Genomic DNA, 42,786 nt, shown 5'->3' with positions numbered 1-42,786 from the left:
AGGCGCGCATTCTACAGCAGCCTCATTTGCTGTCAAGCGGTTATTTTCAGAAGTTTTCGAAGAATTCTTCAACAACTTCAACCACTTGCGCTTGCGATCTCTCGTAAGCGGGAGGCGAATTCTACAGCGTTACACGCTGCTGTCAACACCTCTTTTTCAACTTCCTTTTGGCTTCGATGAACTGAAGCAACCTGCTGTCGAAACCTACTTAACTCATTGTTTACCAAGGAGTTTTCCGTTTCGACTGCGCCGGAAGTGGGGCGAATTATAGGCGCCCAGAATCTGCCGTCAAGGGCTAATTACAGTTTTGTTGCAGAAGGCGTTTTTTTAGCAATAAGGCGAGGGATTCGACGCATCACCGGCGGCACCCGCACTAGAAGAAGCAGCGCACCGATGGAAGCGTAGACAGCCCACTCCTTCAAATCAGCCCGAACTATCCAGAGCATATGCAGCAAACCGAGCCCGAGAATCACATAGACCAAACGGTGCAGCTTCTTCCAACGACCCCCTAACCGTCGCTGGCTATAACGATTGGAGGTCACCGCCAAAATCAGTAACGCCACGAACCCCAACGCGCCAACAATGATGTACGGACGTTTACGTAATTCCACCCCCAGCTGCGACCAGTCAAGCCCAAGGACAAATACGCAATAAGCCGCCAGATGCAGCACCACATAGGCAAAGCACCACAACCCCAATTGTCGGCGTACCGCAATCCACCCCGCCCAACCGCTCAGTTTCTGAAGCGGAGTCATCCCAAGCGTGATCAGCAAGAGAATCAAGGTACCCAGGCCCAGGCGATCCACCAGCACTTTCCCAGGGTCTGGCCCCAGGGCAAAACTCCAGGCTTCATACAGCCAGAACAACGGCCATACCGCCGCTGCTATAAACACGCCGAAGCGCCAGAGTGGATAACGCATCAATAGTTCTTCCGCAGGTCGAGGCCCGTATATAAAGAAGCCACCTCATCCGCGTAGCCATTGAACATCTGGGTCTCACGCACATTCGGGCTGAAAAGGCCGCTCGGCAAACGGCGCTCCCGCGCCTGGGTCCAGCGAGGATGGTCAACCGTCGGGTTCACATTCGCATAGAAGCCATACTCATCTGCAGCAATACTCTGCCAGGTCGTTTTCGGCTGCTCGCTGACAAGACTGATGCGCACAATCGACTTCACGCTCTTGAAACCATACTTCCACGGCACGACCAACCGCAACGGAGCACCGTTCTGGTTAGGCAATTCTCGCCCGTACATACCAACAGCAAGGATCGCCAATGGATTCATCGCCTCGTCCAGGCGCAGCCCTTCTATATAAGGCCAGTCGATCAAGCCGAAACTGGAGCGCTGCCCCGGCATGCTCTTCGGATCCTGCAGCGTTTCAAAGCGAATGAATTTCGCCTTGGAAGTAGGCTCAACCTGCTTGAGCAAGGCGGAAATGGGAAAGCCGATCCAGGGGATAACCATCGACCACGCCTCGACGCACCGCAGACGATAGATGCGCTCTTCCAACTCGTAAGGCTTCATGAAGTCTTCCAGCGCGTAGCGTCCAGGCTTGGCGACCTCACCATCGATCACAACGCTCCAGGGTTCAGTCTTGAGTGAACCTGCATTGGCCGCCGGGTCGCCCTTGTCCGTGCCAAATTCATAGAAGTTGTTGTAGTGGGTTGCGTCCTTGAACGGCGTGATGGCCTCGTCCTTGACGGTCACTGCCTGCCACTTTGTACCGGGGAGCTTTTGCGCAAACCAGTCAGGCGCCCTGCCCGGCTCGACATCGGCATAGCGTGCCGCCTCCTCGGCACTGGCCCATCGGGGCAGGCTGCTCGCGGCAATACCGGCAAGCGCGCCACCGAGCAAGCTGCGGCGAGAGAGGTAGAAAGATTCAGGCGTGACATCCGATTCATGGCAATCGGACGCTTTGGGGATCTTGATTAACATGGCAACTCCGCAGCATTGGAGGACAGGTGCACCAATAGACTGCGGAGTATGGGGGAAATTACATTAAGGCAACGTTTTGTCCCGGCGAAGATGCAGCAGGTACTGGATCGGCCCGGAAGCGGCATAGACCAGGAAGGCCAACAGCAGAATGCGCGGCGGATCGCTGAACACCACCGCGAACACCAGCACCACGACAAGAATCGCCACGAAAGGCACACGCCCCTTGAGGTCCAGCTCCTTGAAGCTGTTGTACTTGATGTTGCTGACCATCAGCATGCCGGCCGCTGCAACCATCAGCGCTACCAGGAACGACATCTTCGACCCCTGGATGCCGTAATCACTGAATGCCCAGACGATACCCGCCACCACTCCCGCGGCAGCAGGACTGGCCAGGCCAATGAAGTAACGCTTGTCGGCAGTGCCTACCTGGGTATTGAAGCGCGCCAGACGCAACGCCGCTCCTGCAACATAGATGAAGGCCACCATCCAGCCGACCTTACCCATATCACCCAGCGCCCAGGCAAACGCCAGCAGCGCAGGGGCAACACCGAAGGCGACCATGTCAGACAACGAGTCGTACTCGGCACCGAAGGCGCTTTGGGTATTGGTCATGCGCGCCACACGGCCATCCAGGCCATCAAGCACCATGGCGACGAAGATGGCGATGGCAGCAAAACCGAAGTACTTGCTCGCACTCGCCGCATCACCAGCGGCCAATGCACTCTGGGCACTCATCGAGTTGATGATGGAATAGAAACCGGCAAACAGATTTGCCGTGGTAAACAGGTTGGGCAGCAGATAGATGCCACGATGCCGGACCTTGCGGCCTTCCGCGTCATGCCCTTCTTCGACATGTTCATCGATCGGCAGCATGCTTTCGGCGTCGCAAGCCTGGTTTGGCTCTTCGGGACGTTCGCTCATGGACTTTACCTTGCAACGGGGTGAAAAAAATTCGACAGATACTTGCGGCGAGTGTTCGCCCGCAACGATGCAGCTTTATACCAGAACCCGCTTATCCAAACGAAAAAACGCGGCCTAAGCCGCGTTTTCCCTTGATACGTACGACTTAGTTCTTGGCTTTGTCGACGATCTTGTTGGCACCGATCCACGGCATCATGGAGCGCAGTTGCTCACCGATGATCTCGATACCGTGAGCGGCGTTGTTACGACGCTTGGCGGTCATCGAAGGGTAGCCGGTAGCGCCTTCGCTGATGAACATTTTGGCGTATTCGCCGTCCTGAATACGTTTCAGGGCGTTGCGCATGGCCTGACGGGATTCGGCGTTGATCACTTCCGGGCCGGTCACGTACTCGCCGTATTCGGCGTTGTTGGAGATCGAGTAGTTCATGTTGGCGATACCGCCTTCGTACATGAGGTCAACGATCAGCTTCAGTTCGTGCAGGCATTCGAAGTAGGCCATTTCCGGCGCGTAGCCCGCTTCAACCAGAGTCTCGAAACCGGCTTTCACCAGTTCGACGGTACCGCCGCACAGTACGGCTTGTTCGCCGAACAGGTCGGTTTCAGTCTCGTCCTTGAAGGTGGTTTCAATGATGCCGGTACGACCGCCGCCAACACCGGCCGCGTAGGACAGCGCAACGTTCTTGGCGTTGCCCGAAGCGTCCTGGTAGATCGCGATCAGGTCAGGGATACCGCCGCCCTTGACGAACTCGGAACGTACGGTGTGGCCCGGAGCCTTCGGCGCGATCATGATCACGTCGAGGTCGGCACGCGGCACAACCTGGTTGTAGTGGATCGCGAAGCCGTGGGAGAAGGCCAGGGTAGCGCCCTGCTTGATGTTCGGCTCGATTTCGTTCTTGTACAGCGCGGACTGGAACTCGTCCGGGGTCAGGATCATGACCAGGTCGGCAGCCGCAACAGCGGAAGCCACGTCGGTCACTTTCAGGCCGTGGGCTTCGGCCTTGGCAACGGTAGCCGAGCCTTTGCGCAGGCCAACGGTCACGTCAACGCCGGAATCTTTCAGGTTGCACGCTTGAGCGTGACCCTGGGAACCGTAGCCGATAATGGCGACTTTCTTGCCCTGGATGATCGACAGGTCACAATCTTTATCGTAATAAACTTTCATGAGGTTCCTCTATATATCCAGGCCGTAAGGCCATTCGCTAATTGGGTTAGATGCTGAGTACTTTGTCGCCACGGGCAATCCCGGTGACACCACTGCGTACGGTTTCCAGAATCGAGGCCGTCCCGATCGACTGGATGAAGCTGTCCAGCTTGTCGCTCGTACCGGTCAGTTGCACGGTATAGACGCTGGCGCTCACATCGACGATCTGCCCGCGATAAATATCGGTAGTGCGCTTGATCTCGGCACGCTGGGCGCCGGTCGCCTTGACTTTAACCAGCATCAGCTCGCGCTCGATATGGGCGCTTTCCGACAGGTCGACCAGCTTGACCACTTCGATCAGCTTGTTGAGGTTCTTGGTGATCTGCTCGATCACCTCATCGTGGCCCACGGTGGTCAACGTCAGGCGCGACAGGGTCGGGTCTTCGGTCGGCGCCACGGTCAGGCTTTCGATGTTGTAGTTGCGTTGCGAAAACAGGCCGACAACACGAGACAGAGCGCCGGGTTCGTTCTCCAGAAGCAGGGAGATAATGTGCCGCATGATTAAGTACGCTCCGTCTTGTTCAGCCACATGTCGCGCATAGAGCCGTCTTTGATCTGCATCGGGTAGACGTGCTCGCTGGTATCGACCTTGATATCGATGAACACCAGGCGGTCCTTCATGGCGAACGCTTCTTCCATCTTCGGCTTCAGATCTTTCAAATCGGTGATGCGCATGCCGACGTGGCCATAGGCTTCAACCAGCTTGACGAAATCGGGCAACGATTCCATGTAGGAATGGGAGTGACGACTGCCGTAGCTCATGTCCTGCCACTGACGAACCATGCCCAGCACGCCGTTGTTCAGGCAGACGATCTTCACGGGAAGACCGTACTGCAGGCACGTCGACAATTCCTGGATGTTCATCTGGATACTGCCTTCACCGGTGACACAGGCAACGTCAGCCTCCGGGAAGCTCAGTTTCACACCCATGGCCGCCGGAAAACCGAAGCCCATCGTGCCCAGGCCACCGGAGTTGATCCAGCGGTTAGGCTTGTCGAACGTGTAGTACTGCGCGGCGAACATCTGGTGCTGGCCCACGTCGGAGGTCACAAAGGCGTCGCCCTTGGTCACTTCGCACAGGGTCTCGATCACGGTTTGTGGCTTGATGATGCTGCCGTCGCCCTTGTCGTAAGGGAACAGGCCGCGGTCGCCGCGCCATTCGTCGATCTGTTTCCACCAACTGGCAACGGATTCCTTGTTCGGCGTTTCGCCGATGTCCTTGAGCGCTGCGACCATTTCGGTCAAGACGCTTTCAACAGGACCTACGATCGGCACGTCGGCCTTGATGGTCTTGGAAATGGACGCCGGGTCGATGTCGATATGGATGATCTTGGCATTCGGGCAGAACTTGCTCGCGCCGTTGATCACGCGGTCATCGAAACGCGCGCCCACCGCGAGGATCACATCGGCGTGGTGCATGGTCAGGTTGGCGGTGTAGCTGCCGTGCATGCCGAGCATGCCGACGAACTGACGATCCGAACCCGGGAATGCGCCAAGGCCCATCAAGGTATTGGTCACCGGCAGGTTGAGCAGCTTGGCCAACTCGGTCAGCGGTGCGGAACCGCCCCCCAGAATCACGCCACCACCGGAGTACAGTACGGGGCGCTTGGCCGCCAGGAGCATTTCGGCCGCCTTGCGGATTTGCCCCGAGTGCCCGCGCACGGCCGGGCTGTAGGAGCGCAGCTTGGCTTTCTTCGGGAAAATGTATTCGAATTTCTCGGCCGGGTTGGTCATGTCCTTGGGAATATCCACCACCACAGGACCCGGGCGACCGGATTGCGCGAGGTAGAACGCCTTTTTCATGACTTCCGGAATTTCCGAGGCGTGCTTGATCATGAAGCTGTGTTTCACGATCGGCCGGGAGATACCGATCATGTCGGTTTCCTGGAACGCGTCGGTACCGACCATGGTGCTGGCGACCTGGCCGGAAATGATCACCATCGGAATGGAGTCCATATAAGCAGTCGCGATACCGGTTATGGCATTGGTTGCGCCTGGGCCGGACGTGACCAGTACCACACCGGCTTTACCGGTGGCACGGGCGTAACCGTCAGCCATATGGGTCGCGGCCTGTTCGTGGCGAACCAGGATGTGGGTAACAGCCGGTTCCTTGAACAGTGCGTCGTAGACATGCAGCAGAGCACCACCCGGGTACCCGTAGATATAGTCGACGCCTTCGTCACGCAAAAAGCGGACGAGCATCTCACCGCCAGATAAAAGCTCCACGTTGTTCACCTCTAAAACGCCAGAATACCGTCCGTTGAAAACCGACGGGTCTTAATAGGTTTACTTCTCAACAGAGCATGAGCGACGGTGGTCGCCGACTACGTCAGCACTGACTGAGCAAGTATTGGGATCGTCCCAAGTGTTGCGGGCTTTTCCCACCCAGCGCGAGGTAACGCGTTGCGGGTGTTACAGGTCGGCGCGGATGTGCGCCTCATGATCTGCTGAGCGGGCCTGCTTCTGGCAGTCCCGATACAGCGGACTTTGGATTCTTCTGTTTCAGGCCCTTCAAGTCAAGCAATAATTGCGCTTTTTTCCAACTAAGCGCATGAGAACGTAGGAGAAAGGGCTTTGAGGAGGGATAAAACTCGCCTGAATGTCGTCAAGCGGTAGAAATATGCGCAAGACTGCCGGAAAAACCGGCAGTCAGGCAATTAACGAGCGTCAGCGATCAATTGGTCGAACTTTTTCAGCGCATTGCGCAAGCCAAGGCTCTCCCGAGGGCGGTCAGCATAGACCATCTCGGCCATCTCCAGAATTCCGGAAGCATTGGGTAAAGGCAGGTCCTGTTCGAGAATCTGCTTCATGCGTACCAGGAAAATCCATTGCAGCCACTGGTGAAAATCCAATGTGTCGACTGCAAAAGGCTCGACGCTGCCGAGCGCTTCGGCACTGGGGGATACTTCATCCCACCAGCCCTGCACGCGCAGCTCTCGCTCGATCAACAACAGCTGTTCAGCAATCGCCGGAAAACGTGCATCCATCAGAGGTTGACCTTGGCTTTTGCCCGAGCCTGGGCAGCGCCGGCGGCGTCACCCTGGGCGGCACGCGCGTCGCCGATCAGCGCCCACAGGCTGGCCTGCAGGTCGGGCCGACCGTTGGCCATGCTCAAACCACGGCGAGCAAACTGCTCGGCTTGCGGCGCATCACCCTGGGCCATGCGCACCTGGGCCAGGCGATACAGCACTTGCGGTTCGCGAGGCGCAACGCGCTGGGCACGCTCCAGGCTCGACGAAGCGCCATTGAGGTCGCCGCCGGCTTGCTGTTGCTGGGCGGTGGTGAGCAACGCCAATACCGGGCCGTCCAGTTGTTCGTCAGCCGACAGGCCACCTGCATTGGACGACGAAGGAATACCGCTCGGCGTCGACGGCATGTTGTAGGTGCCCTGGTTGACCGGCGCCGTCTGGATCGGCGTGGCATCGACCGGCCCCGAAGTGCTTGGCCCCGGAGTCCAGGGTTCGGCACTGATCGGAGCTGCGGTGGCAGCACCACTGCCAGGCACCATCACCACCACGCCCGAGTCCTGCGGCATTGCCTGCGGCTTGGCCTGTGCCGGACGGTTGGTCACGGTTTGACGAAACCCGCCCTTGGCTGAAATCCGCTCGCTATTGGAGACGCCCGTACTCGCGTCCACCACCGGAATGGAGCCGCGTTGCACGCTTGAGCAACCGCCGAGCAAAGCCAGAACTGTAATCGCTGGAATCCACAACTTGTTCACTTGAAACCCTCTTTGCTTAATTCATCCAGCCCTTGACCCAATCCATCACCGACTCCGCGTCAGCCGGGGCACTGCCCCCGCAGGCGGCACCGGGTGGTGGCTCGCTGCCGCGAATATACGGCATCTGCACCGCCCCCGGGCAGTTGGCGTCGGAACCCTGGCCTGTGTGCGGATCAATCCAGGCCTGCACGATATTGTCCGGCTGCGGCATGTTGAGTGGCAACGGGTCAGCCTTGCGCATGAAACTGGTCCAGACCTGCAGCGCACCGGTCGCACCGGTGAACGGCGTCTTGCCGTTATCGTCACGGCCCAGCCACACCACGGCCAGTACGTCCTGGCCGAAACCTGCGAACCAACTGTCGCGCGAATCGTTACTGGTGCCGGTCTTGCCCGCCAGTGTCAGGTTCGACGGCAGCACGCTGTAGACCGAGCGCCCGGTACCTTCACGCATCACGCGCTGCATGGCGTTCTGGATCAAATAGATGGAGCCCGCGTCGAAACGCTGCTGGATCTGGAACGGGTAGCGCTTGAGCGGTTCGCCCTCGGCGGTCAGCACGCTGCGAATACCGCGCATCGGGGTATTGAAGCCACCGTTGGCCAGGGTCTGGTACATGGTGGCCACTTCCATCGGGCTCATGGCTGCCGCCCCAAGGAGCATCGACGGGAACGCCGGAAATTCCCGTTCGATGCCCAATCGCGCCAGCGTCTTGAGGACATTCGGTACACCGACTTCGAGCCCCAGGCGCGACGTCGAGATGTTGTAGGAATGTGCCAGCCCTTGATACAGGAACACGGTGCCGTGGGAGCGGCGGTCGAAGTTCTTTGGCGTCCACACCTGACCATCGGCGCCTTTGATCGACAGCGGATCGTCCGACAGCCAACTGGTGAGCGTGTACTTGCTCGGCTTTTCCAGGGCGGTCAGGTAAACCGCAGGCTTGACCAGCGAACCGATCGGGCGCACGGCATCCAGAGCACGGTTGAAACCGGCGAAACTGGCCTGGCGGCTACCGATCATGGCCTGGACTTCACCGGTTTCCGGATTGGTCACGACCATCGCAGCTTCTACTTCATCGGAGCCTTTACGGCCGGTCAGGCGTTTAAAAGTGTCATTGACCGACGCCTCGGCCTTCATCTGCAGAATGGGGTCAAAGCTGGTGAAGATACGCAGGCCTTCTTCGGTCAAGTCTTCGTCGCGGTAGTCTTCGCGCAACTGACGTTTGACCAGATCGATAAAGCCGGGGAACGAGCTGTCCGCCAGTTTGCCGCGCGTGGTGACGCCCAGCGGCATTTTCTTCGCGGCAGCGACCTGTTCGGCCGTGGCAACGCCCTGCTGTTCCAGAACATCGAGCACCAGGTTGCGCCGTTCGAGCGCACGTTCCGGATTGCGACGCGGGTTGTAATAGGACGGCCCCTTGACCATCCCCACCAGCAGCGCAACTTGGTGCAGCTTCAATTCAGACAACGGCTGCCCAAAGAAAAACTGGCTGGCCAGGCCGAAACCGTGCACCGCGCGCTGACCATCCTGGCCGACGAAGACCTCGTTGAGGTACGCCTCGAGGATTTCCTGCTTGCTGTAATGCAACTCCAGGAGCATGGCCATCATGGCTTCGGTGAGCTTGCGCGTCAGGCTGCGCTCGTTGGTCAGGTAGAAGTTTTTCACCAACTGCTGGGTGAGCGTACTGCCGCCCTGGGTCATCTTGCCGCCGGAGGTATTGACCCAGACTGCGCGGGCAATCGACTTCGGCGAAACGCCCCAGTGGCTGTAGAAATCGCGGTCTTCGACGGCGACCAGGGTTTCCAGCAAATACGGAGGCGCCTGATCGAGCTTGATCAGGATGCGATCTTCCAGGTTCTTCGGGTAAATGCCGCCAATCATCAGCGGTTCAAGACGTACGACCGGCAGCTTGGCGCCATTGAGCGACGACAGCTCGGCCACGTAATCGCCGGAAAAACGCACGCGTACCGGCTGGGCTTTTTCCAGGCCTTCGTAGAACTGGAAGCCACGGGTGTTCAGGTCGACGGTATTGCCGCTGACGGTCGCCGCGCCCGGTCCGTTGCTCACCGGTTCGCGACGATAGCCCAGCGCATCGAGTTCGGTGAGGAAGTCTTCCTTGCTCAGTTTCTGGCCGGCGAACAATTCCAGCGGGCGTGCATACACCTTGGCCGGAATGGTCCAGCGCTTGCCGGAGAACTTCTCCTGGACCACGGCGTCGAGGTACACCGCGACGCCGGCGAGCGCCACAAGGCCAACCAGGCCGAGCTTGAGCGCCCAGCCCAGCCACGGGCGCAGGCTGCGCGAAGGAGGTTTTTTACGGGAACGGGGAGATCGGGTTCGAGTCATGGCGGCGGATTATACGCACTTTATTGATGATCAACATGAGCCGGACAGCGGTTTGCACGACCGCGCGTAGCGGCCATAATGCTTGCCATGATTTCTCCCAGACTTTGAAGGATCGCCCGTGAGCCAGTCCCTGATCGCAGCCCTGCAAAACCCGGCGTTGTACCCGCATCCGGTGGAAGCATTTCAAGTCATTGAAACCCATATTTCCTGGGTAATCCTGACCGGTCCCTATGCTTATAAACTGAAGAAACCGATGAACTTCGGGTTCCTGGACTTCACCGACCTGGAAAAGCGCGGCCACTTCTGCAACGAAGAACTGCGCCTGAACCAGCGACTGACTGAAGATTTATATCTTGAAGTGTTACCCATTACCGGCACGGCCGATGCACCGCAACTGGCTGGCGACGGCCCGGTAATCGAGTACGCGCTGAAAATGCGTCAGTTCCCGCAAAGCCAGATGTTGAGCACCCTGCAAGCCAACGGTGAACTCACCAGCGCGCACATCGACGAAATGGCCAGGCAGATTGCGCACTTCCACCTCAACGCCCCCAAAGTCCCACGGGAACACCCGGCCGGCACCCCGGATGAGGTGATGGCGCCGGTACGCCAGAACTTCGACCAGATCCGTCCATTCCTCAGTGACAAGGCCGACCTGACTCAGCTGGAAGCCCTGCAAGCCTGGGCCGAAAGCAGCTTCGAACGCCTCAAGCCGCTGCTGCAACAGCGCAAGCTCGATGGGTTCACCCGCGAATGTCACGGTGACATTCACCTGGGCAACGCCACCCTGATCGACGGTCATGTGGTGATCTTCGACTGCATCGAATTCAACGAGCCGTTTCGCTTCACCGACGTGTACGCCGACACCGCGTTCCTGGCGATGGACCTGGAAGACCGTGGCCTCAAATGCCTTGCGCGACGGTTTATCAGCCAGTATCTGGAACTGACCGGCGATTATCAGGGCCTGGAGTTGCTCAATTTCTACAAGGCTTATCGCGCCCTGGTACGAGCCAAGGTTGCGCTGTTCAGCATGCCGAGCGAAGCCGATCCGGTACAACGCGCCACCACCCTGCGCCAGTACCGCAACTACGCCAATCTGGCTGAAAGCTACAGCACGATTCCCTCGCGCTTCCTGGCAATTACCCATGGCGTTTCGGCCGTGGGCAAAAGCCATGTCGCCCTGCGCCTGGTCGAGGCCTTGGGCGCGGTTCGCCTGCGGTCGGACGTGGAGCGCAAGCGCCTGTTTGGCGAGCAGCCTGTGGAAAATACACCGCAGGCCGGCATCTATAACCATGACGCCAGTGCTGCAACGTACACGCGGCTGAACGAGATTGCCGAAACTGTGCTTCGCGCCGGTTTCCCGGTAGTGCTCGATGCCACCTTTCTCAAACGCGAACAACGCGACGCGGCGGCCCGGGTTGCCGAAGCCACAGGCGCCCCCTTCCTGATCCTGGATTGCAATGCGCCCCAGGCCGTCATCGCCAGTTGGCTGGCACAACGTCAGGCAGATAAAAACGATCCGTCCGACGCAACCTTGGTGGTTATCGAACAGCAGCAAGCCAATCGTGACCCACTGACCGCCGAGGAGCTGCTATTGAGCAAGCGCGTCGAGACCAATGAAAGCGGGACCCTCGATGCGTTGGTGGCGCATATTCGTCAACGCTTGCCTGGCCTGTAAGAAATATTTCTTGGTCGTGTCGTCTACTTTGGCGCACGACCTTGTAATAGTGGCACTATAATGGCGCCATAATACCAACAGGAGTCGCCGTCATGAGTCAGCCCAAGCTTCTTGATACCCCGCTCTACGCGCTCCTGCACAAGGATGACATACGCGGCTTTAATCAGGAGCGCCCCGACAACGGGGTTATCGACATGCGTGGCGGCGACTTTCGGGGGCTGGACCTGCGCGAACTGAACGCCGCCGGTATCGACTTTACCGACGCTTACTTCCGCTCCGCCGACCTGCGCGGGCTGGATCTACGTGAATGTTCATTGGAAGGCGCCAGCCTCGCCCATGCGCAGATTTCCGGCACTTACTTCTCACCCGAGCTGACGGCTGACGAGATCCTGATGTCGGTCAATTTCGGCACCCGCCTGCGTTACCGTACCAAATAACCTCGCCACTCCAGCCCCGGCTGCGCGTCAAGCGTGCCGGGCGCTTTCCCGTGCCCGAGATACGGCGGCGTTCTTATAAGCTTTTGAGCCGTTCCCGACCAAAGAATCACGCTTTTCCTACTGAGCGCTACACTCATTTTCAGGCTTGCCTGGTCACGAACACCCACCGCACCTTAAGCCGTCGCAAGGAGGCTTGATGAACGATGAGCTGCAGCACCTGAAAAACCTTGGCAAGACGTCGGCGCAGTGGCTGCATGCGGTGGGCATCCACAGTGCATCCGACTTACGCCGCCTGGGGGCGGTCGATGCCTACCGCGCCGTGCGAACTCGCGGGTTCCGAGCATCGAAAGTCCTGCTGTATGCCATTGAAGGCGCATTGATGGATGTGCACTGGAACGACATTCCCCCTGAGCGCAAAGAGGCGTTGAACCGCCAGTTCGATGCGCTCTCGACGCGCCAGAAGATTTAGGTCCGCAAACGGGTATTTGGAGAAAAATTCGGGAATGGATAAAACAATTGTTGACTCTCAAATGAGAATCGTTATGATTATCACAACTGATCGCGAGATCAGCCGATAACTGAAAGGCCATTGGTTCGGACTCTCAGATTATCTCATCAGGCTAATCACGGTTATTTGACCCGGCTCTTGCCGGGTCTTTTTTTGCCTGTAAAAAGCTGGACTCAGCGCGCAATGATCAACGGATGACCCCGCTCCGGATGCGACTGCACCAACACATCCAGACCAAACACCACCTTGAGCGGCTCGGGCCGCAGCACCTGTGCCGGTGTGTCCAGAGCATGGGGACGTCCGCCTTCCAGCAACAGGATACGGTCGCAGTAACGCGCGGCCAGGTTCAGGTCATGCAGGATCACCAGCACCGCAGCGCCACGATCGGCAAAGCTGCGGATCGCCTGCAAGGTCGTATGCTGATGCAACGGATCGAGCATTGATGTTGGTTCATCCAACAACAACGTCTGCCCCGCCTCGCCCGGCCATAATTGCGCCAATACACGGGCCAGATGCACCCGTTGACGCTCCCCGCCCGACAACGCGAGGTAACTGCGACCGCCCAGGTGTCCCACGTCTGCCGCCTGCAGTGCCGCGCGGATAATCTCCTCATCCCGTACGCGACCGGTCTGATGGGGTAACCGCCCCATGCCTACAACCGCCTCGACGCGGAAAGCGAAATCCAGGGTTGAGCTCTGGGGTAATACTGCCAGGCGTTGGGCGCGTTGCGCGCCACTCAGATGCTTCAATTCCTGCTGGCCCAGCCAGACCTTGCCCTGGTCAGGCGACAACTCCCCGCACAGCGCACTGAGCAACGTACTTTTGCCCGCGCCATTGGGCCCCAGTACGCCGAGCACTTCGCCCGGCAGCAGGTTCAGGGTCACATCCGCCAACACGGTCTTGCCTGCGCGACGGATGTGCAACGCTTCCACCCGCAGCATCAGGCGCGCCCTCGCAGCAATAGGTAAAGGAAAAATGGCGCGCCGATAAACGCGGTGACGATACCGATCGGCAATTCCGCCGGCGCCAACGCCAGGCGCGCCACCAGATCCGCAAACAGCAGCAAACTCGCGCCCGCCAGCACCGAAGCCGGCAATAACACCCGATGATCCGGCCCTGCCAGCAACCGCACCAGGTGCGGCACCACCAATCCGACAAAGCCGATCATGCCCGCCGCAGCCACCGCTGCGCCAACGCCCAGCGCCGTACAGAACACCAGCTCACGCTTGAGCTTTTCAACATCAATACCCAGATGACTGGCCTCGGATTCACCCAGCAGCAGTGCATTCAAGGCCTTTGCCCGGCGCGGCAGCCACAGCGCCACGCCCGCACTGACCAGCAGCAACGGCCATAATCGCGAATAGCTGGCACCGTTGAGGCTGCCCAGGTTCCAGAATGTCAGAGTACGCAGGGTGGCGTCGTCCGCCAGGTAGGTAAGCAGCCCCACCGTGGAGCCGGCGAGCGCCGTCAGCGCAATACCGGCGAGCAGCATCGTCGCGACGTTGGTCTGGCCGTTGCGCCGTCCCAATCGATAAACCAGCGCGGTAACACCCAGGCCGCCCAGAAACGCGCAGATTGATAATAGATACGGGCCGAATGCGTCCGGCAACCCGCCAAAAAACGAGCCTGCGACAATCGCCACCGCCGCTCCCAATGCCGCGCCACTGGACACGCCCACCAAACCAGGATCGGCCAGCGGGTTGCGAAACAGCCCCTGCATCGCCACGCCCGACAATGCGAGTACACCCCCGACGGCCAGGCCCAGTAACGTACGCGGCAAACGAATCTGCCCCAGGATCAACTCGGCCTGTTCGAGCCCCTGAGCATTGATCGGCACCCCTATCAATCGCAAGGCGGCCCTGAGTGTGTCGAACAACGGCAGGCTGACCGGGCCCAGGGCCAATGAAAGCCAGATCGCCACCAGACATAACAGCGCCAGCCCGATAAACAGCGTTTTCGGTTTAAGCAATGTCGTCATGGGGCGGGTTGCGCGCCGGACGGGTAAAACCCGGCCGACAACTGCGCCAGGCTTTGCGGCAAGCGTGGCCCGAGCCCACCCACCAGCAGCGTCGGATCCAACTCAATCACCCGGCCGCTCCTGGCCGCCGGCGTGGACGCGAGGACGGGATTTTCCTTGAACAACGCCACACGGGCCGCTTCACCGCTGAGTGCCCGATCGGCAAATACCAGCACATCAGGACTCAACCCGGCCAGCGACTCCACCGAGAACAACTTGTAACCACTGTGAGTCGCCAGGTTATGGCCGCCGGCCTGCTGCACTATCCAGTCAGCGGCGGTGTCCTTGCCGGCGATCAACGGCTTGCCGCCAGCGTTTCCGAGCAACAGCAACACGCCCGGTGCTTTTTGCGTCAACTGGGCCTTGGCCACCCGGGCTTTCTGTAGGTCCAGGGCCTGCTCATAGCCGCTGAACAATTGGCTGGCCCTGGCCTCGCTGTCCAGCAGCTTACCCAAATGCGCCAGGTTGGTTCTCAGGCTGGCTAAATCCGGCTGTGCCGAGAACATCTCTACCTGCACTCCGGCGCCGCGGATCTGCGCCAGCACCGGTGGTGGCCCCATCTCCTCGGTCCCTACCAGCAGCTGCGGACGCAGGCTGAGAATGCCCTCGGCCGACAATTGGCGCTGATAACCGATACTGGGCAATGCCCTGAGCGATGCCGGATGCTGGCTTGTCGTGTCCACGCCGACCAGCTTCGACTCACCCCCCAATGCCGTCACCCATTCCGATAACGCTCCACCGGCGCTGACCCAGCGTTGCGGAAGCTCCAGGGCTTGGGCCGCGTGGTTGACCAGCAATCCGGCAACAAGCGCAATAACGCTGGCACTCAGGCGCATAACAGGGTTTCCTTTCAAGGCAAAGCCGCTCAAGCACTCACCAATGTGACAGATACACTCTGCCCGGCATCGTATTGAGCACCCGATCAACTGAAGGGCGAAGCGGGCATTTGATAATTGTTTGCATTTGAACGTCAAGGCACTTAAGGACTGAAATGAAGTTTCTCTGCCCCTCCCAGGCCCTTGCACCCGACAGCAGCCTCGGTTTTGATATCGACGGCTGCAAACTGTTGGTCGTGAGGCGCGATGGGGTCGCCTACTTCTATCTCAACCGCTGCCCCCATCGCGGCATCCCGCTGGAATGGCGGCCGCACCGCTTCCTCGACTCAAGCGCCAGCCTGATTCAATGCGCCACCCACGGGGCGCTGTTCCTGATCGAAAGCGGCGAGTGCATCGCCGGCCCCTGCGCAGGCCAGAGCCTCACCGCTCTGCCCGGCCGCGAAGACGAACAGGGCCTGTGGGTGGAACTCTAGTCACCCAACAGCACCTTCAACGGGCGCTCAACGTGGATCTCTTCAGGCGTGACCCGCACACCATACGCCAGCACCTCGACCCCAGCCACCTTGGCCTCGCGCAACGCTGCGGCGTAACCCGCATCAATTTCCACCGCCGGGCGCACCGCATCGATCCCCGAGAGATTGACGCAATACAACTGCACCGCCCGCACACCTTCACGCGCCAGGTAAGCCAGCTCCCGCAAATGCTTGGCGCCGCGCTGGGTCACCGCGTCGGGGAACGCAGCCACTGAGCTGCCATCAAAGCCCAAGGTGACACTTTTAACCTCGACAAACGCGGCCCCCTGGGGGTATTCCAGGCGAAAATCGATCCGGCTCTTTTCCTGACCGTAGGGCACTTCTCGCTTCAACGCAGTGAAACCATTGAGCTCAGTGATGACGCCTGCAAGCAATGCCTCCTCGACCAACTGATTGGCGCGTGCCGTGTTGACGCATGCCAGCCGGCCCTGAGGCGTTTCGGCGATCTCCCAGGTGCCTGGCAGCTTACGCTTGGGGTCGGCGGAACGGCTGAACCAGACCTGGCCGCCTTCGACCATGCAATTAAGCATCGAACCGGTGTTCGGACAGTGAATGGTGAGCAATTCGCCGGTAACGGTTTCGATATCGGTGAGAAAGCGCTTGTAGCGGCGGATCAGCCGCCCTTCTTCGAGAGGAGGATGAAAACGCATCAGCCTTGCCAGCTCCGCAAGCCACGGGCAATCCGCTCCACCGCTTCCTGTAGCCGCTCAAGGTTTTGTGTGTAGGCAAAGCGCACGTGATGACCCGCCTGGTAACGCCCGAAATCCAGCCCCGGGGTGAAGGCCACATATTCTGTTTCCAGAAAATGCCGACAGAACGCGAAGGCATCACCGCCGAACGCGCTGATATCCGCATACAGATAGAACGCCCCTTCCGGCTCCACGGCGATCCCGAAACCCAACTCGCGCAGGGCCGGCAGCAGGAAGTCACGGCGTCGGCCGAATTCAGCGCGGCGCTCCTCCAGAATGCTCAGGGTTTGTGCAGTGAAACAGGCCAGGGCCGCATGCTGGGCCATGCTCGGCGCACTGATGTAGAGGTTCTGCGCCAACTTCTCCAGTTCACCCACCGCTTCCGGGGGTGCCACCAGCCAGCCCAGGCGCCAGCCGGTCATGCCGAAATACTTCGAAAAACTATTCAGGACGAAAGCATCGTCATCGACTTCCAGCACGCTCGCGGCGTCTGCGCCGTAGGTAAGGCCATGATAGATCTCGTCCACCACCAAGTGACCGTCACGCGCCTTGATGGCACTCGACAGCCCGGCCAGCTCGTCGCGAGTGAGCATCGTCCCGGTGGGATTGGCCGGCGAGGCAACCAAGGCGCCCACGCTGTCCTGGTTCCAGTGTTCAGCCACCAGACCGGCGGTCAATTGATAGCGTACGTCCGGTCCCACCGGCACCAACTGCGCCGCGCCCTCCACCAGGCGCAAAAAATGCCGGTTGCAGGGGTAGCCTGGATCCGCCAACAGCCAGTGCTTGCCCGGATCCACCAGCAGGCTGCTGGCCAGTAACAGCGCGCCGGAGCCACCGGGCGTGATCAGAATGCGTTGGGCATCGATGTTCAACCCATAGCGTTGCTGATAGAAACCACTGATCGCGTCCCGCAACTCGGGCAGCCCACGGGCGGCGGTGTAGCGCGTCTTCCCGTTGGCCAGGGCCGCCTGGCCAGCCTGGATAATCGGCTCGGCGGTGGTGAAATCCGGCTCGCCGATTTCCAGGTGAATCACGTCATGGCCGGCTGACTGCAGCTCATTGGCTCGCGCCAGTAACGCCATGACATGAAAAGGTTTGATGGCGCGACTGCGCGCACTGTAGGGCTGAGCCATTAGCCTTCCTTAGACGGTGAGGACAAAATCCGGATTCTACCGAACCCTGGCGCTAAAACATGCTCTATTGCCTGCCCGGTCGACTTCACAGCCCGGGCAAGCGCCGGCAAAACGACTAAAATCAACATTCGAGACGCGACATATCCAGCCGCGACGGGCCCCTGCACTTTGCAACCCCGGCGCGACAGGGTCGACAACCGGGAGTGGCGCACCCCGAATCTATCTGGTAAGTTCGCCCGCTTGCAGCCGCAGGGCCGGCAGGTGTCGGTGACGTTGCAATCCTGCGCAATGGATTAGAAGAGTGAGAGGCGGTCTATTCATGTCCACCCTAGAAAAGCAAAGCATCAGCGGCTTCGAACCTTACGTAGAGAAGAAAGGTGAGGAGTACATGGGCGAGCCCATGCGCTTGCACTTCACCAAGATCCTGAACAAGTGGAAACAGGACTTGATGCAGGAGGTTGATCGTACCGTTGACCACATGAAGGACGAAGCAGCCAACTTCCCTGACCCGGCCGACCGTGCCAGCCAGGAAGAAGAGTTCGCCCTCGAACTGCGCGCCCGTGATCGCGAGCGCAAGTTGATCAAGAAGATCGACAAGACCCTGCAACTGATCAAAGACGAAGAATACGGCTGGTGCGAATCCTGCGGCGTCGAGATCGGCATTCGTCGCCTGGAAGCCCGCCCGACAGCGGACCTCTGCGTAGACTGCAAGACCTTGGCTGAAATCAAGGAAAAACAGGTCGGCAAGTAATACCTGCCGAGCTGAAGGAATGGGGCGTGCGAACGCCCCATTTTTGTTTCTGGCGTTTACCGATTTTCCAGTAGTATCCGGCCCATGACTGCCTCTACCTATATCGGGCGCTTCGCCCCCACGCCCAGCGGCCATTTGCACTTCGGCTCCCTGGTTGCCGCCCTCGCCTCCTACCTCGACGCCCGCGCCAATCAAGGCCGCTGGCTGATGCGCATGGAAGACCTCGATCCGCCCCGGGAAGAGCCCGGCGCCCAGACGGCAATCCTGCATGCCCTGCAAAGCTACGGTTTTGAATGGGACGGCGAGTTGGTCCGGCAAAGCGAGCGACACGAGGCCTACGCCAAGGTCCTGAACGACCTGTTCAACCATGGCCTGGCCTACGCCTGCACCTGCTCGCGCAAACAGCTGGAGCCCTACAACGGGATTTACCCCGGACTTTGCCGCAATGCTGGCCATGACCAGCAAGATGCCGCCATCCGTCTGCGCGTGCCCGAGCTTGAATATCATTTTACCGACCGCGTGCAGGGCCCATTCCGACAACACCTGGGACGTGATGCGGGCGACTTCGTCATCCGCCGCCGCGACGGCCTGTATGCCTATCAGTTGGCCGTGGTCCTGGATGATGCCTGGCAAGGGGTCACCGATATCGTGCGCGGTGCCGACCTGCTCGATTCCACGCCACGCCAGCTCTACCTGCAGGAATTGCTCGGCCTGCGCCAGCCGCGTTATCTGCATGTGCCGCTGATTGTCCAGCCGGACGGTAACAAGCTGGGCAAGTCGTACCGTTCGCCACCGCTGACCGCGGACCAGGCCACGCCGTTGCTGCTCAGAGCACTGCGCGCCCTCGGCCAGCCGGCCGGCGACGAGCTGCTTTACGCAAGCCCCAGGGAACTGCTGGATTGGGGCATCCAGCAGTGGGATGCCAGATTGATCCCGCGCACACTCACGCTGGCCGAAGCGCAATTGAGCTGAAGGCGCTTGCAGCTTGCCGGGCATCCGTTACCATCGCCGCAGTTCTTCAATCAGAGGCCAACATGTACATCTATCGATTGGTCCTGCTGCTGGTCGTCGGGATCTACCTGTTTTCTCCCGCCATCATGGATTGGTGGATCGACGCCACGGGCGCCTGGTACCGGCCTTATCTGCTGTGGCTGATCCTGATCGTCGTGACCTTCATCCTGCAGAGCCAAAAAGATGCCGATGAGCTTTAGTCTCACCCAGATGCTGCTGATCAGCGCCGCCTACCTGGCGGCATTGTTCGGCGTCGCCTGGATCAGTGAGCGCGGAATGATTCCGCGGGCGATCATTCGCCACCCGTTGACCTACACCTTGTCCCTGGGCGTGTACGCCAGCGCCTGGGCGTTCTACGGCACCGTCGGCCTGGCCTATCAATACGGCTATGGTTTCCTCTCCAGCTACCTCGGGGTGTCCGGCGCGTTCCTGCTGGCGCCGGTGCTGCTGTACCCGATCCTGAAAATCACCCGCACCTATCAGTTGTCTTCCCTGGCGGACCTGTTTGCCTTTCGCTTTCGCAGCACCTGGGCCGGCGCGCTCACCACGATTTTCATGTTGATCGGCGTGCTGCCGTTGCTGGCCCTGCAGATCCAGGCGGTGGCCGACTCCATCAGCATCCTGACCCGCGAGCCCGTGCAACATCGCGTTGCCCTGGCCTTCTGCGCCTTGATCAGCCTGTTCACGATTTTCTTCGGCTCACGCCATATCGCCACTCGCGAAAAACACCAGGGCCTGGTGTTTGCGATTGCCTTCGAGTCGGTCATCAAGTTGATTGCCATCGGCGGTGTCGGCCTTTATGCGCTCTACGGCGTGTTCGACGGCCCGCAACAGTTGGAGCTGTGGCTGCTGCAAAACCAGACCGCCCTTGCCGCCCTGCACACGCCTTTGCAGGAAGGCCCGTGGCGAACGCTGCTGCTGGTGTTCTTCGCATCGGCAATCGTGATGCCGCACATGTACCACATGACCTTCACCGAGAACCTCAACCCACGCTCGCTGGTCAGCGCCAGTTGGGGGTTGCCGCTGTTCCTGCTGTTGATGAGCCTGGCGGTGCCGCTGATTCTCTGGGCCGGCCTGAAACTGGGGGCCACCACCAATCCCGAGTATTTCACCCTGGGCATCGGTATCGCGGCCAACAGTCCGGCGCTGGCGCTGCTGGCGTATGTCGGCGGTTTGTCCGCGGCCAGCGGCTTGATCATCGTCACCACCCTGGCACTTTCCGGGATGGCGCTTAACCATCTGGTGCTGCCGCTGTACCAGCCGCCGGCCGAAGGCAATATCTACCGCTGGTTGAAGTGGACGCGTCGCGCGTTGATCGTCGCGATCATCATGGCCGGCTACGCCTTCTATCTGCTGCTGGGCGCCGGACAGGACTTGGCCAACCTCGGCATCGTGGCCTTTGTCGCCACCTTGCAGTTCCTGCCGGGCGTGCTGTCGGTGCTGTATTGGCCCACCGCCAACCGCCGTGGCTTCATCGCCGGCTTGCTGGCGGGCATCCTGGTGTGGCTGGTCACCATGCTGTTACCGCTGGTCGGCAACCTGCAGGGCTTCTACATCCCCTTGCTGAACATGATTTACGTGCTGGACGACACCAGCTGGCACATGGCGGCGATCGCCTCGCTGGCTGCCAACGTGCTGATGTTCACCCTGATCTCGCTGTTCACCAACGCCAGCCCCGAAGAAACCAGCGCCGCCGAAGCCTGTGCGGTGGACAACGTGCGCCGCCCGCAACGTCGTGAGCTGCACGCGGCCTCGCCCCAGGAATTCGCCACGCAACTGGCCAAGCCGCTGGGTGCCAAGGCTGCGCAAAAGGAAGTCGAACAGGCTTTGCGCGATTTGTACCTGCCGTTCGACGAGCGCCGCCCCTATGCCCTGAGGCGTTTGCGTGACCGTATCGAAGCCAACCTGTCCGGACTGATGGGCCCCAGCGTGTCCCAGGACATGGTGGAAACCTTCCTGCCCTACAAGGCGGGCGGCGAGAACTACGTGACCGAAGACATCCACTTCATCGAAAGCCGACTGGAGGATTACCACTCACGCCTCACTGGCCTCGCCGCCGAGCTCGATGCCCTGCGCCGTTACCACCGCCAGACCCTGCAGGAACTGCCGATGGGCGTGTGCTCCCTGGCCAAGGATCAGGAAATCCTGATGTGGAACAAGGCCATGGAAGAGCTGACCGGCATCGCCGCGCAACGCGTGGTCGGCTCTCGCTTGAATACCCTGGGCGATCCCTGGAAAGAACTGCTCCAGGGCTTTATCAACCTGCCCGACGAGCATTTGCACAAGCAGCACCTGGCCCTCGACGGCCAGACCCGCTGGCTGAACTTGCACAAGGCCGCCATTGACGAGCCCCTGGCCCCCGGTAACAGCGGCCTGGTGTTACTGGTCGAAGACCTCACCGACACCCAGATGCTCGAAGACAAGCTGGTGCACTCCGAGCGCCTGGCCAGCATCGGTCGCCTGGCCGCCGGCGTGGCGCACGAGATCGGCAACCCGATCACCGGCATCGCCTGCCTGGCGCAGAACCTGCGCGAAGAGCGCGAGGAAGACGGCGAAATCACCGAGATCAGCGGGCAGATCCTCGAGCAGACCAAGCGCGTGTCGCGCATCGTGCAGTCGTTGATGAGCTTCGCCCACTCCGGCGCCCATCAGAATCAGGACGAAGCGGTGTGCCTGGCCGAAGTGGCGCAGGATGCCATTGGGCTGCTGGCCTTGAACCGGCGCAATTTCGAAGTACAGTTCTTTAACTTGTGCGATCCGGACCATTGGGTCGATGGCGACTCGCAACGCCTGGCCCAGGTCCTGATCAACCTGCTGTCCAACGCCCGCGACGCGTCCCCGCCGCACAGTGCGGTACGCGTCAAGAGCGAGGCTTTCGAGCACACGGTCGACCTGATCGTGGAGGACGAAGGCAGCGGCATTCCACAGAACATCATGGACCGATTGTTCGAACCTTTCTTCACCACCAAGGACCCGGGTGAAGGTACCGGTCTGGGCCTTGCACTGGTCTATTCCATCGTTGAAGAGCATTATGGACAAATCACCATCGACAGCCCGGCTGACACCGAAAGCCAACGCGGCACCCGGATTCGGGTGACCTTGCCGCGTCATGTCGAAGCGACGTCCGCTGTGAACTGAGACCGTCGAGAGAATTGAATCAATGCCGCACATTTTGATCGTCGAAGACGAAACCATTATCCGCTCTGCCTTGCGTCGCCTGCTTGAACGTAACCAGTACCAGGTCAGCGAAGCCGGCTCGGTGCAGGAAGCCCAGGAGCGCTTCAGCATTCCCACGTTCGACCTGATCGTCAGCGACCTGCGTCTGCCCGGCGCACCGGGTACCGAATTGATCAAGCTGGGCCAGGGCACGCCGGTGCTGATCATGACCAGCTACGCCAGCCTGCGCTCGGCGGTAGACTCGATGAAGATGGGCGCGGTGGACTACATCGCCAAACCTTTCGACCACGACGAGATGCTTCAGGCGGTGGCCCGCATCCTGCGTGACCGCCAGTCGGCCAGCAGTGCGCCTGTCGAACCACGTGCGGCGGGAAAAGCTGCCGAGAAACCGGGTGTCGATAACAGCAACGGCGAGATCGGCATCATTGGCTCCTGCCCGCCGATGCAGGACCTTTACAGCAAGATCCGCAAAGTGGCGCCGACCGACTCCAATGTCTTGATCCAGGGCGAGTCGGGCACCGGCAAGGAACTGGTGGCCCGCGCCCTGCACAACCTGTCCAAACGTGCCAAGGCACCGATGATCTCGGTGAACTGCGCGGCGATCCCCGAATCCTTGATCGAGTCCGAATTGTTCGGCCACGAAAAAGGCGCGTTCACCGGTGCCAGCGCCGGGCGTGCGGGCCTGGTCGAAGCCGCCGACGGTGGCACGCTGTTCCTCGACGAAATCGGCGAACTGCCCCTGGAAGCACAGGCGCGCTTGTTGCGCGTGTTGCAGGAAGGCGAAATTCGCCGGGTCGGTTCGGTGCAATCGCAAAAGGTTGATGTCCGTCTGATCGCCGCGACGCACCGTGATCTCAAGAGCCTGGCCAAGATCGGCCAGTTCCGCGAAGACTTGTATTACCGCCTGCATGTGATTGCGCTCAAGCTGCCGGCACTGCGTGAGCGCGGCGCCGACGTCAACGAGATCGCCCAGGCGTTCCTGCTGCGCCAGAGCGCGCGCATCAACCGTACCGACCTGAAATTTGCGCCGGACGCGGAGCAGGCCATCCGGCATTACTCATGGCCGGGCAACGTGCGCGAACTGGAAAACGCCGTCGAGCGTGCGGTCATTCTGTCGGAAAGCCCGGAAATCTCCGCCGAGCTGCTGGGCATCGATATCGAACTCAGCGATTTGGACGACGACGACTTCATCGGCCTGGCGCCGCAACAAGGCGCGGGTAGCAATACCAGCCATGAGCCGACGGAAGATTTGTCTCTGGAAGACTACTTCCAGCATTTCGTCCTCGAGCACCAGGACCACATGACCGAGACCGAGCTGGCCCGCAAGCTGGGCGTGAGCCGCAAGTGCCTGTGGGAACGTCGCCAGCGCTTGGGCATTCCACGGCGCAAGACCGGCGTCGCCAGCGAGAGTTGAGGGGCCGCGCCACAGGTAACACGTGCTGATGTGAAAAAACTGTTACCGCGGATATTTCGCGTAACAAACGCCGGGGCTTACGGTAACGAAGCTCCGGCTTTTTTTGGTCCGTCAAAAACCCGAATCCGCCTCAAACCCCCGTTTTTGCTGGGCGTCGCAAAAGTTGGCACGCACCCTGCTATATGCTTAGTACAAAAACAATAACAAGCTCTGTACAAGACAATAAAAATAAGACGAATCGACTCACGCATAACAAAAACAACACGACGGAGGCGCAGCTAACTGATTCTTTTGGAGAGGCGTTGCATTTGGGGCTTGCCCCGCAACCAGGCCGAGAACAACAAAAACTGCCCTAAGGCAGAGCCTGAACTGGTTGGATCGTAGATCAGCAACACAGCGACCAAAGCAATCCGTTTGCTCTTGGCTCCCGATTGGGAGTGTCATGAAGGTGAAGCTTCATGACGAGGGCGATCAACAAAAACAAGAAGCCCGAAACCAATAATAAAAATAGAGCACGCAACTACTTCTGGGGGAGCTTCGGCTCCCCTTGTAGTTTCCGACAGATTGCTCCTGGATTGACCTTCAAACGCTTTTGGCGCAACGCCCGCAGCTTGTTCCTACACCATCCCCTGACTAAATGCTAGAATCCCGGCCCATCATGCGGTCATTCTTCGTTATGGCCGAACATTCCTTCAAACAGTGCATCCCATGCTGAAGAAGTTGTTCCAGTCATTCCGTTCTCCCTTGCGTCGTACGCAACACATTCGCAGCACGCCTGAAGTGCTTAACAGCAGTCAGCATTCATTGCAGCGCGCTCAATTCAGCCGTTACGCAGTGAACATCGTCGAACGTTTGCAGAACGCCGGCTACCAGGCCTACCTGGTGGGCGGTTGCGTACGCGACATGCTGCTCAATATCACGCCGAAGGATTTCGACGTCGCCACCAGTGCCACGCCTGAACAGGTGCGCGCCGAGTTTCGCAATGCGCGGATTATCGGGCGCCGCTTCAAGCTGGTGCATATCCACTTCGGTCGCGAAATCATCGAGGTCGCGACGTTCCGCGCCGGCCATCCGCAAAACGATGAAGAGGAAGACACCAACCAGTCTTCCCGCAACGAGAGCGGACGCATCCTGCGCGACAATGTCTACGGCACCCTGGAAGAAGACGCGCAACGCCGCGACTTCACCATCAATGCCCTGTATTACGATCCGGTCAGCGAGCGCATCCTCGATTACGCCAACGGCGTGCACGACATCCGCAACAACCTGATCCGCCTGATCGGCGACCCGACGCAGCGCTATCAGGAAGACCCGGTGCGCATGCTGCGCGCGGTGCGGTTCGCCGCCAAGCTCAACTTCGGCATCGAGAAACACACGGCCGCGCCGATTCGCGAACTGGCACCGATGCTGCGGGAAATTCCGTCGGCACGCCTGTTTGAAGAGGTGCTCAAGCTGTTCCTCTCGGGCTACGCGGCCGACACCTTTGAAATGCTCGTCGACCTGCAGTTGTTCGATCCACTGTTCCCGGCCAGCGCCGAGGCCCTGGAATACAACCCGACGTACACTCATACCCTGATCAGCGAAGCGTTGGTCAACACCGACCTGCGCATCAAGCAGAACAAGCCGGTCACCCCGGCCTTCCTGTTTGCCGCGCTGTTGTGGCCGGCCCTGCCCAAGCGCGTGCTGCGCTTGCAGGATCGCGGCATGCCGCCGATCCCGGCCATGCAGGAAGCTGCCCACGAGTTGATCAGCGAGCAGTGCCAGCGCATCGCCATTCCGAAGCGCTTCACCCTGCCGATCCGCGAGATCTGGGACATGCAGGAGCGCCTGCCGCGCCGCAGCGGCAAACGCGCCGACCTGTTGCTGGACAACCCGCGCTTCCGTGCCGGCTACGACTTCCTGCTGCTGCGCGAAAGCGCCGGCGAGCAGACCGACGGCCTGGGCGAATGGTGGACCGATTATCAGGATGCCAATGACAGCCAGCGCCGCGAGATGATTCGTGAACTCGGCAGCAAAGGCGACAGCGTCGGTGACGGGCAGAAGAAGCGTCGCCGCAGCTCCAGCAAGCGCAAACGCAGCGCCGCCGATGCCTCAGGCGCAACAGGCGAATAAACGTGGAACGTATCTACATCGGCATGGGCAGCAACCTCGCTGCCCCGCAACAGCAATTGCGCAGCGCTATCGACGCCTTGGCGCAATTGCCCGGCACCACACTGGCCGGTGTATCCGACTTTTATCAAAGTGACTCCCTGCTCCCGGGCCAACCGCGCTACACCAACGCGGTGGCGGCCCTGGACAGTGAGCTTGCGCCGCTGCAATTGCTCGATGCGCTGCAAGCCATCGAAAACGCTCAGGGTCGTGAACGCCTCGAGCGTTGGGGGCCACGCACGCTGGACCTGGATATCCTGCTGTTCGGTGACCGCTTGATCGACGAGCCGCGCCTCAAGGTGCCGCATTACCAGATGCACCTGCGACCGTTTGTGCTGTATCCGCTGGCCGAGTTGGCGCCTGCGGACCTGCAACTGCCTGACGGGAAAAGCCTCAGCGGCCTGCTTGAAGCCTGCCCATTCGTCGGCCTGGAACGCTTACCTCTGTAGGAGCGAGCTTGCTCGCGAAAATCGTCAACGATAACGCGCACAGCCTGATTAAACGCGGTGCCTAAGCGTTCTTCGCGAGCAAGCTCGCTCCTACAATCGCATCAGTAACAGCGGTAACACCGCCATCGTAACAATGCGGTAACACATCCAATTGACTTCCCGTGTCCTGCTCACGACTATAGGCGTCCCGCTGCCGCCAACCCGGCGCTGAAGGGCGCAATCCAGGCCTTATAAGCACTGCTCTCAAGACGGTGCGCCTGTATAAACGAAGACTCACGCGCGTTACTCGCTGTTTCCAAGCGCCTGAACGAGGACCCTTTTCATGCCAGACATTACCCTGACCACCTTGCAGAGCCTCAAGCTCAGAGGTGAAAAAATCACCATGCTGACCTGCTACGACGCCACCTTCGCCCACGCCAGTTGCCAGGCCGGGGTCGAGGTGCTGCTGGTAGGCGACTCACTGGGCATGGTTCTTCAAGGGAATGACAGCACGCTCCCCGTCACCACCGATGAACTCGCCTACCACACCGCCAGCGTCAAGCGTGGCAATGACGGTGCGTTTATCATCGCCGACCTGCCATTCATGGGCTATGCCACCCTCGAACAGACCTTCCAGAACGCAGGCAAACTGATGCAGGCGGGTGCGCACATGATCAAGGTCGAAGGCGCCGTATGGCTCGCCGAGTCGATCCGACTGCTGGCTGAGCGCGGCGTGCCGGTATGCGCGCACATGGGCCTGACGCCGCAGTCAGTCAACCTGCTCGGCGGCTACAAGGTACAGGGCCGCAATGAAGCCCAGGCGCGCCAGATGCGTGCCGATGCCATTGCCCTGGAACAAGCCGGCGCCGCAATGATTCTGCTGGAGTGCGTGCCCAGTGAACTGGCCGCCGAAATCACCCAGGCCGTCAAGGTACCGGTGATCGGCATCGGTGCCGGCGCCGCCACCGATGGCCAGGTGCTGGTGCTGCACGACATGCTCGGCCTGTCGATCAGCGGCCACGTGCCCAAGTTCGTGAAGAACTTCATGGCCGGCCAGCCCAGTATTCACGCCGCACTGAGCGCTTACGTCAGCGAAGTCAAAGCCGTGACGTTCCCCGGCACCGAACATGGATTTTCTGCATGAACACCGTTAAAACCCTACGTGAACTGCGCGCCGCCGTGACCCACGCGCGCAGTGCCGGCAAGCGCATCGGCTTCGTGCCGACCATGGGCAACCTGCACAGTGGCCACGCCACCCTGGTGACCAAGGCCGCGCAGCAGTCGGACTTCGTGGTGACCAGCATTTTCGTCAACCCATTGCAATTCGGCGCCGGCGAAGACCTGGACAAATACCCGCGCACCCTCGCCGCCGATCAGGAAATGCTGCTGCAAGCCGGTTGCAACCTGCTGTTCGCGCCCACGGTCGAAGAAATGTACCCCGGCGGCATGACCGGCCAGACCCGCGTCAGCGTCCCCCATCTGTCCGAAGGCCTCTGTGGGGCCAGCCGTCCAGGGCATTTCGAAGGCGTGGCCACGGTGGTCAGCAAGCTGTTCAACATGGTCCAGCCGGATATGGCCGTATTTGGCCAGAAGGACTATCAACAACTGGCGGTGATCCGCGCCATGGTGCATGACCTGAACATGCCGATCCAGATCATCGGCGAGCCGACCGTACGCGCAGCCGATGGCCTGGCGCTGTCATCGCGCAACGGTTACCTCACCCAGGAGCAACGCGTGGTTGCCCCCGTGCTGTACCGCAGCCTCAGCCAGATGGCCGCCGCCATCAAGCGCGGTGAGCGTGATTTCGCCACCCTTCGCGCCGAGCACATCCAGCAGATCGAAGCCGCCGGCTTGCGCATCGACTATCTGGAAGTGCGCCAAGGCATGCACTTGCGTCCGGCCACGCCAGAAGACCGGGACATCGTGATCCTGGTGGCGGCCTATCTGGGCACAACTCGCCTGATCGACAACCTGCACCTGAACCTCAACTGACGCCACCTCGACCCCCCACCAGTTGCCTTCATCGCTGTGCCGGTATAAAAAAGTACCGGCATCAGCGCAGACAAAGCCAAGACATATCGACACGCTAGGTTTAATGTAATCGCCCTGCGCTCCTGGTTAGCGCTGTCCGGAACCCGTCACGTGTTAAAAGACTGGATGTTCCGGGCTTTGAAGTGTCCTAAAGGCAGTCCCCGTAATAAAAGGAAACCCGCAGCGATGGCGTACTACCGCACCCCTCATGACGTTACCGCGCTGCCCGCCTGGCACGCGCTCGATCAACATCGCCAAGCCATGCAGGATTTCAGCATGCGCGAGGCCTTTAATGCCGACCCCCAGCGTTTTTCCGAATTCACCCTGAGCAGCTGCGGGCTTTTCCTCGATTACTCGAAAAACCTGATCACCCGCGAAACCCGCGACCTGCTGGTGGGCCTGGCCAACGAAGTCGGCCTTAAAGACGCGATCAACTCGCTGTATGCCGGCGAGCCGGTCAACTCCTCCGAAGGCCGTCCGGCGCTGCACACCGCACTGCGCCGCCCGGTTGGCGACAAGTTGTCGGTCAACGGCGTGAATATCATGCCGGACGTGCACAAGGTCCTGAACCAGATCACTGACCTGGTCGGCCGCATCCACGACGGCCTGTGGCGTGGCTACACCGAGAAGCCGATCACCGACGTGGTGAACATCGGCATCGGCGGCTCGTTCCTCGGCCCGGAGCTGGTCTCCGAAGCGCTGCTGTCCTACGCCCACAAAGGCGTGCGCTGCCACTACCTGGCGAACATCGACGGCAGCGAGTTCCACGAACTGACCATGAAGCTGCGCGCCGAGACCACGCTGTTTATCGTCTCGTCGAAATCCTTCAACACCCTGGAAACCCTGAAAAACGCCCAGGCCGCCCGCGCCTGGTACCTGGCCCAGGGTGGCTCGGAAGCCGAGCTGTACCGCCACTTTATCGCCGTGTCGAGCAACAACGCAGCGGCCGTAGCGTTCGGCATCCGCGAAGAGAACATCTTCCCGATGTGGGACTGGGTCGGCGGTCGTTACTCGCTGTGGTCCGCGATCGGCTTGCCTATCGCCCTGGCGATCGGCATGTCCAACTTCAAGGAACTGCTGTCCGGTGCCTACACCATGGACCAGCATTTCCAGAACGCGCCGTTCGAAGACAACATGCCGGTGCTGCTGGGCCTGCTCGGCGTGTGGTACGGCAATTTCTGGGGTGCGCAGAGCCATGCGATCCTGCCGTACGACCATTACTTGCGTAACATCACCAAGCATTTGCAGCAGTTGGACATGGAATCCAACGGCAAAAGCGTGCGCCAGGACGGCACGCCGGTCGCCACCGAGACCGGTCCGGTCATCTGGGGCGGCGTGGGTTGCAACGGCCAGCATGCGTATCACCAGTTGCTGCATCAGGGCACCCAACTGATCCCGGCCGACTTCATCGTGCCGATCGTCAGCTTCAACCCGGTCTCCGACCACCACCAGTGGCTGTACGCCAACTGCCTGTCCCAGAGCCAGGCACTGATGCTCGGCAAGACACGCGCCGAAGCCGAAGCGGAGCTGCGCGAAAAGGGCATCCCTGAGGCCGAAGTGCAGAAACTGGCGCCCCACAAGGTGATCCCGGGCAACCGTCCGAGCAACACCCTCGTTGTCGAGCGCATCAGCCCACGCCGCCTGGGCGCGCTGGTCGCCATGTATGAGCACAAAGTGTTCGTGCAGAGCGTCATCTGGGGCATCAACGCCTTCGACCAATGGGGTGTCGAGTTGGGCAAGGAGCTGGGTAAGGGCGTCTACAACCGCCTGACCGGCGCCGAAGAAACCTCGGCCGAAGATGCTTCGACCCAGGGCCTGATCAACTACTTCCGCGGCCGTCACCGCGGCTGATCAACGCCCGAACCGATAGCTTCGAAATAACCCCCGGCCTGTTCAGGCCGGGGCTGTTAAACTGCGCGCCCCATTATCCTCATTCCCCCGCAAGCAAGGCGCGCTCCATGATTTCCTTGAACCAGGCGCTGCGCGCCGCCCTCGACCATCGCCAAGACCTGATCAGTGAACTGCATGCCCAGGGCACCGATTGCTACCGGCTGTTCCACGGCAGCCAGGAAGGCGCCGGCGGCCTGACGATAGATCGCTACGGTCCGCAATTGCTGGTGCAAAGCTTCCACCAGTCCCTGCAAAACGCTGATTTGCTGGCCCTGCACCGGTTGATCAGCCAACACATGGGCCTGGAGTTTCTGTTGGTGTACAACGACCGCTCCGGTGGCAATTCACGGATCGACCGCGAAGACAGTGTTTACCGCGCCGAGCCTGCCGCGCTGGAAGATCTGGTTGGTCACGAATGGGGACTCAACTACCGTGTGCGTGGGCGCCATGCCGGGCAGGATCCGCTGCTGTTCCTTGACCTGCGCAACACCCGCGGCTGGGTCAAGGAGCACAGCGCCGGTAAAAGCGTGCTCAACCTGTTCGCCTACACCTGTGGCGTTGGCTTGAGCGCGGCGGCCGGTGGCGCAAGTGAAGTCTGCAACCTGGACTTTGCCGAGGGCAACCTCGCCGTGGGTCGCGAGAACGGTCTGCTCAACCCGCAGTTGCCGACCATGGCCTTCGTACAGTCCGATTACTTTCCGGCCATTCGCCAACTGGCAGGCCTCCCTATCACTCAGCGTCGTGGCCACAAACTGCCGAGCTATCCGCGCCTGGAACAGCGCCAGTATGACCTGGTACTGCTCGATCCCCCCGCCTGGGCCAAAAGCGCCTTCGGCACTGTCGACCTGCTGCGCGACTACCAAAGCCTGCTCAAGCCCGCACTGTTGGCAACCGCCGATAATGGCGTGCTCATTTGCTGCAACAACCTGGCGAAAGTGAGCATGAATGACTGGCGTGAACAGGTGCTGCGCTGCGCGGAAAAAGCCGGTCGCCCCGTACGCGACTGGCAGATCATGGCACCGGGAGCGGACTTTCCGTCGAAAGACCAGCAACCGCCGCTGAAGACCCTGATCCTGCAATTGTAGGAAGTTTCCCAGGCTTGGCTGTTCTTCGGAACCGAAATCACATGCCATACTCCAAGGCACTCTTGTTCGACATAGATGGCTGTCACCCATGCCCAAAGGATTGATCCGCGCCATAGGCGCATTGTTGACCGCCCTCGCTGTGTATAGCTTGCTGGGCTTTCTGATTCTGCCCGGCATTGCCCTGCGCATTGCCAACCAGCAGTTGGCCAATTACGCAACGGTGCCGGCGCGTATCGAGCGTATCGAGCTCAACCCGTTCAGCCTGGAACTGACGCTGTGGGGCCTGCAGATCGGTGAGCCGGGCAAGGAACAGCTGGGTTTCGAGCGCCTCTATGCCAACCTGCAGATCGACAGCCTCTGGACGCGCGCCCTGCACCTGGCCGATGTTCAACTTGAGCAGCCCAAGACCGAATTGCTGTTCGACAAGTCCGGCCAGTTGAACCTGGCGCAATTGTTCAAATTGCCGCCAAGCGAGCCAACCCCCGCCGATCCCGACGCCAAGCCTTTCCCGCTGCGTATCGACAGCATCAAGCTGGCGGGCGGCTATGTGCACTTTCGGGACCTGCGCCCCAGCGAACCCATCGAATTTCTCTACGACAAACTCGACTTCGAGCTGAAAAACCTCAGCACCTTGCCGGAAGATAACGCCGACATGACCCTGGTGGCCGCAGGCCCCGACGGCGGGCAAATCGACTGGAAAGGTAACTTCAGTCTGGTACCGATCACCTCCGAAGGCTCGCTGAAAGTCACCGACGGCAAAATGAAAGCCTGGTGGCCGTATGTGCGCGATGCCGTGCCGCTGGTGCTTGAGGACGGCGTGCTCAATTTCAGTACCGACTATAAATTCAGCCTGGCCAAAGAGACCGAACTGAACCTGACCAACACCGCCGCCAGCATCGCGCCCTTTGCGATCAAGGCACCGGATGGCCGGCCACTGGCACGCCTGGAACGCCTGGACGTCAGCGAGACCACGGTGGACCTGGCCAAGCAACAGGTGGTGATCGGCAAGATCCGCAGCAACAAGCTCGAAACCTGGGCCGCTCGCGAGGCTGACGGGCAACTGGACTGGCAGAAACTGTTCGCCAGCCAACCCGCCAAACCGGCCAAGCCACCGGAGCCGGCCTCCGCGCCCGCGACTGCCGACTCGCCTGAAGCACCACCGGCGGCGCCGAACAAACCCTGGCAAGTGCTGCTCAAGGACGTGCAACTGCGCAACTACCAGGTGCACTTGGCTGACCGCCAGGCCACGCCTGCCGTAGCGCTGGAGCTGGGCCCGCTGAACATCGACGTGCAGAACTTCGACAGCCTCAACCAGAGCCCTTTTACCTTGAAGGTCGATAGCGGTCTGGGCAAGCAAGGCAAGATCCAGGCAACCGGCGAGGTGAACCTGAATCCGGTCAGTGCCAAGTTGAAAGTGAACACCCAGGACATCGACCTGCGCGTCGCTCAGTCCTATATCAGCCCGTTTATCCGGCTTGAGCTGCGCAGCGGCATGCTGGGCAGCAACCTGGATGTCAACCTCAAGAGCACCGAGCCGCTGGCCCTGCAAGTGACCGGCCGCGCGCAAGTGGATCAGTTGCACACGCTCGACACTCTCAAGTCCCGTGACTTCCTCAAATGGCAGCGCCTGGTGCTGGAGGGTGTCAACTACCAGCATGGCGACAGCCTGTCGATCGACAAGGTCAACCTGCTGCAACCCTATGCGCGCTTCATGATCAACGATGACCGCACCACCAACATCGACGACCTGCTGATTGCGCAGCCGGCCGACAGCGGGAGCAAATCGGCAGCCAAGCCGGCAGCGAGCAAAGACAAGCCGCTGGGTATCCACATCGGGCAGATCGCGATCAACGACGGCTCGGCCAATTTCGCCGACTTCAGCCTCACGCCCAACTTCGCCACCGCGATTCAGCAACTCAACGGCCAGATCGGCACCATCGACAGTCGCCAGACCAAGCCGGCCAGCGTCGACATCAAGGGCAAGGTGGACCGCTATGCGCCGGTGACCATCAAGGGCAGCGTGAACCCGTTCGACCCGATGGCGGCGCTCGACATCGCGACCAGCTTCAAACGTGTCGAGTTGACCACCCTGACGCCGTACTCGGGCAAATTTGCGGGCTTTCGAATCCGCAAAGGTCGTTTGAACCTGGACTTGCACTACATGATCACCAAAGGCCAGTTGAAGGCTGAAAACAAGGTGGTGGTCGAGCAACTGCAACTGGGCGAGAAAGTCGACAGCGCCGATGCGGTGGACTTGCCGATTCGCCTGGCGATTGCCTTGCTCAAGGACAGCGACGGCAAGATTTCCATCGAGCTGCCGGTAAGCGGTGACCTGAACAACCCACAATTCAGCGTGATGCCGATTGTGTGGCAGACCTTGCGCAACCTCGTGGTCCGCGCAGCCACGGCGCCCTTCAAGTTCATCGGCGGGCTGGTCACCGGCGGCGGTTCGCAAGACTTGGGCAGTGTGTCGTTCGCTGCGGGCTCCAGTGAGCTGGACAAAGGCGCCGAAGGTGCGCTCAACACGCTGGCCAAGGCACTCAAGGAACGCCCTGCCCTGCGCCTGGAAATCGAAGGGACCGCAGCGGCCAGCAGTGACGGCCCGTTCCTGGCCGCGCAGCGACTGGAGCGTGAGTACCAATACAACTACTACAAAATTCTGCAGCGTCGCGGTGATAAAGTCCCGGCCCAGGCGTCATTGCTGGTCGTGCCGGAGAAGGAAAAGGCGCCTTTGCTGGAAGGCATTTACCGCACCCGCCTGAAACAACAACCGCCGGCAGAATGGAAAAACCTGAGCGACGACGAACGCGCGGCCAGGCTCAAGGACGGCGTGATCAAATTTTGGAGTGGCAGTGACGTGCTTCTGCGCCAGCTCGGCCAGGACCGGGCCAGCACCATCAAGGATTACCTGGTGGACAAGGCTCAACTGGAAGACGACCGCGTGTACTTCATTGATGCGCAGCTGGGGCAAGCGGAGAAAGATGGTCGGGTGATCACACCGATGCATTTGGATGCCGAATAACCCAATGTGGGAGGGGGCTTGCCCCCGATGGCGGTAGGTCAGTCGGTTATAGGTCGACTGATACACCGCTATCGGGGGCCAGCCCCCTCCCACATTTATTATTCCTCGCCTGACAGCAAGGTGGTGCGCAGAAATAAAACAGGCATCGACTTATTGATGCGCAGCTGAGGCACGCGGATAAAGATGGTCGAGTGATCACACCAATGCATCTGGATGCCGAGTAACCCAATGTGGGAGGGGGCTTGCTCCCGATGGCGGTAGGTCAGTCGGTTATATGCCGACTGGTACACCGCTATCGGGGGCAAGCCCCCTCCCACATTTTTTGCTCCTCGCCCGGCAAGCTAGATGACGTTGTGCAGCTGGGGCAGACGGAGAAAGACGGTTGGGCGGTAACGCCGATGCATCTGGATGCCGAGTAACCCACTGTGGGAGGGGGCTTGCCCCCGATGGCGGTAGGTCAGTCAGTGATATGTTGACTGATACACCGCTATCGGGGGCAAGCCCCGTCTCACATTTTAATCCCTGCCTGGGCGGCAAATTATTGCGCCTCAAATAGAACAGGCCCCGACACAAGTGCCGGGGCCTGTAATGACCACATCCGTGTGGTCGGTCGCATGAACTCCAGAGGTGCTGAGGGTGGATATCTGACTCACCCTGAGCCGCCGCCATTCAGTTCAAACGAAACCTGCAGCGTTAGTCTGCTTTCAGGCCATCGGCCGATACAGCTTTAACGCCTTTGATTTTCTTGGCGATCGCTACAGCAGTTTCTTTCTGAGCAGCAGTCACAGCAGTTGGGGACGACAGGGACACGACACCTTTGTTGGTTTCAACTTTGATGTCGGTACCAGGAATACCTTTCTCGGTCACCAGATCAGCTTTTACTTTGGTGGTGATCCAGGTATCGCTGGTCGCCTCGCCAGCGTTGTGGGCAGCACCTTTGGTCTTGTCGATGCCATCAGCCTTGGTCGCGCCGCCAGCCAGCAGGCCGTCAGCGGAAACAGCGGTCACACCTTTGATTTTCTTGGTGATGGCTACGGCGGTCGCTTTCTGCGAATCCGAGATAGCTACGTCAGAGGACAGGGAAACCACACCTTTGTTGGTTTCAACCTTGATGTCCGAACCTGGAATGCCTTTTTCAGTCAGCAGGTCAGCTTTGACTTTGGTGGTGATCCAAGTATCCGAAACGCTTTCCTTAGCCTGGGTGGCTTCGCCGGCCGCCAGAGTCATAGGGGCTTGGGAAGTCTGAGCAAAGGCTACGTTAGCACCCATGGCCAGAGTCAGAGCGGTAGCAGTAGCGAGAGCGAACTTCTTCATACGAGTAACTCCTGTTTTATTAAAAGACTGCGGTACGTAAATCTTGGTACTGCAGCGCTAACAGGGATAGTGCAGGCAGTGTGCCAAGTCGTGACATATAGAAAAAAGCTTATAAAACAACAGGTTATAAAAATAGAGGATTTTCGGAATCGTGCAACTTGCATGAAGCTCATCGTGCCTGCATGCAAGTTGCGGCTTTTGGATGGGGCTAAACAGCTGATTCTGCTCCTTTTTATCGCGCCCATAAAAAAAGGACTCCGAGGAGTCCTTTTTTTCAGCGTGAAGCTAGCGCGTGATTAAACGCCCGAAGCCTTGGCTGCTGCTACGTCCTTGATGGACAGTTTGATACGGCCGCGGTTGTCCACGTCCAGTACCAGCACTTCCACTTCCTGGCCTTCTTTCAGAATGTCGGTCACTTTCTCAACGCGAGCGTCGCTCAGCATGGAGATGTGCACCAGACCGTCCTTGCCCGGCAGGATGTTGACGAATGCGCCGAAGTCGACGATGCGCTCAACCTTACCGACGTAGATCTTGCCGATCTCGGCTTCAGCGGTGATACCCAGGACGCGCTGGCGTGCAGCTTCAGCCGCTTCCTTGGTTTCGCCGAAGATCTTGATCGAACCGTCGTCTTCGATATCGATCGAAGCCTTGGTTTCTTCACAGATCGCACGGATGGTCGCGCCGCCTTTACCGATGACATCACGGATTTTGTCGGTGTCGATTTTCATCGCGATCATGGTCGGAGCATTTTCCGACAGCTCGGTACGCGACTGACCAATGATCTGGTTCATCTGGCCGAGGATGTTCAGGCGCGCTTCCAGGGCTTGGCCCAGGGCGATTTCCATGATCTCTTCGGTGATGCCCTTGATCTTGATGTCCATCTGCAGCGCGGTTACGCCTTTGGCGGTACCGGCTACCTTGAAGTCCATGTCGCCCAGGTGGTCTTCGTCGCCCAGGATGTCGGTCAGGATGGCGAATTTCTCGCCTTCTTTAACCAGGCCCATGGCGATACCGGCAACCGGTGCCTTCATCGGCACACCAGCGTCCATCAGTGCCAGGGAAGCACCGCAAACGGAAGCCATGGAGCTGGAACCGTTGGATTCGGTGATTTCCGACACAACACGGATGGTGTACGGGAACACGTCGGCAGCCGGCAGCATCGCGGCGATCGAACGACGGGCCAGACGGCCGTGACCGATTTCACGACGGCCGGCACCACCCATGCGACCGCACTCGCCCACCGAGAACGGAGGGAAGTTGTAGTGCAGCATGAACGGGTCTTTTTTCTCGCCTTCCAGGGTGTCCAGCAGCTGTGCGTCACGGGCGGTGCCCAGGGTCGCGACAACCAGCGCCTGGGTTTCACCACGGGTGAACAGCGCAGAACCGTGAGTCTTCGGCAGAACGCCGACTTCGATGTTCAGCGGACGTACAGTGCGCGTGTCGCGGCCGTCGATACGGGGCTTGCCGTTAACGATGTTTTCGCGAACGGTGCGGTATTCGATTTCACCGAAAGCCGCTTTGACTTCGCTGGAAGAAGGCTGGCCTTCTTCACCGGACAGCTTGGCGACAACCTGGTCCTTCAACTCGCCCAGGCGCGCGTAACGGTCGGCCTTGACGGTGATGGCGTAGGCCTGGGAGATCGCATCGCCGAACTCGGCACGGATAGCGCCCAGCAGTGCGGTGGCTTCTGGCTGAGGAGCCCAGGCCCAGGTTGGCTTGGCAGCTTCGGCAGCCAATTCTTTAACAGCGTTGATCACAACCTGGAACTCGTCGTGAGCAAACAGTACCGCGCCCAGCATCTGGTCTTCGGTCAGCTCTTTGGCTTCCGATTCAACCATCAACACGGCTTCCGAGGTACCGGCAACGACCATGTCCAGGCTCGAGGCTTTCTGTTGCTCGTAAGTCGGGTTCAGCAGGTAGCCGGTGCTTTCGTGGAAGGCAACGCGAGCGGCGCCGATCGGGCCATCGAAAGGAATGCCGGAGATGGCCAGGGCAGCCGAGGTACCGATCATCGCAGCGATGTCCGGATCGGTCTTCTTGCTGGTGGAAACCACGGTGCAGACAACCTGCACTTCGTTCATGAAGCCTTCTGGGAACAGCGGACGGATCGGACGGTCGATCAGTCGGGAAGTCAGGGTTTCTTTCTCGGAAGGACGGCCTTCGCGCTTGAAGAAACCACCAGGGATCTTACCGGCAGCGTAAGTCTTTTCCTGGTAGTGAACGGACAGAGGGAAAAAGCCTTTGCTCGGGTCAGCGGTCTTGGCGCCAACCACGGTCACCAGTACGGTAACGTCGTCGTCAACGGTAACCAGCACTGCGCCGGAGGCTTGACGGGCGATACGGCCTGTCTCGAGGGTAACGGTCGACTGACCGAACTGGAATTTTTTGATAACCGGGTTCACGGTGTCCTACCTTCTTTGTGGCTCTTGGGGAACTTGTTTTCTTGCGAAATTCTTGGGCAATCTCGGGAATCGGCCCGAGCCTCGTCCAGGGTAAAACGTTGTATCCAGATAAAACTTGAGGCTGGGAGCCTGCCATGGGCCAGCGGGATTCCCACTGACACACGGCAGACAACCAACCTCTAGCGCAATCGCTGATTAGCGACGCAGACCCAGGCGACCGATCAGAGCCTGATAACGACCCAGATCCTTGCCTTTCAGGTAGTCCAGCAGCTTACGGCGCTGGTTTACCATGCGGATCAGACCACGACGGGAGTGGTGATCTTTACCGTTGGCCTTGAAGTGACCTTGCAGTTTGTTGATGTTGTGGGTCAGCAGTGCAACTTGCACTTCTGGCGAACCAGTGTCACCAACAGCTTGCTGATAGTCAGCTACGATTTGTGCTTTTTCTTGAACGTCGAGAGCCATGAGGCAATCCTTTTTTCAGGAAACCACCCAAAGGGCAGTTTCAACAGGCCAGGGACAAATCCCTGTATCTAAAAATGAGTGTTGACCATGCCTGTTAACAGCCACACTCGTTCGGTCATTCTGACCGAATCAGTCGACGCGGCGCGATGCGCCCGTCTTCGCTCACTTCACCGATACCGATGAAACGACCGTTATGATCCTGTACTCGCACCATGCCGAACTTCGGGGCATCCGGGGCGCGTACCGGCTGGCCGTTGAGCCAATAGAACGCGCTGTGCTCCGAAAAATGCAGCAATGGCCAATCCAGCAAACCGCTGTCCGATGGCATCAGGAAGCGATCAACCGCTTCGTTGCCGCCTTCGGCATGTACCGCTTCGAGCTCTTCCAGCGTGACCGTCTGGGCCAGGGTGAAAGGGCCGGCCTGGGTACGTCGCAGTTCGGCAACGTATGCGCCACAGCCCAGTTGCTCACCAATATCTTCCACCAGGGTACGGATATAGGTGCCTTTGCTGCAGTCCACCGCCAATCGGGCAGTGTCACCTTCACAGGCGAGCAATTCCAGCCGGGCAATAGTAACAGAACGCGGTTCGCGCTCCACCACTTCACCGGCACGCGCCAGCTTGTAAAGAGGTTGCCCATCACGCTTGAGCGCCGAGTACATCGGCGGTATCTGGCTGATTTGCCCACGGAAAGCGGGTAACGCAGCTTCGATATCGGCACGACCAACGGTCACATCGCGCACCTGCAGCACATCACCTTCGGCGTCGGCCGTGGTGGTGGTCTTGCCCAACTGCATCAGGGTCTCGTAACCCTTGTCGGAATCGAGCAGGTATTGCGAGAACTTGGTGGCCTCGCCAAAGCACAACGGCAATACGCCGGTGGCCAGGGGGTCTAGACTGCCGGTGTGCCCGGCCTTCTCGGCATTGAGCAGCCAGCGGACCTTCTGCAACGCGGCATTGGAGGTAAAGCCAATGGGTTTGTCGAGCAGAATGATGCCACTGACGTTACGGCGGATACGTTTGACCTGAGCCACCGCTTACTCCTTGGCGTCTTCAGGTGTCGACGGGTGCTGGCTGTCTTCAGCCACCGCGCGCTCGATCAATGCCGACAGGTGCGCACCGCGTACGACGCTTTCGTCGTAGTGGAAGTGCAACTGGGGCACGCTGCGCAGCTTCATTTCACGGGCCAGCTGCATGCGCAGGAAACCCGCAGCCGCGTTAAGCACCTTGATGCTTTGGGCGATTTCTTCGCTGCTGTCCTGCCCCATCACGGTGATGAAGATTTTGGCGTGACCCACGTCACGACTCACTTCAACGGCGGTGATGGTGACCAGGCCAACACGTGGATCCTTGACTTCGCGACGGATCAGTTGGGCCAGCTCGCGCTGCATCTGATCGCCGATACGCTGGGTACGGCTGTATTCTTTTGCCATGTCTTGTTACCTGTTACTGCCACACGGTGAAACCCGTGGGGTCTGAAAGCGGCAAACGCCCGGCCTGACAAAAGCCAGACCGGGCGTTGCGTTTAGAGTCCGTACGCTGCGCGGGGCATCTGCATGCCCACACGCGGCGTGGCTCCGGAAGTGCGCGAGTTAGAGGCTGCGAGCAACCTGAACCTTCTCGTAGACTTCGATCTTGTCGCCAGGCTTGACGTCGTTGTAGCTCTTGACGCCGATACCGCATTCCATGCCGGCACGTACTTCGGAAGCGTCATCCTTGAAGCGGCGCAGGGATTCCAGCTCGCCTTCGAAGATAACGATGTCTTCACGCAGTACACGGATTGGACGGTTACGGTACACAGTACCTTCGATAACCATGCAACCGGCGATCGCGCCGAATTTCGGCGAGCGGAACACGTCACGCACCTCGGCGATACCCAGGATGTTCTCCCGGACGTCGCTGCCAAGCATGCCGGTAAGGGCCTTCTTGACGTCTTCGATGATGTCGTAGATGACGTTGTAGTAACGCATGTCCAGGCCTTCCTGCTCGACGATCTTGCGAGCGCCGGCATCGGCACGCACGTTGAAGCCGAACAGTACAGCGTTGGAAGCCAGTGCCAGGTTGGCGTCGGATTCGGTAATACCACCGACACCGCCACCGACAACGCGCACTTGCACTTCGTCGTTACCCAGGCCGTTCAAGGCGCCGTTCAACGCTTCGAGGGAACCACGTACGTCAGATTTGAGGACAATGTTGAGCGTCTTCTTCTCTGCCTGGCCCATGTTCTCGAAGATGTTTTCCAGCTTGCCGGCGTGAGCACGCGCCAGTTTGACTTCGCGGAACTTGCCTTGACGGAACAGAGCCACTTCACGGGCTTTCTTCTCGTCGGCAACCACGCTCATCTCGTCGCCAGCGTCCGGGGTACCGTCCAGGCCGAGGATCTCGACAGGGATGGAAGGACCGGCTTCCTTGATTGGCTTGCCGTTCTCGTCGAGCATGGCACGTACACGGCCATAGTTCGAACCGACCAGCACCATGTCGCCTTGGCGCAAGGTACCGTCTTGAACCAGTACGGTTGCAACCGGGCCGCGACCCTTGTCCAGACGCGATTCAACCACAACACCGCGGCCTGGGGCCGATGGGGTTGCCTTGAGTTCGAGTACTTCAGCCTGCAGCAGGACCGCTTCGAGCAGTTCGTCCACACCGGTACCGACTTTGGCCGAGACCGAAACGAACGGCGTATCACCGCCCCACTCTTCGGACGTCACGCCGTGAACCGACAGCTCGCTACGGATGCGATCGAGATCGGCGCCCGGCTTGTCGATCTTGTTCACTGCAACCACCAGTGGAACACCAGCGGCCTTGGCGTGCTGGACAGCTTCAATGGTCTGCGGCATCACGCCGTCGTCCGCTGCAACCACCAGAATCACGATGTCGGTCGCCTTGGCACCACGGGCACGCATTGCGGTAAACGCGGCGTGACCCGGGGTGTCGAGGAAAGTGACCATGCCGCGCTCGGTTTCAACGTGGTACGCACCGATGTGCTGGGTGATACCACCGGCTTCGCCAGCAGCTACCTTGGCACGACGGATGTAGTCGAGCAGCGACGTCTTACCGTGGTCAACGTGACCCATTACGGTCACAACTGGCGCACGGGAGAACGTCTCACCTTCAAACTTCAGGGACTCGGCCAGGGAATCTTCCAGGGCGGTGTCGCTGACCAGGGTCACTTTGTGGCCCAGTTCTTCGGCTACCAGCTGAGCAGTTTCCTGATCAAGCACCTGGTTGATGGTCGCTGGGGTACCCAGTTTGAACATGAACTTGATAATTTCAGCCGCCTTGACCGACATCTGGTTGGCGAGATCGCCAACAGTGATGGTCTCGCCGATCTGCACATCACGCACGACAGGGCCGGTTGGGCTCTGGAAACCGTGGGCGTTGCGCTTTTTCAGCTTGGCCTTGCCGCGCCCACCGCGACGGAAGCTGTCGCTTTCTTCGTCGGTAGTACGTGGGGCAACGCGTGGCGCAGGCGCTTTCTCTTTGACCGATGCGCGATGCGGAGCGTTTTTACGCTCGCCATCACCGCCACCACCGCGACGATTGTTATCGTCGGCACGTGGCTTGTCCGGACGACGAGGTTCGTCGCGCTTGCGGTCTGCTGCAGGAGCAGGTGCGGCAGCCACCGGAGCGGCCTCACGCACAGCTTCAACAGGAGCGGCGACCGCTTCAGTGCCGGCAGGTTGCGCAGCAGCAGGCTGGCGACG

37 protein-coding genes (1 of these 37 cut by a window edge) are annotated in these 42,786 nt (G+C 59.9%); 17 read left to right on the top strand and 20 right to left on the bottom strand.

Annotation, left to right across the window (positions count from 1 at the left end; translation table 11 throughout):
- The coding region (locus tag TU82_RS29020) for a hypothetical protein (protein WP_211269736.1) at window positions 1-271 on the top strand (271 nt) is incomplete at its 5' end.
- Between the two features lie 28 nt (window positions 272-299).
- Here TU82_RS29020 and msrQ read toward each other — a convergent pair.
- The 9 genes from msrQ to mrcB form a co-directional block, all read right to left on the bottom strand.
- Entirely contained in the window at window positions 300-920 is a 621-nt protein-coding gene (gene msrQ, locus TU82_RS20595; protein WP_057725051.1) for a protein-methionine-sulfoxide reductase heme-binding subunit MsrQ, read from the bottom strand.
- Window positions 920-1,933: a protein-methionine-sulfoxide reductase catalytic subunit MsrP gene (gene msrP / locus TU82_RS20590; RefSeq protein ID WP_057725050.1), complete on the bottom strand. Its 1,014-nt coding sequence runs from the start codon at window positions 1,931-1,933 to the stop codon at window positions 920-922. The genes msrQ and msrP overlap by 1 nt, the downstream gene beginning before the upstream one ends.
- A gap of 63 nt (window positions 1,934-1,996) precedes the next feature.
- Window positions 1,997-2,854, bottom strand: a complete 858-nt coding sequence (gene pssA / locus TU82_RS20585) for a CDP-diacylglycerol--serine O-phosphatidyltransferase (RefSeq protein ID WP_057725049.1) — start codon at window positions 2,852-2,854, stop codon at window positions 1,997-1,999.
- Window positions 2,855-2,999: 145 nt separating this feature from the next.
- Window positions 3,000-4,016, bottom strand: a complete 1,017-nt coding sequence (gene ilvC / locus TU82_RS20580) for a ketol-acid reductoisomerase (RefSeq protein ID WP_057725048.1) — start codon at window positions 4,014-4,016, stop codon at window positions 3,000-3,002.
- Window positions 4,017-4,062: 46 nt separating this feature from the next.
- The gene (gene ilvN / locus TU82_RS20575; RefSeq protein WP_003176102.1) at window positions 4,063-4,554 is read right to left on the bottom strand and encodes an acetolactate synthase small subunit; all 492 of its coding nucleotides are present in this window, start codon (window positions 4,552-4,554) and stop codon (window positions 4,063-4,065) included.
- A 2-nt stretch (window positions 4,555-4,556) separates the two neighbouring features.
- Window positions 4,557-6,281 carry an acetolactate synthase 3 large subunit gene (locus tag TU82_RS20570; RefSeq protein ID WP_057725062.1) on the bottom strand — a complete coding sequence of 575 codons (1,725 nt, stop codon included), beginning with the start codon at window positions 6,279-6,281 and terminating at the stop codon, window positions 4,557-4,559.
- Window positions 6,282-6,712: 431 nt separating this feature from the next.
- Window positions 6,713-7,042, bottom strand: a complete 330-nt coding sequence (locus tag TU82_RS20565) for a YqcC family protein (RefSeq protein ID WP_057725047.1) — start codon at window positions 7,040-7,042, stop codon at window positions 6,713-6,715.
- Entirely contained in the window at window positions 7,042-7,776 is a 735-nt protein-coding gene (locus TU82_RS20560; protein ID WP_057725046.1) for a tetratricopeptide repeat protein, read from the bottom strand. The genes TU82_RS20565 and TU82_RS20560 overlap by 1 nt, the downstream gene beginning before the upstream one ends.
- A 16-nt stretch (window positions 7,777-7,792) precedes the next feature.
- On the bottom strand, window positions 7,793-10,117 hold the full coding sequence (gene mrcB, locus TU82_RS20555; RefSeq protein WP_057725045.1) for a penicillin-binding protein 1B: 2,325 nt from the start codon (window positions 10,115-10,117) through the stop codon (window positions 7,793-7,795).
- A gap of 118 nt (window positions 10,118-10,235) precedes the next feature.
- On the opposite strand from mrcB, the gene TU82_RS20550 reads away from it, so the two are divergent.
- The 3 genes from TU82_RS20550 to TU82_RS20540 all read left to right on the top strand — a co-directional run bounded on the left by TU82_RS20550 (window position 10,236) and on the right by TU82_RS20540 (window position 12,698).
- Window positions 10,236-11,792, top strand: coding sequence for a bifunctional aminoglycoside phosphotransferase/ATP-binding protein (locus TU82_RS20550; RefSeq protein WP_057725044.1), 1,557 nt, complete (start codon window positions 10,236-10,238; stop codon window positions 11,790-11,792).
- A gap of 92 nt (window positions 11,793-11,884) precedes the next feature.
- Complete coding sequence (locus tag TU82_RS20545; protein WP_057725043.1) at window positions 11,885-12,229, top strand: pentapeptide repeat-containing protein; 345 nt, start codon at window positions 11,885-11,887, stop codon at window positions 12,227-12,229.
- Window positions 12,230-12,425: 196 nt separating this feature from the next.
- Window positions 12,426-12,698, top strand: a complete 273-nt coding sequence (locus tag TU82_RS20540; protein ID WP_057725042.1) for a TfoX/Sxy family protein — start codon at window positions 12,426-12,428, stop codon at window positions 12,696-12,698.
- Between the two features lie 212 nt (window positions 12,699-12,910).
- Here the strand turns inward: TU82_RS20540 and TU82_RS20535 are convergent, their stop codons facing one another.
- The 3 genes from TU82_RS20535 to TU82_RS20525 are packed head-to-tail and all read right to left on the bottom strand — an operon-like array spanning window position 12,911 to window position 15,590.
- A complete protein-coding gene (locus tag TU82_RS20535; RefSeq protein WP_057725041.1) occupies window positions 12,911-13,678 on the bottom strand; it encodes a heme ABC transporter ATP-binding protein in 768 nt (255 codons plus the stop codon).
- The gene (locus TU82_RS20530; RefSeq protein WP_173667496.1) at window positions 13,678-14,661 is read right to left on the bottom strand and encodes a FecCD family ABC transporter permease; all 984 of its coding nucleotides are present in this window, start codon (window positions 14,659-14,661) and stop codon (window positions 13,678-13,680) included. The genes TU82_RS20535 and TU82_RS20530 overlap by 1 nt, the downstream gene beginning before the upstream one ends.
- A gap of 50 nt (window positions 14,662-14,711) precedes the next feature.
- A complete protein-coding gene (locus TU82_RS20525; protein WP_057725039.1) occupies window positions 14,712-15,590 on the bottom strand; it encodes a heme/hemin ABC transporter substrate-binding protein in 879 nt (292 codons plus the stop codon).
- Between the two features lie 155 nt (window positions 15,591-15,745).
- Here TU82_RS20525 and TU82_RS20520 point away from each other — a divergent pair, with 155 nt between their 5' ends.
- Window positions 15,746-16,063, top strand: coding sequence for a Rieske (2Fe-2S) protein (locus TU82_RS20520; protein ID WP_057725038.1), 318 nt, complete (start codon window positions 15,746-15,748; stop codon window positions 16,061-16,063).
- Here the strand turns inward: TU82_RS20520 and sfsA are convergent.
- A complete protein-coding gene (sfsA, locus tag TU82_RS20515) occupies window positions 16,060-16,773 on the bottom strand; it encodes a DNA/RNA nuclease SfsA (RefSeq protein WP_057725037.1) in 714 nt (237 codons plus the stop codon). The two genes, TU82_RS20520 and sfsA, sit on opposite strands and share 4 nt — an antisense overlap.
- The gene (locus TU82_RS20510; protein ID WP_057725036.1) at window positions 16,773-17,945 is read right to left on the bottom strand and encodes a pyridoxal phosphate-dependent aminotransferase; all 1,173 of its coding nucleotides are present in this window, start codon (window positions 17,943-17,945) and stop codon (window positions 16,773-16,775) included. The genes sfsA and TU82_RS20510 overlap by 1 nt, the downstream gene beginning before the upstream one ends.
- Before the next feature lie 319 nt (window positions 17,946-18,264).
- Between TU82_RS20510 and dksA the strand changes: the two genes are divergently transcribed.
- From dksA to TU82_RS20450, 12 genes are all read left to right on the top strand, one after another.
- Entirely contained in the window at window positions 18,265-18,696 is a 432-nt protein-coding gene (gene dksA / locus TU82_RS20505; RefSeq protein ID WP_057725035.1) for an RNA polymerase-binding protein DksA, read from the top strand.
- 84 nt (window positions 18,697-18,780) lie between these two features.
- Window positions 18,781-19,668, top strand: a complete 888-nt coding sequence (gluQRS, locus tag TU82_RS20500) for a tRNA glutamyl-Q(34) synthetase GluQRS (protein ID WP_057725034.1) — start codon at window positions 18,781-18,783, stop codon at window positions 19,666-19,668.
- A 62-nt stretch (window positions 19,669-19,730) separates the two neighbouring features.
- Window positions 19,731-19,907, top strand: a complete 177-nt coding sequence (locus tag TU82_RS28715; protein ID WP_003176118.1) for a hypothetical protein — start codon at window positions 19,731-19,733, stop codon at window positions 19,905-19,907.
- The gene (locus tag TU82_RS20490) at window positions 19,891-22,845 is read left to right on the top strand and encodes a sensor histidine kinase (RefSeq protein ID WP_162276150.1); all 2,955 of its coding nucleotides are present in this window, start codon (window positions 19,891-19,893) and stop codon (window positions 22,843-22,845) included. The genes TU82_RS28715 and TU82_RS20490 overlap by 17 nt, the downstream gene beginning before the upstream one ends.
- A gap of 22 nt (window positions 22,846-22,867) precedes the next feature.
- A complete protein-coding gene (locus TU82_RS20485; RefSeq protein WP_057725032.1) occupies window positions 22,868-24,298 on the top strand; it encodes a sigma-54-dependent transcriptional regulator in 1,431 nt (476 codons plus the stop codon).
- Between the two features lie 708 nt (window positions 24,299-25,006).
- Window positions 25,007-26,410, top strand: a complete 1,404-nt coding sequence (locus TU82_RS20480; RefSeq protein WP_057725031.1) for a polynucleotide adenylyltransferase PcnB — start codon at window positions 25,007-25,009, stop codon at window positions 26,408-26,410.
- A gap of 2 nt (window positions 26,411-26,412) precedes the next feature.
- A complete protein-coding gene (gene folK / locus TU82_RS20475; RefSeq protein WP_057725030.1) occupies window positions 26,413-26,895 on the top strand; it encodes a 2-amino-4-hydroxy-6-hydroxymethyldihydropteridine diphosphokinase in 483 nt (160 codons plus the stop codon).
- A gap of 322 nt (window positions 26,896-27,217) precedes the next feature.
- Window positions 27,218-28,018, top strand: coding sequence for a 3-methyl-2-oxobutanoate hydroxymethyltransferase (panB, locus tag TU82_RS20470; protein WP_057725029.1), 801 nt, complete (start codon window positions 27,218-27,220; stop codon window positions 28,016-28,018).
- Complete coding sequence (gene panC, locus TU82_RS20465) at window positions 28,015-28,866, top strand: pantoate--beta-alanine ligase (protein ID WP_057725028.1); 852 nt, start codon at window positions 28,015-28,017, stop codon at window positions 28,864-28,866. Before panB ends, panC begins: the two co-directional genes overlap by 4 nt.
- Window positions 28,867-29,091: 225 nt before the next feature.
- On the top strand, window positions 29,092-30,756 hold the full coding sequence (gene pgi, locus TU82_RS20460) for a glucose-6-phosphate isomerase (protein ID WP_057725027.1): 1,665 nt from the start codon (window positions 29,092-29,094) through the stop codon (window positions 30,754-30,756).
- A 107-nt stretch (window positions 30,757-30,863) separates the two neighbouring features.
- Window positions 30,864-31,880 carry a class I SAM-dependent rRNA methyltransferase gene (locus tag TU82_RS20455; protein WP_057725026.1) on the top strand — a complete coding sequence of 339 codons (1,017 nt, stop codon included), beginning with the start codon at window positions 30,864-30,866 and terminating at the stop codon, window positions 31,878-31,880.
- Between the two features lie 88 nt (window positions 31,881-31,968).
- The gene (locus TU82_RS20450; RefSeq protein WP_057725025.1) at window positions 31,969-34,902 is read left to right on the top strand and encodes a DUF748 domain-containing protein; all 2,934 of its coding nucleotides are present in this window, start codon (window positions 31,969-31,971) and stop codon (window positions 34,900-34,902) included.
- Between the two features lie 693 nt (window positions 34,903-35,595).
- Here TU82_RS20450 and TU82_RS20440 read toward each other — a convergent pair.
- From TU82_RS20440 to infB, 6 genes are all read right to left on the bottom strand, one after another.
- A complete protein-coding gene (locus tag TU82_RS20440) occupies window positions 35,596-36,216 on the bottom strand; it encodes a BON domain-containing protein (RefSeq protein WP_057725023.1) in 621 nt (206 codons plus the stop codon).
- 296 nt (window positions 36,217-36,512) lie between these two features.
- Window positions 36,513-38,618 carry a polyribonucleotide nucleotidyltransferase gene (gene pnp, locus TU82_RS20435; protein ID WP_057725022.1) on the bottom strand — a complete coding sequence of 702 codons (2,106 nt, stop codon included), beginning with the start codon at window positions 38,616-38,618 and terminating at the stop codon, window positions 36,513-36,515.
- 195 nt (window positions 38,619-38,813) lie between these two features.
- Window positions 38,814-39,083, bottom strand: coding sequence for a 30S ribosomal protein S15 (gene rpsO / locus TU82_RS20430; protein WP_003176135.1), 270 nt, complete (start codon window positions 39,081-39,083; stop codon window positions 38,814-38,816).
- A 115-nt stretch (window positions 39,084-39,198) separates the two neighbouring features.
- On the bottom strand, window positions 39,199-40,116 hold the full coding sequence (gene truB / locus TU82_RS20425) for a tRNA pseudouridine(55) synthase TruB (RefSeq protein WP_003176136.1): 918 nt from the start codon (window positions 40,114-40,116) through the stop codon (window positions 39,199-39,201).
- A gap of 3 nt (window positions 40,117-40,119) precedes the next feature.
- Window positions 40,120-40,515, bottom strand: a complete 396-nt coding sequence (gene rbfA, locus TU82_RS20420; RefSeq protein ID WP_057725021.1) for a 30S ribosome-binding factor RbfA — start codon at window positions 40,513-40,515, stop codon at window positions 40,120-40,122.
- 159 nt (window positions 40,516-40,674) lie between these two features.
- A protein-coding gene (gene infB / locus TU82_RS20415; protein ID WP_057725020.1) for a translation initiation factor IF-2 crosses the window boundary here: on the bottom strand, window positions 40,675-42,786 show its 3' portion. Its footprint extends 402 nt past the window's final position; only the last 2,112 of its 2,514 coding nucleotides appear in the window; its start codon lies off the right edge, out of view — the gene reads right to left on this strand; its stop codon occupies window positions 40,675-40,677.

The organism is Pseudomonas orientalis (assembly GCF_001439815.1).
In the GTDB taxonomy this organism is placed as follows: domain Bacteria; phylum Pseudomonadota; class Gammaproteobacteria; order Pseudomonadales; family Pseudomonadaceae; genus Aquipseudomonas; species Aquipseudomonas orientalis.
Note: the sequence above shows the minus strand (reverse complement) of the source record. Positions and strands in the feature narration are given on the sequence as shown.

Coding starts and splice junctions, on each gene's coding strand:
- msrQ (WP_057725051.1), bottom strand. CDS start 920: ATGCGTTATCCACTCTGGCGCTTCGGCGTGTTTATAGCAGCGGCGGTA.
- msrP (WP_057725050.1), bottom strand. CDS start 1,933: ATGTTAATCAAGATCCCCAAAGCGTCCGATTGCCATGAATCGGATGTC.
- pssA (WP_057725049.1), bottom strand. CDS start 2,854: ATGAGCGAACGTCCCGAAGAGCCAAACCAGGCTTGCGACGCCGAAAGC.
- ilvC (WP_057725048.1), bottom strand. CDS start 4,016: ATGAAAGTTTATTACGATAAAGATTGTGACCTGTCGATCATCCAGGGC.
- ilvN (WP_003176102.1), bottom strand. CDS start 4,554: ATGCGGCACATTATCTCCCTGCTTCTGGAGAACGAACCCGGCGCTCTG.
- TU82_RS20565 (WP_057725047.1), bottom strand. CDS start 7,042: ATGGATGCACGTTTTCCGGCGATTGCTGAACAGCTGTTGTTGATCGAG.
- mrcB (WP_057725045.1), bottom strand. CDS start 10,117: ATGACTCGAACCCGATCTCCCCGTTCCCGTAAAAAACCTCCTTCGCGC.
- TU82_RS20545 (WP_057725043.1), top strand. CDS start 11,885: ATGAGTCAGCCCAAGCTTCTTGATACCCCGCTCTACGCGCTCCTGCAC.
- TU82_RS20540 (WP_057725042.1), top strand. CDS start 12,426: ATGAACGATGAGCTGCAGCACCTGAAAAACCTTGGCAAGACGTCGGCG.
- TU82_RS20535 (WP_057725041.1), bottom strand. CDS start 13,678: ATGCTGCGGGTGGAAGCGTTGCACATCCGTCGCGCAGGCAAGACCGTG.
- TU82_RS20525 (WP_057725039.1), bottom strand. CDS start 15,590: ATGCGCCTGAGTGCCAGCGTTATTGCGCTTGTTGCCGGATTGCTGGTC.
- TU82_RS20520 (WP_057725038.1), top strand. CDS start 15,746: ATGAAGTTTCTCTGCCCCTCCCAGGCCCTTGCACCCGACAGCAGCCTC.
- sfsA (WP_057725037.1), bottom strand. CDS start 16,773: ATGCGTTTTCATCCTCCTCTCGAAGAAGGGCGGCTGATCCGCCGCTAC.
- TU82_RS20510 (WP_057725036.1), bottom strand. CDS start 17,945: ATGGCTCAGCCCTACAGTGCGCGCAGTCGCGCCATCAAACCTTTTCAT.
- dksA (WP_057725035.1), top strand. CDS start 18,265: ATGTCCACCCTAGAAAAGCAAAGCATCAGCGGCTTCGAACCTTACGTA.
- gluQRS (WP_057725034.1), top strand. CDS start 18,781: ATGACTGCCTCTACCTATATCGGGCGCTTCGCCCCCACGCCCAGCGGC.
- TU82_RS28715 (WP_003176118.1), top strand. CDS start 19,731: ATGTACATCTATCGATTGGTCCTGCTGCTGGTCGTCGGGATCTACCTG.
- TU82_RS20490 (WP_162276150.1), top strand. CDS start 19,891: ATGCCGATGAGCTTTAGTCTCACCCAGATGCTGCTGATCAGCGCCGCC.
- TU82_RS20485 (WP_057725032.1), top strand. CDS start 22,868: ATGCCGCACATTTTGATCGTCGAAGACGAAACCATTATCCGCTCTGCC.
- TU82_RS20480 (WP_057725031.1), top strand. CDS start 25,007: ATGCTGAAGAAGTTGTTCCAGTCATTCCGTTCTCCCTTGCGTCGTACG.
- panB (WP_057725029.1), top strand. CDS start 27,218: ATGCCAGACATTACCCTGACCACCTTGCAGAGCCTCAAGCTCAGAGGT.
- panC (WP_057725028.1), top strand. CDS start 28,015: ATGAACACCGTTAAAACCCTACGTGAACTGCGCGCCGCCGTGACCCAC.
- pgi (WP_057725027.1), top strand. CDS start 29,092: ATGGCGTACTACCGCACCCCTCATGACGTTACCGCGCTGCCCGCCTGG.
- TU82_RS20455 (WP_057725026.1), top strand. CDS start 30,864: ATGATTTCCTTGAACCAGGCGCTGCGCGCCGCCCTCGACCATCGCCAA.
- TU82_RS20450 (WP_057725025.1), top strand. CDS start 31,969: ATGCCCAAAGGATTGATCCGCGCCATAGGCGCATTGTTGACCGCCCTC.
- TU82_RS20440 (WP_057725023.1), bottom strand. CDS start 36,216: ATGAAGAAGTTCGCTCTCGCTACTGCTACCGCTCTGACTCTGGCCATG.
- rpsO (WP_003176135.1), bottom strand. CDS start 39,083: ATGGCTCTCGACGTTCAAGAAAAAGCACAAATCGTAGCTGACTATCAG.
- rbfA (WP_057725021.1), bottom strand. CDS start 40,515: ATGGCAAAAGAATACAGCCGTACCCAGCGTATCGGCGATCAGATGCAG.